We start from the raw sequence: 55,336 nt of genomic DNA, 5'->3' as shown, positions 1-55,336 counted from the left end.
CGATGTGACCACCATTGAGGGCCTGCAAGGCCCCGAAGCCAGGGCCCTGCGCGCGGCATGGACAGCGGTGGACGTGGCGCAATGTGGCTACTGCCAGAGCGGCCAGCTCATGTCGGCTTGCGCGCTGCTCAAGAAAACCCCCAGGCCCAGCGATGCGGACATTGATGCCGCCATGTCGGGCAACGCCTGCCGCTGCGGCACCTACCCACGCGTCCGGGCGGCCATCCACCAGGCTGCAGGGCAATAGCAGGGCAGAAAAAGCAAGGACGGGCGCGCCGCAGCGGGCACCGGGCAGAGGGGAGAGGCCCCCGCTTACCAGGCGCCGTCTGCGCCGCTGCCGGGGTTCGCCAGCACATGCACCGGCGTTGCAGCGTGTCCAGGGTTTGCACTGGCGTGGGAGCCGTTGTCGGCGCAGAACACGGTGTTGCGCCCGGCCTGCTTGGCGCGGTACAGCGCCTTGTCGGCGCGGTTCACCAGCGCTTCAAACTCCAGCCCCGAGCCTTGCTGCAGCGTGGCGACGCCGATGCTGACGGTGACTGCAATGCTGGCGCCCTCCTCGTCCACGGGCACTTTCATCGCCTCCACCTCCTGGCGCAGCGATTCGGCCGTGCGCAGCGCGGTCACGCTGTCGGTCTCTGGCAGCACGACGACGAATTCTTCGCCTCCAAAACGCGCCACGATGTCGCCGCTGCCGCGCTTGCGGGCCGCGCACGCCTGAGCCACGGCGCAGATCACGCGGTCGCCCGCCAGATGGCCCCATGCGTCGTTCACGGGCTTGAAATGGTCGATGTCCACCACCAGCACCGACAGCGAGTGGTCGAAGCGCTCCATGCGCTGGCATTCGTTGGCACCCAGTTCCATCAGCGCCCGGCGGTTGGACAGGCCCGTCAGCGCGTCGTTGGCGGCCAGTTGCTCCAGCGCGGTGTTCAGAGTCTGCAGCAGGCGGTTCTGCTCCATCAGCTGGCGATTGGCCTGGGCGATTTCGTCTTCTTTTTGCTTGCGGTCGTTGATGTTGAAGGTGACGCCGATCAGGCGCTTGCCCGGCGTGTCGCTGCTGCGGTCCATGATGCGGCCATAGTTGGCAAACCACACCCATTCGCCCGCCTTGGACCTCAGGCGGAATTCAGCGCGGTACTGCGGCGTGATGCCCGCCACATGGTCGGCCACCGCTTGGCGCACGATGTCGAGGTCGCCGGGGTGGAACAGGTTGTAGATTTCCTGCACGCCCGTCACGATCTCGTCTTCGGTAAAGCCCAGCTCCTGGAATGTCTTGGTGGCCTTGTGGGTGACTTGGCCGGTGACCAGATCGTTCTCCCACAGGTCCAGGCCCGCAGCCTCCAGCACCAGCGCAAGCCGCTCCTTGTTCAGATCGGGGGCATCGTCAAGCATGTCGGCAAACATCGGCGGCAGCGAGGGCGTCGGGGCAGAAGCAGGGCTGAGGCAAAGTGCGCAGCGTAGCAGGATGCGGGCGCTCAGGCCGAGGGCATGGCGCCCGCGTAGCCCATGTTGCGCAGCAGCGCGGCAAACGAGGCCACCACGCCCGGCGTGTTGTAGAGCTGTGGCGCGGCAGTCACGGCGATCACGCTCACCGTGCGGCCCGTGCTCTTGCCGGTGGTGGCATCAAAGTACAGCGCCAGGTCGTCGCTGGCGTTGGAAAAGCCCCGGCCCGTGCTTTCGGAGTAGTAGCAAATGGAGTCCGGAGCGATCACGTCGGGCACCATGCTGGCCGACGAATACATGATGAGGTTCTCGTTCAGGTTGTAGAGGTAATGCGTTTCGGTGCTCTGCGCCGGGTCGGGCGTGTTGTCGAGCCGGATGATCCCGGAGTCCAGCGACGCGCTGGAGGTGGATTGCGTGACCGCCGTCATGTAGAAGTTGGTGACCACGGCTCGGGCGGCCCGGCCCATGAGGCTGCTGATGGCGTCGCACACCGCGCTGGTGGACATGGGGGAGACCGCCTGCAGCATCTGCAGCCCCAGCGCCCGGGCCTGGGCCAGCGTGCCGGGGATGTAGTTGCCCGACAGCGCAAACCCGTTGCTGGCGTTGGACGGCCACATGGCAATGCCTGAATAGCCGCCAAATCCACCCACCACGCCGCCGGCCAGGGTCTCGACCTGCGCCGCCGTGGAAGCGCCCAACACGGCGGACTGGATGTTGGCGGATACGGAGGCATCGCTGGCCAGCGCAGCGGGGCACGGCGCGAGCTGCGGGTTGCCGGTGAACGTGGTCTGCGGCAGCTCGGGCACGGCGCGGCCGGCGCCGTCGCCATCCACCACCCACACGGTGCCGGGCGGCGCCATGGCTGCACCGATCAGCGGCACCAGGGAATTGATGGGACCAATCTCCACCGGAATCAGCGCACCAACGGGTGCCTGGGTGCTGGCCTGCAGCACCTGCAGGGTGTTGGCAATCGAGTTCTGGATGGCCGACAGGGTCAGCCCGTCGGCCGCGTCGGGCGAACCCATGATGGCCAGCACGCAGGCGTTGGTGGCGCCGTCGTAGTCGGCCACCTGCACCGTGCCCGCATAGCCCTGCTGGGCAAGCTCCTCCAGCACCGCGCAGGCGTCGCGGTAACTGCCGCCGCCGCCGCTGGCGAGCACAGCCGCACCCGTGGCAATCGCCTGGAAATCCGTCAACCCATAGCTCACCGCACCCATCACGCGCTCCCTCTCGCTTGGTCTACGTGGCACGATACCCGGCGCCCGGGCCTTGTCAAGCCACGCATCCCCCTGCAGCGTGGCGCTGAAAACCTGCTAGCGGCGGCGCCAATCCGCGCCGGGCACGCGCCCGCACCACCCGAGAACCACTCTGGTTTAGTGGGGCGCGTTCGCCTATGCTCTGCACAGCGCGCAATTTGCGCCCCGACCCACTTTGCCCCCGAACACCATGAGCCCACTCGAAAAAGCCCCCGTCTACGGCACCGAAGACCTTCTGATCAGCCTGTGCAACTCCGTCACCCGCGTGCTGGGCGTGGCGACGCACAGTCAGATCCACTACTCCGGCATGGTGCAGCGCATCAGCAAGACCTGCCTCAAGCCCGACATCGGCTGCTTTGTGCTGTTCGACGGCGGCTTCTCGGGCTTGGTGATCATCAATTTCTCGGGCCAGGCGGCCATGGAGCTGTACGCTAACTACCTGCTCAACATGGGCATGTCCAAGGACGATCTGGTCAGCTCGTACACCTCCGACGAGGTGAGCAACGTGATGGGCGAACTCATGAACCAGGTGGTGGGCGACTTCACCGGCAAGGTGCGGCGCGAGCTGCAGACCCACATCACGCAGAACCAGCCCAAGATGCTGGTGCTGAACAAACAAGTGCAGCTGAGCGTGGACGCCAACCTGGACAAGCCCGAAGCACGGCGCGTGACCTTCTATACCAGCAACAACAACATCTTCTATCTGGAACTGGCCATCGACCGCACCGAGTTCATCAAGCTCTACGACTTCGAAGCCCAAGAAGCCCCGGACCCCGACGCGCTGATGGCCCAGTCGCAAGAGGCGCCCCCCGTGCCCGCGCCCCCGCCTGCGGGGCAGGACGACACGGACGCACTGCTCAAGTCGCTGGGGATGTGATTCGGTCGCGTTGTGCTGGGCGGTACATCAAAATTGATAGCTGCCAGCGCATACCAGATAAGCGCTAGCGGCAATTTTTTCACCCAAACCCTCCACCTCAGCCACCCTGAACGCATCAGGGCAACCATCCAGCACCGTCCTACATCCATGCCCCCGCGTTGCCTACGGCCCTCCACCGCGGGCGGAATAGGCTGGGAAACACCCACTGTTGAAGGAACTCCCATGCCACGCGGAACCTGGAGCGCCAAGCGCGAGCGCCAATACGACCACATCAAGGACAGCCTGCTGGACCGCGGCAAGAGCGAAAGCACGGCCGAAGAGATTGCAGCGCGCACCGTGAACAAGGAGCGCGCCCAGCACGGCGAAGCCAAAGAGGCCAACCCCAAGACGCTGAAAGACACGCCCGCTCCGGTGCGCGGCGGCAGGCGATCGCACCAAGGCGCACAAGGGCGGACACGCGAGCAGCTATATGAAGACGCCAAACGCAAGGGGATTGCCGGGCGGTCGAAGATGAACAAGGCGCAGCTGGAAAAGGCTGTGGGGCGCTAACCGGTTTGGAACACCGCAGCTGCGGCTCCGCACCGATGCGGCCGTGGCGATTGAAGGCGGCTCAGCCCTCAAACTGCGGGTGCAGCTGCCGGATGCGGTTCATGGCCATCGCCGCCGCTGCGGTGCGTGTTTCCACCCCCAGTTTTGCGAACACGCGCTCCAGGTGTTTCTTCACCGTGGCGGGGCTGGCACCCAGGATGTCGCCGATGTCGCGGTTGATCTTGCCCTTGACCACCCAGTAGAGCACCTCGGCCTCGCGCGCAGTGAGCTTGAAGGACAGGCTCATGGATTCGATGATCTTGGCGTCCGACACCTCGCGCATCACGATGAGCCAGTCGCCACCGCCAGCGCTGTCGCCCGCTTGCTGGTGCAGGCGGAAAGTGAGGCGGCGCGCGCCCTGCTCCACGGCCAGGCGCGGCGGTTCAGCCAGCGATGCGGCCAGCAACTCGGCGGCGTTGTCGGCCAGCACGTGGCGGCGCAGCCAGGCCTGCACTGGCTCGGGCGCCCATTGGCCAAAGGCGGTGGGCGCGCCATCGGGGCCCACCTCGCCAAAGTAGCTTTGCAGCAGCTCGCGCGCCAGCGGGGTCTGCCACACGATGCGGCCGTCCACCGCGCGCACGGTGATGCTGGCGTAGCCAAAGGCATCGAGCGCGTTGCGCGCCTCGCGCGCCTGGCGGGCGTCCTGCCGGGCCTTGCGCGCTGCGCCCAGGTGCACGCCCATGCGCGCCATCACCTCGCGTGGCTTGATGGGCTTGGTGACGTAGTCCACGCCCCCCGCCTCCAGCGCGGCCACCAGATGTTCTGTTTCGGTCAGGCCGGTCATGAAGATGATGGGAATGTGCGCGGTGGCGGGCGATGCCTTGAGGCGCCGGGCGACTTCAAAGCCGTCCATGCCGGGCATCATGGCGTCGAGCAAAACAATGTCGGGCAGGGCCTGCGCGGCGCGCTGCAGGGCGGCCTCGCCATGCGTGGCGACCAGCACGGTGTAGCCCGATTCGTCCAGCGCGTCGTGCAGCACGGCCAGGTTGTCGGGCACGTCGTCCACGATCAGCACCACGTCACTGTCGCTGCGGTCCAGCGCGGCCAGCGCGGGGGTTGCCGGGGTGGAAGGAGGCAAGGTCGCGGTCATGGGGGTGGTGCTCATCGTCACGAGGGGGCCTGCTCCAGGATCTGGCCCATGGCGTCGAACTGGAACTCGCGCGCCATCTGGCGCATGGTGTGCACAAACGCCCGGTGGGTGGGCTGGCTGCGTTCGATCTCGTCCAGGGTGTTGAGGATGCCCCGGTAGTAGCCCAGCGCCACGGCTTGGGCCAGCGCGGCCAGGGCGGCGGCGTTGGGGTAGCTCAATGGCTCGGCCGTGGGGAATGCCGGGTGCGGGGGCTGCGGGGCTGTAGGCTGCGCCAGCGCATCGCCCTCGTACCACCATTGCAGCCCCAGGCGGCGCTCCAGCCAGTCCAGCAGCTCGGTGTGGCGCACGGGCTTGACGATGAAATCGTCGGGGCGGATGTCCACGTCGTTGTCCAGCGCCTTGTCGAACGCATTGGCGGAGACGATGGCGCAAGAAATGGAGTGCCCCCACGCTCCGCACTCCGTGTCGTCGCTGCCCCCCGAGGGGGCCCCATCCGGCTTGGGGCGGCCCGGCGCCGGACGGACACCCGCAAGGTGCATCTGCCGCACCCGCCGCAGCGTCTCCCAGCCGTCGATGCCCGGCATGGCCAGGTCCATGAAGATGGCATGCGGCCGGTAACCGGCGGCCAGCAGGTCCAGCGCATCGTGGCCGCTGGCGGCCTGGCGCAGCTCGAAGCCCAGGGGTTCGAGCAACTGCACCAGCAGCTCGCGGTCGGGTTCTTCGTTGTCCACCACCAGGATGCGGCGGCGCTCTCCAAGGTAGCCCTTGCGGGCGCGCCGGGCCTGCGCGGTCACCGGAGCTGCGGCCTTGCCCAGGGCCTCGGTATGCACCTCGGGCAGAAACAGCTTGACCTGGAACACCGAGCCCTGGCCCGGGGTGCTGCTCACCGTCAGCTCGCCGCCCATGAGCGCAGTGAGCATCTTGGCGATGGTGAGCCCCAACCCCGCGCCGGGGGCCGAGGGCGCACCGGCCGAACCGCCGCGCGCAAAGGGCTCGAAGATGCGCTCGATCTCGCCGGGCGTGAGGCCCGGCCCCGTGTCCTGCACCTCGATGCGCGCCATCTCGCGCGCATAGCGCACGCGGAGCGTCACAGTGCCGTGTGCGGTGAACTTGACGGCGTTACCCAGCAGGTTGATGAGGATCTGGCGCAGGCGTTTGTCGTCGGCACGCACGACTTCCGGAATCACCCCCTGCACATCAAACGTGAACGCCAAGCCCTTGGCAGCGGCCTGCAGCTCGAACAAAGCGGCCATCTCATGCAAGCCGTCGGCAAAGCGCATGGGCGCGACATCGAGCGTGAGCTTGCCCGATTCGATGCGCGCGATGTCCAGCGTGCCTTCGATCAGCGACAACAAATGTTCGCCGCCGCGCCGGATCACATGCACCGCCTGCTTGCGGTGCGGCGGCACGCCCGCGTCTTCCCCCATCAGCTGCGCGTAGCCCAGGATGGAATTGAGCGGCGTGCGGATCTCATGGCTGATGGCGCTGATGTAGCGGCTCTTGGCCTGGTTGGCCTGGTCGGCCAGGGCCCGCGCGGCCTCGGCCTGCTGGCGGGCCTGCTCGGCCACACTGCGCGCGGTCTGCAGCGCCTCGTCGGTCTGGCGGTGCAACTCGATCTCGCGCACCAAGAGGCCCGTCTGGCGGTTGGATTCTTCCTGCGCCACCTGGCGGCTCTTGTGCGCCAGCACCAGCCACCAGGCCACGATGCCCGAGATGACCAGCAGCGCCAGATACGCCTTGAGCAGGCCCGAGCGCAAGGCCACCTCGGGCGCGGCCGCCACTTCAGTGTCCGTCATGGCCTGGGCAATGGTGTTCAGCTCCTGGTGGTAGAGCAGCCCCATCACGGCCGCGAGCAGCGGCGCAATCACCAGCATCAGCAGCAGGAAGTGGCCCAGGCCCGTGTCCAGGTAGCGCCAGATGGCACGCGGCAGCACCCAGCGCAGCGCGGCCGACCATTGCACGGCCATGCTCGCATGCGGCTTGCACAGGTCGCCGCAGCGCGCGTCCAGCGTGCAGCACAGCGAGCAGATGGCACCCCGGTAAGCCGGGCACTGCGCCATGTCGGGGGCCTCGTACTCGCGCTCGCAGATCACGCAGCGCTGCACCGTGAGGCGCTGGTAGCTGCCCAGGTCGGCCGCCCGGGCGCCGGGCACAGGGCCCTGCATGGGCACGGCCACTGGCTCGGGCACCGGATGGCTCTGGCGTGCGATGTAGTACTTGCCCCGAGTGGCCCAGGCGATCAGCGGCGCAGTCACAAAGGCCACGGCCATCGCGATGACGGCCGAGAACGCCTGCGGCAGCGGGCCGAACAGCCCCAGGTGGGCGCTGATGGACACGACGGACGCCAGCGCCATCGCGCCCACGCCCACCGGGTTGATGTCGTACAGGTGCGCACGCTTGAACTCGATGCCCTTGGGCGACAGGCCCAGCGGCTTGTTGATGACCAGATCGGCCACCACCGACATGATCCAGGCGATGGCGATGTTGGAGTACAGCCCCAGCACCTCACCCATGGCGCGGAACACGTTCATCTCCATCAGCATGAAGGCGATCAGCGTGTTGAACACCACCCACACCACCCGCCCCGGGTGGCTGTGGGTGAGGCGCGAGAAGAAGTTGGACCAGGCCAGCGACCCCGCGTAGGCATTGGTCACATTGATCTTCATCTGCGACACCACCACAAACAGCGCCGTGGCCGCCACCGCCCAGCCGTAGTGCGGGAACACATATTCGTACGCCACCAGGTACATCTGGTTCGGGTCCACCGCACGCTCGGTGGGCACCATGTGCTTGAGGGCCAGCCAGGCCAGCAGTGCGCCGCCCAGCATCTTGAGCACGCCCAGCACCACCCAGCCCGGCCCGCCCACCAGCACGCCCAGCCACCAGCGCCCGCGCGTGGTGGCGGTGCGGGCGGGCATGAAACGCAGGTAGTCGGCCTGCTCCCCCATCTGGGTAATGAGTGCAATACCCACGGTGAGTGCCGCACCAAACAAGGGCAGCTGGAACGTGGCACCGCGCGTCGATTCACCACCATAGTGCACAACGCCCGAGAATGCACCAGGATCGCGCATCAGCACATACACAAATGGCACCACCAGCATCACCAGCCACAGCGGTTGCGTCCACACCTGCAGGCGGCTGATGGCCGACACGCCGTGGGTGACCAGCGGAATCACCACAATGGCGCAGATCAGGTAGCCCCAGGTGGGCGGGATGTCGAGCGCCAGTTCCAGCGCGTAGGCCATCACGGCGGCTTCGAGTGCAAAGAAGATGAAAGTGAAGCTCGCGTAGATCAGCGAGGTGAGCGTAGAGCCGATGTAGCCAAAGCCCGCGCCGCGCGTGAGCAGATCCATGTCCACCCCATAGCGCGCGGCATAGACGCTGATGGGCAACCCCGCCAGAAAGATGATGAGCCCCGTGGCCACGATGGCCCAGAAGGCGTTGATGAAGCCGTACTGCACCAGCAGCGTGGCGCCCACGGCTTCGAGGATCAGGAACGAGGCCGCGCCGAACGCGGTGTTGGCCACGCGCCATTCAGACCATTTGCGAAAGCGCTGGGGGGTGTAGCGCAGCGCGTAGTCCTCCATGGTCTCGGTGGCCACCCAACTGTTGTAGTCGCGCCGGACCTTGACCACCTGCTGCGGCGCCTGCGCGTCGGCATCGGTCCCCAACGCGGGCGCCGAGGTCACATCGGGCGGTGCAAGGGAGGCAGTGGTGGGGGGCATGGGCAAGGGGGATGGAAGCCCTTGCAAGTGCAGTTTCCATGCCACCGGCGCCTTCGGCGCCCCGCTCGTCTTCGCCCTCTGGCGTATGGCGGGCACGGGGCTTGCTGCCTATGATGAATCCACTACCCTGAAGACCGCATGGCCATCGATGACGATTGCCCCGTGTGTCCGGCCTGGACAACCCGCTACACGAGCCCACCTCTCCTTACATTGAGCAGAACGACATGGAACTGACCCCTCGTGTTCGACCGCCTCGGCGGTCGCGCGAGCTATTGACCCCAGCTTTGAGTGAAACGAAATGGAATTAACTCCTCGCGAAAAAGACAAGCTGCTGATCTTCACCGCCGCCTTGCTGGCCGAGCGCCGCAAGGCCCGGGGGCTGAAGCTCAACTACCCCGAGGCCGTGGCCCTGATCAGCGCCGCCGTGATGGAAGGCGCCCGCGACGGCAAGACCGTGGCGCAGCTCATGAGCGAAGGCCGCACCGTGCTGACCCGCGCCGATGTGATGGAGGGCATCGCCGAGATGATTCCGGACATCCAGGTCGAAGCCACCTTCCCCGACGGCACGAAGCTCGTCACCGTGCACCAGCCGATCGTCTGACCCCTTTTCTCTCTTCTCCGTGGAGCCCCCATGCGCATCGCCCTCTCACACCGCCACACAGCCGCTCTTCTTTTCATAGCTGCCAGCGCAATCAGCACAGGCGCCAGCGCCCATACAGGTGCTGAATCCCACATCCACAACAGCTTTTTGAGCGGCTTTGCCCACCCCCTGTTCGGCCTGGACCACCTGGCCGCGATGGTGGCCGTGGGCCTGTGGAGCGCCCTGGCCGCGCGCAGCGCCGGGCGCGATCTGCTGTGGGGCCCCGTGGGCTTTGCAGCCATGCTGCTGGTGGGAGCCGTGCTGGGCCTGCAGGGCGTGGCGCTGCCTGCGGTGGAGCCCATGATTGCCGCGTCGCTGCTGGTCACGGGCCTGCTGGTCGTATCGCGCCTGCGCGTGCCCGGCCTGGTGGCGGCGCTGGGTGTAGGCGTGTTCGCCGTGTTCCATGGCGTGGCCCACGGCCATGAGCTGGCGGGCAGCGACAGTGCCTGGTTGACCCTGGCAGGCATGCTGACCGCCACCGTGCTGCTGCACAGCGCGGGCCTGGCGGCAGGCTGGGCGCTGCGCCACCGCCATGTGTGGCTGGCCCGCGCGGCTGGTGCAGGTGTTGCGGCGTTTGGTGGCGTGCTGCTGGCGCAAATGGCCTGAGCCTTCCTTCCAAGGAGCCTTCATGATCCCCGGCGAACTCATCACCGAACCCGGCGAGCACGCGCTCAACACCGGCCGCCGCACGCTCACCATCGTCGTGCGCAACACGGGCGACCGCCCCATCCAGGTCGGCTCGCACTACCACTTTGCCGAGACCAACAACGCCCTGGGCTTTGACCGCGCCGCCGCGCGCGGCATGCGGCTGAACATTGCATCCGGCACGGCCGTGCGCTTCGAGCCCGGCCAGGAGCGCACCGTGGAGCTGGTGGACTACGCGGGCGACCGCAAGGTGTTCGGTTTTCAGGGCCTGACGCAGGGCGCGCTGTAAAAACTTCAAGCCAAAACAGCCTATCTCGCGCATCCCACAAGCGTTAGCAGCTATCAAAAACAGAGTAACCAGTTCTCGCGGAGCACCCTCACCATGGCAACCATTGGACGACGCGCCTATGCCGAAATGTTCGGCCCCACGGTGGGCGACCGCCTGCGCCTGGCCGACACCGACCTCATCCTGGAGGTGGAGGCCGATTACACCCTGCGCGCGGGCAGCTATGGCGAAGAAGTGAAGTTTGGCGGCGGCAAGACCATCCGCGACGGCATGGCGCAAAGCCAGCGCAGCAATGCCAGCGGCGCCGTAGACACCGTGCTGACCAACGCGCTCATCATCGACCACACCGGCATCGTCAAGGCCGACATCGGTCTGCGCGCAGGCCGCATCGCCGCCATCGGCAAGGCGGGCAACCCCGACGTGCAGCCGGGCGTGGACATCGTCATCGGCCCCGGCACCGAGGTCATCAGCTGCGAGGGCAACATCGTCACCGCAGGCGGCATCGACAGCCACATCCACTTCATCTGCCCGCAGCAGATCGAAGAGGCCCTGGCCAGCGGCGTGACCACCATGCTGGGCGGCGGCACCGGCCCTGCCACGGGCACGCTGGCCACCACCTGCACCTCCGGCCCCTTCAACATGGAGCGCATGCTGCAGGCAGCCGACGCGTTCCCCATGAACCTGGGCTTTTTGGGCAAGGGCAACGCCAGCTTGCCCGATGCGCTGCACGAGCAGATCAACGCGGGCGCCATCGGCCTCAAGCTGCACGAAGACTGGGGCACCACGCCCTCGGCCATCAGCAACTGTTTGGATGTGGCCGACGAGACCGACACGCAGGTCGCCATCCACTCTGACACGCTCAACGAATCGGGTTTTGTGGAGAACACCATCGCCGCCGTGGCCGGGCGCGGCATCTGCGCCTTCCACACCGAAGGCGCGGGCGGCGGGCACGCCCCCGACATCCTGCGCGTGGTGGGCGAGGACAACTTCCTGCCCAGCTCCACCAACCCCACGATGCCGTACACGCACAACACGCTGGATGAGCATGTGGACATGCTCATGGTGTGCCACCACCTCGATGCCAGCATTGCCGAAGACCTGGCCTTTGCCGAAAGCCGCATTCGCAAGGAAACCATCGCCGCCGAAGACATCCTGCACGACCTGGGCGCCATCAGCATGATGTCGAGCGACAGCCAGGCCATGGGCCGCGTGGGCGAGGTCATCCTGCGCACCTGGCAGACCGCGCACAAGATGAAGGTGCAGCGCGGAAGCCTGCAAGGCGACAGCGCCCGTAACGACAACACGCGCATCAAGCGCTACGTGGCCAAGTACACCATCAACCCCGCCATTGCCCACGGCATCGCCCACGAGGTGGGCTCGCTCGAAGTCGGCAAGTGGGCCGACATCGTGATCTGGAAGCCCGCGTTCTTCGGCGTGAAGCCCGCGCTCATCCTGAAGGGCGGCCTGATCGCCATGGCCGCGATGGGTGACCCGAATGCGTCCATCCCCACACCCCAGCCCGTGCACTACCGGCCCATGTTCGGCGCGTTTGGCGGGGCTATTGCCAAGACCTCGCTCACCTTTGTGTCGCAAGCAGGTCTGAACGCAGGCATTGGCGAACGCTTCGGCCTGCGCAAACAGCTCAGCGCGGTGCGCAACATCCGAGGCGTGCGCAAACAGCACATGGTGCACAACAGCTACACGCCCAAGATGGAGGTGGACGCACAAACCTACACCGTGCGCGCCGACGGCCAACTGCTCACCTGCGAGCCCGCCACCGTGCTGCCCATGGCGCAGCGGTACTTCCTGTTCTGAGATTCAAACCAACGATGAGCACCTTGCTGGACAGCCTCTCCCTGCGCCTGGACGACCTGAGCGACGCGCGCATCGCAGCCTTCATGGAAGAGCACCTGCAGGACATGCGCGCCACCTCGCCGCCCGAGAGCGTGCACGCGCTGGACATGAACCAGCTGCGCCGCCCCGAGATCCGTTTCTGGACGGCCTGGCTGCCGGACGACACCGCACCCGCGCCCGGCCGGCTGGTGGGCACGGGCGCCCTCAAGCACCTGAGCGCCGAGCACGCCGAACTCAAATCCATGCGCAGCGCCGGGTCGGTGCGCGGCCTGGGCGTGGGCCGCGCCATCCTCGAGCACATCCTGGGCCAGGCCGTCGACCTGGGCTACCAGCGCGTCAGCCTGGAGACCGGCAGCCAGCCGTTTTTTGAGCCTGCCTACCAGCTGTACCGCCGCTACGGCTTTACCGACTGCGAGCCCTTTGGCAGCTATGTGCCAGACCCCCACAGCCGCTTCATGACACGGGTGCTTTGAACGCCCGGCACAGCCGCGCCGAGCGGCAGGCGGACAATGCCGCTTTCGCCTCCGTGACGCAACGTCCCCAGCTACTTCCATGATTCAAGTTTCCAAACTCCTCCCCCAAGGCCAGGGGCTCGCCCCCGTACTTCTCAAGCGTGCCGCCACCGTCGAACTCGACTGGGACGTGCGCCAGAAAAGCCGCTTTGCGGCCACCGACTCGGCCGGCCGCGAACTGGGTATCTTTTTGCCCCGCGGCACGCTGGTGCGCGGCGGCGACGTGCTGGTGGCCGAGGACGGCTCGCTGGTGCGCGTGGTGGCCGCGCCCCAGCCCGTGCTGGTCATCACCCACTGCAAAAGCCACGGCACGCCGTTTGACCTGACCCGCGCCGCCTACCACCTGGGCAACCGCCACGTGCCGATCGAGCTGCAGCCCGACCACCTCAAGATCGAGCCCGACCACGTGCTGGCCGACATGCTGCGCTCCATGCATCTCATCGTGACGGAGCAGAACCTGGCGTTTGAACCCGAAGGCGGCGCCTACGCATCGGGGCATGGTGGTGGACACAGCCATTGGGAGCACGACCAGCACCATGGTCACGACCACGGCCATTCACACGACCATGGGCACAGCCACGAACACAGCCATGCAGCCGCCTCCGCGGCAACCCTGGCCCGTGGGCGCACCGTGTCGATCCCCGTGGTCGCCCAAGGGCATGTGCACGGCCCCGGCTGCAACCACGACCACTGACTCCCCGCTCCATGCGCCTGGACCGCCCCACGCCCCTGCCCGCCGCCAGCTTCTTGCAGCTGATGTGGCTGGCCTCCCCCGCGCTGCCCGTGGGCGGGTTCTCGTATTCCGAAGGGCTGGAAAGCGCCATTGAAAACGCGGGCCTTGCCAGCGAAGCGGATGTGGGCGACTGGCTGCTGGACCAGCTCCACATCACCCAGGCGCGCGGCGACATGGCCCTGATCGCCAAGGCAGTGGGCGCTTGGCGCAGGGGCGACCTGGAGCACGTCAAAGAACTCAACGACTGGGTGCTGCACACCCGCGAGACGAGCGAGCTGCGCCTGCAGACCGAGCAAATGGGCCGGTCCATGGCCGAATGGCTGCGCAACCAGTACCAAGGCGACGAGGTCCTGCTGCCCGCCATCCACCACCTGACCGCCCTGCCCCCCACCTACCCCGTGGCCTTCGCACTGGCCGCATCGCCCACTCAGGCCAGCGTGCGCGAGGTGCTGCTGGCCTACGCCTTTGGCTGGGCAGAGAACATGGTGCAGGCCGCACTCAAGTCCATGCAACTGGGCCAGAGTGCGGGCCAGCGCATCCTGGCCCGGCTGGCCGCCGCAATCCCGTTGGCAGCAGACCACGCCGCCAGCCTGATGGACAGCGAACGCCAGGCGTTTTCGCCCATGCTCGCCATCCTCAGCGCGCAGCACGAAGTGCAATATTCAAGGCTTTTTCGCTCCTAGCGCACGCTGGATCAGCGCAAGCTGCTATCCAATTAATAGCAAATGACGCCATCACCAACACAATGACCACCGCACTGCACCACATCCCCCACCGCACCAAAAACCTGCCCCCCCTGCGCGTAGGCATCGGCGGCCCCGTAGGCTCGGGCAAAACCACCCTGCTGGAAATGCTGTGCAAAGCCATGCGCGATGACTACGACCTCATCGCCATCACCAACGACATCTACACCAAGGAAGACCAGCGCCTGCTCACCGTCAGTGGTGCCCTGCCCGCCGAGCGCATCCTGGGCGTGGAAACCGGCGGCTGCCCCCACACCGCCATCCGCGAGGACTGCTCCATCAACCTGGAAGCCATCGACCGCATGCTGGGCGAGTTCCCCAACGCCGACATCGTGTTTGTGGAAAGCGGCGGCGACAACCTGGCCGCCACCTTCAGCCCCGAGCTGAGCGACCTCACCATCTACGTCATCGACGTGGCTGCCGGTGAAAAAATCCCCCGCAAGGGCGGCCCCGGCATCACCAAAAGCGACCTGTTCGTCATCAACAAGACAGACCTGGCACCCCACGTGGGCGCCAACCTGGATGTGATGCGTGCCGACACCACCCGCATGCGCACCAACGCGCAGGGGCAGCTCAAGCCGTTCGTCATGACCAACCTGAAGAACCTGAGCGGCCTCGCGGACGTGATCAGCTTCATCGAGACGCGCGGCATGCTGAAAAACCAGGCCCCGGCAGTCGGCTAGAATGCGCAGCTTCCGTGCCTGGAGACGTGGGTGAGCGGTTTAAACCAGCAGTCTTGAAAACTGCCGACGGGCAACCGTCCGTGAGTTCGAATCTCACCGTCTCCGCCAGCATGCACAGCAAAAAATCAAACGGGCCCTTGCGGCCCGTTTTGCTTTTTCACGCCCGCTTTTTGTCAGGCCCGGCCCCGCAGCCGGCTGCGCACGATCAGCCCCGCCAGCACCACACCCGCGGCCAGGCTGGTGTGGCCGCTATAACTCACCAGCCCCATGCCCCAGCCCTGCGCCAGCACGATGGCGAACAGTGCCAGCAGCATTGCAGACCAGCCTGCCAGCCGCAACGTGTACGTTGTTTTGCGTGCCAGCGGCTGACCGAACAGTTCGTCCTGCTGGCGCTCTGTGGCCAGGGCCAGGGCGGTGAAGCCCGCCACACACAGCGCGAAGGTGACAAGGTGCATGACCAGCATTAGCGTGCGCCCTCTTCCGCCATGGGGGCGCCTGGCTGCAAGGCCGGAGGAGCGCCCACAGCGCGCGCAGGTACTGCCCGGTGCTTCGACGGGTAGCGCGCAGTGCGCACGGCCAAGTATGCGTGCAGCCCGGCCAGCAGCCACAGCATGATTTCAAGCCCGGCAAATACCCAGTCGCCCCGGGCCAGGCTGGCCCACATCGGGCGGTCGGTCAGCGCGGCACTGGCAAAGGGCAATAACGCCAGCAGGGCTGCCGCAGCCCACAACTGCTCGACCCACGCGCGCCGCGCGGGGCGCAGCATGGCGTGCAGCAAGGTGAGCGCCCAGATGGCAAAGAACACATGCACCTCCCATGCCGCGCGCTCAGCCATGCCCAGCGGCAGCAAACGATTGCCCCACAGGAAGCCCGTCACGGCTACAGACAGGCCCGCAATGCTGGCGATGTTGAGCCGCTCTACCAGCGAAAAACCGAAGTGGGGGCGTGCAGGGTTGCCCAGCTTTTGCCGGCGCTTGACGGTCCACATGACGAGGCCTGTGCCCACCATGGCCGTTCCTGCCAGACTGACGATGAAGTACAGCCAGCGCATGGGCATGTCGCCAAAGCGGCCCAGGTGCAGGGCATACATCACGCCCCGCGTTTCTGCGGCGGGGCCTACGGTGTCTTTGCTCTGCAGCAGTTGGCCAGAGACGCCGTCAAACACCATGTACTGCGGGCTCATGGAGACGCGGCCCGCCTCGCCGCGCACCACGCTCACGCGCGCTGCAGCGTCGCCGGGGTTGGCGATGATGACGCGGCTGACGTTGTACTGACCCCAGCGCTCCTGGCCCTGGCGCACCATGGCATCGATGGGTGCCAGCGGCGTGGCCTGGCCTGTGGGCTTAACGGGTTGGACGGTAGGACTGGTCTCGGCGGTGAGCTCCTGGCGTTGCGCCGGGGTCTTGTAGACCGCCTGCTCTCCCCATGGCATGTACAGCGCCATCAGGGTGACCAGGCCGGTGTAGGTGATCATGAGGTGAAACGGCAGCCCGAACACCGACAGCGCGTTGTGCGCGTCCAGCCATGAGCGCTGCCCCTTGCCCCAGCGGAAGGTGAAGAAGTCCGTGAAGATCTTCTTGTGCGTGATGACGCCACTGACGATGGCGACCAGCATGAACATGGCGCAAAAGCCCGCCAGCCAGCGCCCCCAGCGCACGGGCATGTAGTGAAACTGAAAGTGGAACCGGTAGAAGAACTCTCCGCCCACGGTGTCCCGGCCTGCGATTGTTCTGCCTGAGCTGGCGTCAAAGGTGGCCTCGTCGAAACCGCGCCCACCCTTGCCCCCTCCGGGCGGCAGGCGCCAGAAGCTGCTGACGGTGGGGTGCCGCTCGTCGGGTAGGCGCATGCTCCACAGCGAGCTGCCCGGCGCCATCTGGGCCAGTTGCCCCGCAATGCGCTGGGCGGCCTCGGCGGGGTCGGGCGTCTGCGCGGGGTGGCGCACCTCTGGCCGCATGTACTGCGAGATCTCCTCCTTGAAGTAGCTCACGGTGCCAGTGAGAAACATGGCATACAGCAGCCAACCGCACAACAAGCCCGCCCAGGTGTGCAGGTCGGACATGGTCTGGCGGATGCCCGGTGCCTTGGGCGCAGTGTGGTGCAAAGATTTCGACGTCATGCGCTGGCTCCCGCAGACCAGACCGTCCAGGCTGCAGCCCACAGCGGCAGCGCCACAGCGGCCAGCCCGGCCCAGGCACGCCAGGCGCTGCGCACGGCAAACACCCAGATCACCGCGCAGGTGTAGATGGCAAAACTGGCCAGCATGCCGGTGAGCACCGCTTGCGGGCGGCTGATGGGCAGAGCCAGCACGGCCACACTGGCCAGGGCGGCCACGGCATACCCGCCGCCAATAGCAGCCACGATGCGCGACACCAACGGCCCCGTACGCCAGACCCGCTGCCAGGCGAGGCCGATGACTGTGTTCATGGCGTGTGTACTCCGTCCCGTCATTCCCTTGTCCGTCTTGTTGGTAGTTCCGTCGGGCCGCCATGCAATGCAATTCCATGCTGCCGCTCAGGCTCGGGCTTGCCGAGCGGTTTTCCAGCCGCGTCCACCCATCCCGCTGGTGAGCCAAATCCGAATCCGCCGAATACGCAGACAACAGATCAAATACAACTCATTCTCATTTTAATTCATAAAAATCGTCGTGAGCATGTATTTGGGGGTATCGACCTGGGCACGCGCAGCAGTGCGCACAATGCACAACGGGCCTTATGGCCGTTGACTCATGCTGGCAGTGGATCAGGGATGCGGGGTAGCTCTGGTCCGCCCTACCCCGCCCTCAGCGGCTCGGCGCGCCCTGTGCCTGCTGGGATGCGTGCGGGACGATAGGCGTCAGGTCTTCCGGCCGGCAGGTGTCATCGCTGTTGGCCAGACGCACCCACAGGTCGGAGCGTCGGATGATCACGTGGTCCACGGTGACAACGCGGCCTTTGTACAGGAACTGCGTTCCAGGTTTGTAGAGGATCATTTTTGTTACGGGGCGACAGGCAGTTGATGGCTGTGACACGCAGCACTGCCGGATGGTGCCTTGGGGCCACGGGCGCTGCTGGCGCCGCGTCCAAAGACCCAGCAAGTGCTCGGATTTGCGCTGACCCGAAAGCATCCGCCGGTGCGCGCCCGATGGGCAAAAAAAAGCCCGCAGGACGCGGGCTTAACACTTGCTCGTTGCAAGCGGGAGGGATGTCGAGGGGGGATCGACCGGTGAATAGTAAGGCGCCTCCCCGGCCGATCTTGTAGGACATTGCCGCCTTTGCGGCTTGAGCCGGGGTGGCATATCGCCGCACACCCGTTGGCACTTACGCTGCGCCGTACATGCGCGCGCATCCGCGCCCCATGGCTTTAGCCTGGTACATGGCAGAGTCGGCCTTGCGCAGCAGTTCCTCGGCATCTTGGCCGTGCTCCGGGCACATCGCGATGCCGACCGAGGCCCCGATCTGGACGCAATGGCCCTCCACGTCGATTGGCTGGGACAACGCATCCACGAGGCGCTGCGCCAGGCCCAGCGCGCGATCAGGCTCTGCCACGCCACGCTGCAGCAGCGCAAACTCATCGCCGCCCAGGCGGGCCACCACGTCGTCGCCCCGCGCCACCAGCGTGAGCCGTGCGGCCACGCAGGCCAGCACCTGGTCACCCACCGCGTGGCCAAACCGATCGTTCACGGGCTTGAAGCCGTCTAGGTCCACATACAGGACGGCAAAGGCGGTCGCGGGCGCCTGCATGCCATTCGCATGCATCGCAGCGGCCTGCAGCGCCTGCAAAAACGCCGTGCGGTTGAGCAGCGTGGTCAAACCGTCGTGGTCGGCCACGTGGCGAATGCGCTGCTCGGCCTGCTTGCGCACGGTGATGTCGGTAAAGGTGCGCAGCGCGCCGCCGCCCTTGATGGGCACGGTGTGCACTTCCACAATGCGTCCGTTGGGCCGGGGGCGGTCGTACACGTGCAGCTGGTCCAGCCCGCCGTCGCCTTGCAGCAAGTCGCGCACTTCCTGCGATGCGGGCTCGAATTCGCCCCGGGCACGCATAAAGGTCAGCACCTCAGCCAGCGTGGGGCGCGACGCCATCAGCTCGGCGGGCAGGTCCAGCATCTCCAGCGCGCGGGAATTGCACAGCTCCACCACGCCGGTCGCGCTGATCTTGGCCACGCCCTGGTCCATGTTTTCCAGCGTGGTCTCCAGCACGATGGACTTTTCGCGCAAAAGCTCGGCACTGTCGCGCGCGCTGCGCTCGGCCTGTGCCAGCAGGCGCTGCTGGCGCTTGAAGTCACTGATGTCCACATGGGCGTAAAACACCGTGCCGTCGCGCGCCTGCTTGGCAATCACGCGTGCCCAGCGGTCACGGGGCAAGGGCACTTCAAACGGGGCGCCGGCAAAGCGCATGTGTTCTTGCAGCACTGACAGGCCGTCGTAGAACACGGCCATGTCGCCGGGCGCGTTCGCGCCATGGGCTTCCCAGGCGCGGCGGTAGATCTCGTCGAAAACCAGTCCGGCGGCCGCCGTGCGCTCGGCCAGCCCGTACATCAGGACAAAGGGCTCATTCACCCACTGGATGCGGTGGTCCTCCGCGCAGACCATCAGCCCGTCCGGGATGCGGTCGAACAGCTCGGAGCTCTCGAGCACAGGGCTGCGCAGGTAGCCGGGTTCGTGGATGTCCGGCGTCTCCGGCGCGGGCGCGGGCGCGGCGGGCGAAGCGAGCCCCGGGGTGCCGGCAGCTTGATCGGGGGTGGTCAGCACCTCGGCGCGCCACATGCGCACGCGCCCCAAGCCCGGCACCGGCAAAGACGACACATGCACCCGCAGGCCCCGGTGCTGAAAGCTGTAGGGCCGCGTCTGCGCGCGGTGGCGTTCCAGGCCCGCGTCGATGTAGCGCTCGATGTTGGGCAGCTCGTGCGCGTCCAGGCGCTGGGCGTAGAAGCGCCGCAGATTGTCGCGGTAAGGTTCTCCCACGTGCACCTGGCCTTCATGCTCCGGAAAGAACTTGAAGAACGTGCGGTTCCAGGCGATAGATCGGTCGTCATCGTCAAAAGCGCAGAGAGCGACGTCCAGGCCGTCGAGGGTTTCGCCCATGGAGCGGAGCAGGCTGAGCAGATGGTGGGGAGGCATGAACGAGGCAAAGTGACACGGCAGGCGACGCTGGGGCCGTCGCGGACGATCATTCTGGATCCGTGCCCTTACGCCAAGCCATCGGCCACATCCGCAGTGGGCGGTGCGTGCAGGCTCCGAACCGCAACGTTGCAGCGAACCCACAGTGGCTTGACCTGCGTCAAGTCGCCGGGAGCCGCGCAGGTGGGGCCGGCCATCCTTCGGGGACGTTACGCACCGTCACGCAGGCGCGCGCGGCATTCCGGTATGGTGCTGGGCTACAAAGGAGCACCCTCATGAACAACACCAGGAAGACTTTTGCCACGCTGAGCAGCACCGCCGCGGCCGCCATGCTGCTGCTGAGCGGCTGCAGCGGGTATGGACAGGGCAACGCCGGGTCACCCCCGACCTCGGGCGGCACGCCCGGCACCGTGGTGACCGCGCCCGCCCCCACACCGGCACCGGTCGCCCTGTGCGACGCGGGGCCCGCGCAGTCCGCCGTGGGGCAGAACAGCACGGCGTCGGTCATGGAGTCTGCGCGCGTGCGCTCGGGCGCACAGGTCGCCCGCATCCTGCGGCCGGGCCAGATGATCACCAAAGAGTTCAACGCCCAGCGCCTGAACCTGGAAGTGGATGCGAGCGGGCGCATCATCGCCGTGCGTTGCGGCTAGCCCTCCACCCGGTTCGCGGCGATCCAGCGGCTTGCTACAGATCCGCTGGTCAATCGCTTAGGAACATTTCCTGCAGATCGCTCAGGAAGTCGAAACCCCGCTCAGTGGGCCATGCCCGGGCCATGTCGCGGGCCATCAGGCCCTTGCGCTCGGCGGCGTCCAGGCTTTTGGCAATGGCCGTGAGGGGCAGGCCCGTGCGCGCCATGAAGTCCTGCAGCGCAAAGCCTTCGCGCAGGCGCAGGGCGTTGAGCATGTATTCAAACGGAAGGTCGGCGCGGCGCACTTCGTCGTCCTGGGCGACGGCACGGCCGGCCAGGGCGTTGTCCATGTAGCGGGCCGGCTCCCGAAAGCGCACCTGCCGCACCACGCGGTGCGCAAAGCTGAGCTTGCTGTGTGCGCCCGCGCCAATGCCGAGGTAGTCGCCAAACTGCCAGTAGTTGGTGTTGTGAAAACACTGGTGGCCGGGCTGCGCGTAGGCCGATATTTCGTAGCGCTGCATGCCCACCTGCCCCGTCAGCTCGGTGATGCGGTCGAGCATGGCATAGGCCTGGTCGTCCTCGGGGATCGCGGGCGGGTATTTGGCGAAGTAGGTGTTGGGCTCGATGGTGAGGTGGTAGATGGACAGGTGCGGTGGCTTGAAGGCGAGCGCCGTCGCCATGTCCTGCTCCAATTGAGCCAGCGTCTGGCCGGGCAGCGCATACATGATGTCGAGGTTGTAGGTGTCGAACGCCTGCGACGCCTCTTCTACTGCAGCCAGGGCCTGGGCGCGGTCGTGCACGCGGCCCAGGGCCTTCAGGTGCGCGTTGTTGAAGCTTTGCACGCCCACGGACAGGCGCGTGACGCCCGCAGCGCGGTAGGCGCGGAATCGGTCTTTCTCGAACGTGCCGGGGTTGGCCTCCAGCGTGATTTCGCAATCCGCCTCCAGCCGCAGGCGGGCGCGTATGTCGCCCAGAAGCCGGTCGATGGCAGCAGGCGAGAACAGGCTGGGCGTGCCGCCGCCGATGAAGACGCTGTGCACCGTGCGGCCCCAGATGAGGGGCAACGTGGCCTCCAGGTCGGCCATCAGCGCATCGATGTAGCGCTGCTCGGGCACGCCCGCCGCGCCGGCGCTGCCGCCCTGGAACTCGTGCGAGTTGAAGTCGCAGTAGGGGCACTTCTTGAGGCACCAGGGCAGGTGCACGTAGAGCGACAGCGGCGGCAGGCTGGTGAGCTGCAGCAGGCCGGGGCGCATGTAGTGCTGCACGTCGCGCACCACGGCGGCGTTGCTGGCGGTATCGACCGTCGGGGGCTCGGGGCGGATGGGGATGGTCATGGGACGGACGTCGCTCTCAAAACAATAGCTGGTAGCGCTGGAACAACGGCAACTTCAGATCAAAAACGCCTGAAACGCTTGTTCAGCAAGCGCTGGCAGCTCCTGTTTTCATAGCCACCGGCTGCGCATCAGCTCCAGCATCTGCTGGGCCGCGCGGCCCCGGTGGCTGTGCGCATTTTTCACCTCCACGGGCAGTTCGGCAAAGGTCTTGCCGAATTCGGGGAGGTACATCACGGGGTCAAAGCCAAAGCCGTTGCTGCCCCGGGGCTCGGTAGTGATCTCGCCCACCACGCGGCCCACGGCAATCAGCGGCTCGGGGTCTTGCGGGTTGCACACGGCGACCAGGGTGCTGACCATGGCGGCACGACGGTTGGCCACGCCCTGCAGCTGCTCCAGCAGCGCGCGCACGTTGTTGGCGTCGCTTTTTTCGTAGCCGAACTGGGTGCAGTAGTAGGCCGTGTCCACGCCCGGCAGTCCGCCAAAGGCATCGACGCACATGCCGGCATCGTCGGCCAGCGCGGGCAGGCCGGTGTGCTCAGACGCAAACCGCGCCTTGGCAAGGGCGTTTTCGACAAAGGTGCGGTGGGGCTCTTCGGCCTCGCCCACGCCCAGGTCGGCCTGGCGCACAAGTTCCACGCCCAGAGGCGCCAGCATGGCCTGCAGTTCGGCCAGCTTGCCGCGGTTGTTGGATGCCAGAACAATTTTCATGGTCAAAATGGCCGCTAGCGCTTGTTCATCAAGCGCCAGCAGCTATCAATAAAGGAGTATCTATTCAGCCAGCCGCGAGTGCTTGCTGCTGCAGCACCACCAGCTCGGCAATGCCTTTTTCAGCCAGGTCCAGCAGTGCGTCCATCTCGGCCCGGGTGAAGGCCACGCCCTCGGCCGTGCCTTGCACCTCCACGTAGTGGCCGGCGCCGGTCATCACCACGTTCATATCGGTGTCGCAATCCACGTCTTCCACGTATTCCAGGTCCAAGAGCGGGGTGCCCTGCACGATGCCCACCGAGATGGCGGCCACGGGCTGCAGCAGGGGCGACTGCGTGATCTTGCCGCTGGCCAGCAGTTGGTTGACCGCGTCTTGCGCGGCCACCCAGGCGCCGGTGATGGCGGCGGTGCGGGTGCCGCCGTCGGCCTGGATCACATCGCAGTCAAGCTGGATGGTGCGCTCGCCCAGCAGCTTCAGGTCAAAAACGGCGCGCAGGCTGCGGCCGATGAGGCGCTGGATCTCCTGCGTGCGGCCGCTTTGCTTGCCGCGCGCGGCCTCGCGGTCGCTGCGGGTGTGCGTGGCGCGGGGCAGCATGCCGTATTCGGCCGTCACCCAGCCTTCGCCACTGCCACGCTTGTGCGGCGGCACCCGCTCTTCCACCGACGCGGTGCACAGCACCTTGGTATTGCCGAATTCGATGAGCACCGAGCCCTCGGCATGCATGGTGTAGCGGCGGGTGATGCGCACGGGGCGCAGTTGGTTAGCGAGGCGGTCGCCGGAACGGGTGAAAGTGGTCATGGTGGTTTCGGTAAAAGTCAGGGCTGGCCACCCGCAAAAACGAGGGTCAGCGCAACAGGCGCAGCAAAAACCGCGACCACCGAGCAAGGGCCGCCCTGGAGGGCTAGCTGCGCGTGCATTGCTTGCGCTGGCGGTGTCCTCTATCCCGAAGGCGCGCAGCAACTCAGCGGGCGGTCACGCCTTCCGTGCAGCAGAGCGGCGAATGGCTTCGTTGATCTCGGCAATGGACCGCTCGATGGCGGCGTCGTCCAGATCGTCCACCAGGCCATCGAGTGGCCCGGCCTGAATGGTGGAGGCGAACACGTCATCACTGATGCTGTCCGTGGACACGCCCTGGGTGGACTCGAACGCATCCGGCGTCTCCCACTCCAGCGCGATCACGGTCACGTTGTCGCTGCTGTCGCCAGCCTTGCGCAGCGCTGCCTCCACCAGCTCGGGCACGGCATGAGACACGGTATTGCGGCCCAGTTGCGTGGAAATTTCCTCGTCGCTGAGCGTGCCCCACAGCCCGTCCGAACACAGGAGGATGCGGTCGCCCTGCTCCAGGTACACGGGGCCGGTAATGTCGTAAATCGGCTTGGTGGGCGAGCCCAGGCAGGTGAACAGCACGTTGCGGTTGATGCGCTCCAGCCCCGGCGGCGGCGCGTTGCGCAGCTCCATGTACGAGTGGTCGCGCGTGCGGGTCAGCAGGTCGCCATCGCGCACCATGTACAGCCGCGAGTCCCCGCAGTGCACCCAGGTGGCCGTGCCGCCTTGCAGCACCGCCGCCACCAGCGTGGTGCGCGGCGTGTCCAGCATGCCCTTGTCGGTGGCGTAGCGCAGGATCTGGTGGTGCGCCGCCAGCAGCGCGCCAGACAGGAACTCCTGCACGTCCTTGAGCTGCGGCTTGGCCTGGCGCTGAAACAGCGCCGAGATGGTCTGCAGCGCAATCTGCGCCGCCACTTCACCCTCGGGGTGCCCGCCCATGCCGTCGGCCAACACAAACAGGCCCGATTCGCGCGTGTAGCAATAGCCCATGCGGTCTTCGTTCTTCTCGCGGCCGCCGCGGCGGCTGATCTGGAAAATCGAGAATTTCATAGCGACTCACGCAAAAAGGGCGTCGTGTTCATTTGGGTTTGGCTCCGATCCCGGTGGCTTCGCCCACCTTTTGCACGTTCTTTTTGGTGTCGGACACCAGGGTGTCCAGCTGCAGCCGCATCTTTTCAGCAACCGTGAGCTTGGTGTAGCGGCGCTCGCCTTCGCGGCTGAGTTCCTTTTGCAGTGCAAACACCGACTGCGGGCGCGACAGCGGATCGAGCGCCATGCACCATTCCACCACCTCGATGAGGTTGTCCGAATAAACCCCGCGCAGCTTCGTCAGCGCGAGCGACAGGCGGTCCTTTTCGATGCGCTGGGGTGCCTCATTGGGCGGAAAGCCCTGCATGCACGCATAGATGCAGGCGCCGATGGCGTAGATGTCGGTCCACGGGCCCATCGACGAGTCGCGCCGGTACATCTCGGGCGCGGCAAAGCCGGGCGTGTACATGGGGCGGATGAAGTTGCCCTCTTTGGACAGCACCTCGCGCGCGGCGCCAAAGTCGATCATCACGGCCTTATTGTCGTCGGTGATGAAGATGTTGGCAGGCTTGATATCAAGGTGCAGCATCTTGTGCTGGTGCACGATGCGCAGCCCGCGCAGCACCTCGTCGAACAGCGAGCGGATGGTGGATTCGCGAAACACCTTCTGCGTCTTCAAGTCGCGCGCGGTGATGATGAAGTCCTGCAGGGTCGCGCCCTCCAGGTAGTTCATCACCATGTAGACGGTTTCGTTCTCGCGGAAGAAGTTGAGCACGCTCACCACCGAAGCGTGGGAGATCTGCGCGAGCGCGCGGCCTTCTTCAAAGAAGCTCTTGAGGCCCAGGCGGTAGAGCGAGAGCTTTTCGGACTGCACCTTGGGCAGCAACTCGCCGGGCGCGCGCGTCGCCAGGGATGAGGGGAGATATTCCTTGATAGCGACCTGCTGGCCTTCAGCGTCCAGCGCCAGATAGACCACGCCAAATCCGCCCGATGACAACCGGCGCACCACGCGGTAGCCGCCTATCGCGGTATCGGGCGGCAAGGGAGCCGGCTTGATTTTTGACATATTTTGCGAAGATGACTCAGTACGTCCACCTTGTCCAGGCCGCCATCACGGCCAGCGGAGGGCGTCTAGATTGCGGCTGTCTGCTGCCTTGCGGGCATCATGAAAAGATCGTAAACACGTTCCAGGGGTGGAGCGGAACCCGGATAATCGCCGGATCGCAAGCAACCATCAAAAAGTCCAATGCCAGTTTACAGCATGACCGGATACGCCAGCGCACAGCACGGCGCGTCCGCCACTGGCGCAGAAACCGATGCCCGCGCACCGCATTCGCGCCGGCTGGGGCTGGAAATCCGCTCGGTCAACAGCCGCTTTCTGGACCTGTCGTTTCGCCTTCCCGATGAACTGCGCGCGCTGGAGCCTGCGCTGCGCAGCCTGCTGACCGCCCGGCTCAAGCGTGGCAAGGTTGAGGTGCGCGCCGCCCTGGAGGCGGACGACACCAATGCCCTGCAAGACCCACCCACGCGGCTGCTGCAGCGGCTCAACTCCCTGCAGGATTCCGTCAAGGCTTGGCTGCCGTCGGCCGCGCCGTTATCGGTGGCCGATACCCTTCGCCTGTGCGCCAACGCTCCTGCGGGTGCCGAAGACTGGAGCGAGGCCGTGCCCGCCCTGGCCGAAGAGGCGCTGGAAGCCCTCATGGCCGCCCGCGAACGCGAGGGCAAGCGCCTGGCCGCCATGCTGCAGGACCGTCTCAAGCAGCTGCGCGCTCTGGCACAGCAGGCGGTACCCATGGTGCCGCAACTGGTGGAGCAACAGCGTCAGCGCTTCATGGAGCGCTGGAAAGACGCCATGGCGCTGACCGACGGTACCGTGCTGCCCGAAGCGGCACGCGACCGCGCGCTGACCGAAGCCACGGCCTTTGCCATCCGCATCGACGTCGCCGAAGAGATCACCCGCCTGGAGTCCCACCTCGACGAGATCGAGCGCCTGCTGAAAAAGGGCGGAGAAGTGGGCAAGCGCCTGGACTTCCTGATCCAGGAACTGCACCGCGAAGCCAATACGATGGGCTCCAAATCGGCCGCGCTGGACCTGACCCGTATCAGCGTGGACATGAAAGTGCTGATCGAGCAGATGCGCGAGCAAGTGCAGAATATTGAATAAAACTCACTTTTTGATAGCGTCTGGCGCACACCAACCATGGACTATCCAGGAAATCTCATCGTAGTGGCAGCGCCCAGTGGCGCAGGCAAATCCAGCCTGGTCAAGGCCCTGCTGGAGCTCGACTCCCATGTCCACCCCTCCATCTCCCACACCACCCGCGCGCCCCGCGGCCAGGAAAAACACGGCCGCGAATACTTTTTTGTGTCCGAGCCAGAGTTTGACGCCATGGTCCAGGGCAACGCGTTTGTGGAGTGGGCGCATGTCCATGGCAACCGCTACGGAACCTCAAAAAAGGCGATCGAGGAGCGTATCGCTCAGGGCTCCGACGTGATCCTGGAGATTGACTTCCAGGGCGCCCTGCAAATCAAGCAGGCGTTTGCCAACGCGGTGCTGGTGTTCATCCTGCCGCCCAGCTGGGAAGAACTGCGGTCCCGACTGGAGCGCCGGGGTGAAGACGCGGCGGATGTGATCGAGATGCGCCTCAAGAATGCAGCCATCGAGATGGCACAGGTCAGCAAATTCGACTTCGTTATAATCAACGAGTTGTTTGAACGCGCGCTTTTTGACCTGAAAGCCGTGGTTCATGCCCAGCGACTGAAGTATGTCGCCCAGCGCCGCGCCCGTGCGGACACTTTCCAGTCGCTCAATATCACCTGAATTCCCCCGGAGTAAAACCCATGGCACGCATCACCGTAGAAGACTGTCTGGAAAAGATCCCCAACCGCTTCCAGCTTGTTTTGGCCGCTACGTACCGTGCCCGCATGTTGAGTCAGGGCCACGCTCCCCGCATCGAAAGCCGCAACAAGCCCGCCGTGACAGCCCTGCGCGAGATCGCCGACGGCAAAGTGGGCTTAGAAATGCTGAAGAAGGTTCCTGGTTGAGAATCTGTCTGGGCACAGGCCCCAAAAAGCACCGCATCGGCGGTGCTTTTTTTTGCCCCAAGACGACCTGATGCCCTCCCGCGCTACATTTGAGGCATGAACGCGGTGCTCAACTCACCTTCTGCAACGCCCGCCCGGCCTGGCGATCCGCCTCTGGCCGGCACGCTGTCAGCGGCCGCTGCAGCCGCCAACGCGGCTGCAGCCAGCTTTGCCGCGCTGACCGACAGTCTGGACTATCTGGATCCCGCCAGCATCGAGCAGGTGCGTCAGGCATACCGTTTTGCCGATGAAGCCCACCTGGGCCAGCTGCGCAACAGTGGCGAGCCCTACATCACCCACCCCATTGCCGTGGCCGCCCAGTGCGCTACCTGGAAGCTGGACGCGCAGGCTCTCATGGCCGCCCTGCTCCATGACGCCATGGAGGACTGCGGCGTCACCAAGGCCGACCTGATTGACCGCTTTGGTGCGCCGGTTGCCGAGTTGGTGGATGGCCTCACCAAGCTGGACAAGCTGCAGTTCAATACCCGCGAGGAAAACCAGGCCGAGTCCTTCCGGAAAATGCTGCTGGCCATGGCACGGGATGTTCGTGTCATCCTGATCAAGCTGGCAGACCGTACGCACAACATGCGCACGCTGTCTGACATGCCGCGCAGCAAATGGGGCCGCATCTCGTCGGAAACGCTGGAAATCTACGCCCCCATTGCCCATCGCCTGGGCCTCAACCAGACTTACCGCGAACTGCAGGATCTGGCCTTCCGCCACCTGCACCCCTGGCGCTACGCCACCCTGTCCAAAGCCGTCAACAAGTCCCGCAACCGCCGGCGCGACCTGGTGCAGCGCGTCCAGACGGAGGTCGATGCCGCGTTCTCAAAAATAGGCATGCAGGTACGCTTGGCGGGCCGTGAGAAAACGCTGTACGCCATCTACCAGAAGATGGACCTCAAGCACCTGAGCTTTGCGCAGGTAACCGACATCTACGGGTTCCGGGTCATCGTGCCCACGGTCACGGACTGCTACACCGCACTCGGCGTGCTGCACCAGATGTACAAGCCCGTGCCAGGCAAGTTCAAGGACCACATCGCGATTGCCAAGCTCAACGGCTACCAATCGCTGCACACCACCCTGGTCGGCCCTTCAGGTGTGAACATAGAGTTCCAGATGCGCACGGACGAGATGCACGTGATCGCCGAAGCCGGCGTGGCGGCGCACTGGCTGTACAAGGCCCAGGACGGGGACGGCACCTCTGCCGAGCGCCTGGGCACCAAATGGCTGCAGTCGCTGCTCGACATCCAGAACGAAACCCGCGACGCGGCGGAGTTCTGGGACCACGTCAAGGTCGACCTGTTCCCCGACGCAGTGTATGTATTCACGCCAAAGAGCCAGATCATGGCCCTTCCACGTGGCGCCACGGTGGTGGACTTTGCATATGCAATCCACAGCAACGTAGGCGACCGGACCACGGCTGCCAAGATCAACAACGAGCAGGTCCCACTGCGCACCGAACTCAAGAATGGCGACGTGGTGGAAATCATCACGGCGCCCGTGTCAACCCCCAACCCGGCGTGGCTGGGCTTTGTACGCACGGGCCGTGCACGCTCCAAGATCAGGCACTATCTGAAGACCCTGGCTCATGCCGAATCGGAAAGTCTGGGCGAAAAACTCCTGACCCAGGCCATACGGGCCGAGGGCCTGCAGCAGCTACCCCCAGTGGATGCAACCACCCAGCCCCTTTGGGACAAGCTCCTGCGGTTCACCGGCAACCGGACGCGCAGCGAGTTGATGACCGATCTTGGCCTGGGCAAGCGCATCGCGAGCATCGTCGCGAAACGATTGATGGTGCTGATGTCCGAACACGGTCACCGGCCCGACGCACTCCTCATGACGCGGGAGCGCTACACCTCGCACGAGACCCTTTCCCAGGGCGCGGTCACACTGGACGGGAGCGAGAACGCATCTGTGCAGTACGCCACTTGCTGCCGTCCAGTGCCAGGGGACAGCATAGTTGGCTACCTGGGCCGCGGCGAAGGCTTGGTGGTGCACAACGCGCACTGCGGCGTTGCGAAGCGCCTGCAGCACAAAGATAGCGAGCGCTTTATTGCCGTGGACTGGGCTGACGAACCCACACGCATGTTCGAGACGGGGGTCGTGGTCACCGTTTCCAACGGAAAAGGTGTGCTGGCGCGCGTAGCCGCCGAGTTGGCCAACTCTGAAGCGGACATTACCCACGTCGATATGGACGACGAAGCGGCCCTCGACACCACCGACCTGCGATTCATAGTGGCCGTGCGTGACCAGCCCCACCTCGAGGTGGCGCTTCGGAACCTGCGCCGCACCCAGGCCGTCATCCGCGCCGCGCGCATTACGCCCCAAGTTTGAAGTTACGAGCAGGCTTTGCCCGCTTGCCAGACCCTACGATCCCGTAAGCATTGACGAAGATGTCGGGTACTCCACCTCCAGCACTTCCAGATTGCGTACGCCACCGGGCGTGGGCAACTGCACTTCGTCACCCACACGCGCGCGCAACAGGGCCCGCGCCACCGGAGATACCCAACTGACCTGCGACTCACGGCTGTCCGCCTCATCGATTCCCATGATGGTCACCGTACGCTCCGCACCTTCATCGTCCAAATAGGTCACGCGCGCGCCAAAAAAGACTTGGTCACTGCCCGCATGCAAGCTTGGGTCCACCACTTCGGCAATTTCGAGCCGCTTGGTAAGGAAGCGAATGCGCCGGTCGATCTCGCGCAGCCGCTTCTTGCCGTAGAGATAGTCTCCATTCTCGGAACGATCCCCGTTGCTTGCAGCCCAGTGCACCACGTCCACGATCTTGGGGCGCTCGTTGTCAATCAGGTCGAGCAATTCATCACGCAACCGCGCATAGCCACCCGGTGTGATGTAGTTTTTGCCACCTGACGGTAGAGGCGGCAACGTCAGCTCTTCATCGTCAGCATCTTCGGACTCTTTGGTAACCGCTTTGCTCATCGTTTGGCCCCCGAAGTACAAACCTACAAATCCATCGGACAAAGGAAAAAGCCCTGAGTCTTTTCAGACTCAGGGCTTACCTGTTGGTGCGGCTGGCAGGAATCGAACCCACGACCCCTTGGTTCGTAGCCAAGTACTCTATCCAGCTGAGCTACAGCCGCTAAGCCTTGAATTATAGCATGATTTTTTGGCAAGCCTCTAAATCATTTAGTTTTATTGAGCTCCGCGCTACACAGTGCCAAGCAAAACCAAATTCAACGCAAGCTAAGATTGTAATGCAGTTCCGAGCGGTCTCCGGAGAACGAGACGCTAGTTCACAAGAAAAAGCTGCGTTCCTGGAGTTCACCCATGATGAAGATGGGTGGTAGGGCGTGTTGGACTTGAACCAACGACCAAAGGATTATGAGTCCTCTGCTCTAACCAACTGAGCTAACGCCCCAAGCCATGCTCCTGCGATTAACAACGGGGCAAGCGCCGTATTGTAGGGCGTTTACTTGCGGTAACTCAGCGCATTGGTGACCAGCTTGGACGTGATGTCCACGATCTGGATCATGCGGTCGTAGGGCATACGTGTAGGGCCGATCACGCCCAGGGTGCCGACTACCTTGCCATCCACTTCGTAGGGAGCGCTCACCACAGACAGCTCTTCGAACGGAACCACTTGGCTCTCCCCGCCGATGTAGATGCGAACACCTTCCGCCTGGCTAGAAATATCGAGAAGGCGCAGTATCTGGGTCTTCTGCTCGAACAAGTCAAACGCCCGCCGCAGATTGCCCATGTCGTTGGAAAAATCGCTCACGGCCAGCAGATTGCGCTCACCTGAAATCACCACTTCATCCTGCGCCTCCGTCAGCGCCTCCGTGCCCACGTTGACCGCCGCCTGCATGAGCGACGCAATCTCTCCGCGCAGCACGTCGACTTCGGACTTCAGGCGTTCGCGGACCTGCTCCATGGCCAATCCAGCGTAGTTCGCGTTGAGAAAATTGGACGCTTCGATGAGTTGGGACTGTGAATAGTCCGCGTCGGTGAAGATGACGCGGTTCTGCACATCCCCTTCCGGCGAGACGATGATGACCAGAAACCTTCGCTCAGACAGCCGAAGGAATTCGATGTGCCGGAACACCGAGGTTCTCCGAGGCGCCATCACCACCCCCACAAACTGCGACAGATTGGACAGCAGTTGCGCAGCGTTGGCGATCACCTTTTGGGGCTGCTCGGGCATCAATTGCGCATGCGTGAGAGGATCACGCTGTACCGACAGCATCGTATCGACAAATAGGCGATATCCCCGGGCGGTTGGAATGCGGCCTGCGGAGGTATGAGGGCTGGCGATAAGTCCCAGTTCCTCCAAGTCCGCCATGACGTTACGGATGGTCGCAGGTGACAGGTCAAGACCCGAGGCACGGGACAAGGTTCTGGAACCTACCGGCTGCCCGTCAGCGATGTAGCGCTCGACCAGGGCTTTAAGCAACAACTTGGCGCGGTCATCGAGCATGGAATGATTTTAATGATGTAATTTCGCAATGACGTCCAATTTCCGCCAAGTCGCGCTTATAGGTAAATACCAGACTTCCTCGGTGGGCGGATTGGGTGATACATCACGGCACGCGCTGGACGACATTGCACACTTTCTGGAGCGTCAGGGTTGCGAAGTCGCGCTGGAGGCCGAGACTGCAAGCAATACAGGTCTGACGCAGTACCCTGCCCTTAGTGTTGAAGAGATTGGTACGCAGTGCGACCTTGGCTTGGTGGTGGGCGGCGACGGGACCATGCTGGGCATTGGCCGACGACTGGCGAAATTCGGCACGCCTCTGATTGGCATCAACCAGGGACGGCTGGGGTTCATCACCGATATTCCGCTGGACACCTACCAGGCCACCTTGCCACCCATGCTTCAGGGAGAGTACGAGGAGGATGTACGCCCGCTCATGCACGCAACCGTAGTGCGCGACGAGCGGGTCGTTTTTGAAGCACTGGCCATGAACGACGTGGTGGTAAACAGAGGAGCGACATCCGGCATGGTGGAGTTGCGTGTGGAGGTCGGTGGGCGCTTTGTGGCCAACCAGCGCGCTGACGGGCTCATCATCGCGTCGCCGACCGGGTCCACGGCTTACTCGCTCTCTGCGGGCGGACCCATGCTGCACCCCTCCATTCCTGGCTGGGTTCTCGTACCCATTGCACCGCACACCTTGTCCAACCGCCCTATCGTGCTCTCGGACGCCACGGAGGTCGCGGTAGAGGTGGTCAGCGGCCGCGACGTCAGTGCCAACTTTGACATGCAATCCCTGGCATCCTTGCTTCATGGTGACCGGATTCTGGTCAAGAGATCGGAGCACTCCGTACGTTTCCTGCATCCCCAAGGCTGGAACTATTTTGCGACCTTACGCAAAAAGCTGCGCTGGAACGAAGGGGGCTCCTGATGGCGCTAAGACGCATTGTTCTGCGTGACTTCGTCATTGTTCAAGCGCTGGAGCTAGAACTGAACCCTGGCTTCACGGCCCTGACCGGAGAGACCGGTGCCGGCAAGTCAATTCTGGTGGATGCGTTGCAACTGGCGCTGGGAGCCAGAGCAGACACAGGACTGGTGCGCGAAGGGGCGGCGAGAACCGACGTGTGCGCCGAGTTCGACTGCCCTGCACACGTGCGCCCTTGGTTGGAGGAAGCGGGATTTGAAGCCGAGGATCAGCTCCTGCTGCGCCGCACAGTCGATGCGCACGGCAAGAGCCGCGCATGGATCAACGGCATCCCTGCCACCGCCACCCAGCTTCGCGCGCTGGGTGATCTGTTGCTGGACATCCACGGTCAGCACGCCTGGCAAAGCCTGACACGCCCTGAGTCGGTGCGCGGTCTACTGGACGCTTTTGCGGGGACCAGCGCGGTGGAGACATCCGCACGCTGGACTGAATGGCGAACAGCGCAGAAAGATCTTCAACAAGCTCTTCACGCGCAAGCCACATTGCAGCAGGAGCGAGAGCGCCTGCAGTGGCAGATCAGCGAGGTGGATAAGCTGGGACCGACAGAAGGCGAGTGGGCGGAACTCGATGCGCAGCACAAGCGTCTGTCGCATGCGCAGGCCCTGCTCGAATCCGCCGGAGGTGCGCTGAACGCCCTGGAAGGCGAAGAATCGGGCGTGTTGACAGGGCTTGCGCGCGCTCACAGCCTGCTTCAAAACCAGGGGCATATCGAGCCCGAGTTTGTGTCCCTGGCCGATATCCTGTCCTCCTGTCTAGCGCAGGCCAGCGATGTCGCCCACTCTCTACAGTCCTATCTACGGCATGCGGAGATAGATCCCCAACGCTTGGATGAGCTGGATGCCCGCATGTCGCAATGGATGACACTCGCGCGCAGATACAAGCGTCCCCCCGGTGAGCTACCCGAGCTTCTCCAAGGTTGGAAAACCGAGTTGCGCCAGTTGGATGCAGCCACAGACCTTCAAGCGTTGAGAGTTGCAGAGGCGGACAGAGCGAAGGCTTATCACGCTGCCGCCCGATCTTTGTCCACGGCCCGAACAAAAGCTGCGCCAAAGCTCTCCGTCGCCATTACCCAGGCCATGCAGGGACTGGGCATGGAAGGGGGCCGCTTCGAGGTGTCAATCCAAAAGGCTGCAGAACCTGGCCCCCATGGACTGGACGACATCGCCTTCCTGGTGGCTGGACACCCAGGGATGACGCCGAAGCCAGTTGGAAAAGTAGCCTCTGGTGGAGAGCTGTCCCGCATCTCGTTGGCAATATCGGTCACGACCAGCAAACTGGGCCTTGCGCCCACGCTGATTTTTGACGAAGTAGATTCTGGAGTTGGCGGCGCCGTGGCCGAAACGGTGGGGCGCCTTATGCAACAGCTTGGGATCGACCGGCAGGTGCTGGCAGTAACCCATCTTCCGCAGGTTGCTGCGTGTGCAGACCATCACCTGAAAGTGGCCAAGAGCAAAAGCACAAAGGGGACGAGCAGCACGGTTCTAACGGTGGCGGGGGATTCGCGGGTAGCGGAAGTTGCTCGGATGCTCGGTGGGGAACGCTCCACTGAAACCACCTTGGCGCACGCACGCGAAATGCTGGGAGTGGCCTTCAGCTCAGCGGAGTTACGAAGCTGATGGCGCTCGAAATCGTCCTTATCACCGGCATGTCCGGCTCGGGCAAGTCCGTGGCGCTCCACGCACTGGAGGACGCCGGATACTACTGCGTGGATAACCTTCCTCCAGAGCTTCTTCCGGCCTTTGTGGCACTAGAACATAGACACCATGGCAACCGAGTCGCCATTGCCATGGATGTGCGCAGCGCTACCTCGCTTCACCAAGTACCGCACGAGTTAGTTCGGCTCCGGAATGCGGGGGTGGCGGTTCAGTCCATTTTTCTGGATGCAACCATTGATACGCTCGTTCGGCGGTTTTCTGAAACCCGACGTCGGCATCCACTGTCGAGCGACGAATTGCAGCAAGGCCGCAGGGCACTTGTCCAGATCATCGAACTGGAACGGGAACTGCTCGGACAGTTGCGCGAGCAATCTCATGTGATCGACACCAGCACCATCCGCGCCTCTCAGCTTCAGAGCTACGTGAAAAGTCTGATGTCAACGGCTACAGGCCAGTTGACCCTGGTATTCCAGTCTTTTGCGTTCAAGCGTGGAATCCCCATGGATGCGGACTATGTGTTTGACGTGCGGATGCTGCCCAATCCGCACTATGAGCCCGCGCTTCGGGACCTGACAGGCCTCGATGTACCGGTCGCCGACTTTTTGCGCCTGCAGCCCGAAGTGGCCGCCATGCAAACCCACATTGCTCAGTTTCTTGCGCACTGGCTGGAGCTTCTGGACAGCAATCACCGCAGCTATGTCACAGTGGCTATTGGCTGCACCGGCGGGCAACATCGCTCTGTTTACTTGGTAGAACGGCTTGCAGAAGACTTCAGCAATCGCTGGACCGCATTGCGCCGGCACAGGGAGTTGGACGGGCGCTGAAGCAGGGCCCACCGGACCTAAACGCCCCTACCAGAGATGTGACTGCGTGGCGTCCAGCAGCTTGCGGATGGGGGCTGGCAGCCCTACTGTTCCCCATTGGTCTGGAGCCAGCCATTCGCCCGCACCAGGGGGCGAAACCAGAAAATCTCCAGAAACCGCCATCGGATGCAAATGCAAGTCCCGATGAGTCAGCACGTGCACAAACGGTTGCAACTCACTCACCTGTAGCGGGCCACCGGCGCGCAAGCCATCCACACAGGCATCCAGCGCGTCCTCGTTCTGGAACACGGGCACACAGTGCATGCCTGCCCAGATCCCCGTCGCAGGGCGACGTTCCAGCCAAACGCGCCCCTGCTCGTCCCTCAAAACCAACAGCCTCCACGACTCCGCCTTCCGGGACAACTTGCGAGTTTTGGCGGGATATTGCTCCTGAGCACCCTCCCGGTAGGCCACACAGTCCCGCCGCAACGGGCATTCACCGCATCGCGGGACCCGAGGCGTACAGATCGTAGCGCCCAGATCCATCAACCCTTGCGTATAACGAGGCATGGCATTTGTCAGATCTTCATCAGGCAGGAGCCGCTCAGCCTGTGCCCACAGCTGCCGCTCACTGCTGGCAGATGCCAGATCCTGCTTGAAGCCTAGCCACCGGGTCAGCACGCGGCGGACGTTGGCGTCCAGGATGGGTACGCGCTGAGAAAAGCAAAACGCCGCGATGGCCCCGGCAGTCGATTTTCCGATACCAGGCAAAGTCGCCAGCATGTCTGCGGTTGCCGGAAACTGGCCTCCGTGCTCAGAAACCACCTGCTGTGCGCACCGGTGCAAATTGCGCGCCCGGCTGTAGTAGCCCAGTCCGCTCCAAAGGCCCATGACTTCGTCCTGCGAAGCATGGGCCAGCGCCGCCACATCAGGAAACCGGTTCAGAAACCGGCTGTAGTACTCCAGCACAGTCGCCACCTGGGTCTGCTGCAGCATGATCTCCGACAGCCAGACACGATAAGGATCGCGGGTCTGTTGCCATGGCAGGTGGTTGCGTCCGTGCGTACGCTGCCAAGCAACCACACGCTCGGCGGCACTCTCACCGGCCCTGCGCGCCATCATGCCGGCGCGAGCTGCCTGTCTGCGGGTGTAACTTCTAGGCCGGGCACTGCGATGAGCTGCGCGGTCAACTCCTGGAGTTTGTGCTCCAGCTGAACCAGTTCGTCCTCGCCCGCTTCGATTTCCGAAATGCGCTCCACCAATCCGCTTGCAGCTTGCTGGATCCGGTCGACGGCCTCGATACGCCGCGCAAAACTGCGGCGGCGCTCACGCAGTTGCGCGTCGAGCTGGGCTGTAGCGGATTTGCTCCACAACTCCAGATCGTTGGCAGCCGACTCATACACCGTGCGCAAGCGCATCGCCAGAGCGCGCACAAGGCGTTCCGCAAATTCAGGCTGCGCCAGCTTCAATGCATTTCCCACGCCCAGGTATTGCAGGTGACTCTGCTCGATCTGGTTCAGGTCGTGGGTGAAGTGCTCCAACTGGGGAGCCGTAGGAACCTGCAGCGAGAACCCGAACTCCGCGTTGAGCTGGCGGAACGTCCCTCCCAGCATGGCCTGAATTTCTGTACCGGAGGCCTGTGCCTTATCCAGCGTGCCGCGCAATTTATCGAAGGTCTCAATATAGATTTTCTTAATACCCAGCTTGAGGCCTTTTTGCTGCAGGGTTTGGGCCAACTCAGACAGTTCCACTTTTAGCGCTTTGGCGCCAAGTTGCTGGAACACGTCGCGCAAAAGCTTCAGATGCACGGCCCGCACCGCCTGAATCTTGGCAGTGCTCAAGTCAAACTCACGCTGCTCCTGCTCGATGCGGTGCCGCATTGACTCGATCACCGATGCGTTCTTGCCCCGCAAGCTCCGCAGCTCCGCCATCTGGTCGTCCAGGTCTCGGCGGCGAATGTTAATCACCCGCGACGTTTCGGTGCGCAGGCTCGCGACTCCCGCAGCCACGGCGGCCCGCAGGATGGACTGCCGACGTCCCATGATGCCTTTGGCAAGCGCCTCTTCAAGCACCGGTAACCCGCTGGTTTCCAGGAGCACATCGTCTGCAGTGATCTTTGCGACCAACCCCTTTTGTGCCGACACTGGAACCACCCGATCCAGCGGAATGCCCAGCATTTCCGCAGACGTGCTGCATTGACGCTCCAGTTGCGCCTGCACCTGCTGGGCCGAATTGAGTGTGTCCCACAAAGTGTCGATCTTGTTGAGCACCACCAGCCGCGCGTCCATGCCGTCGCTGGAGATGGCAAGGTGCTCGCGCCAGATCGACAGGTCGGACCGCGTCACACCGGTGTCTGCACTGAGGATGAACACCACCGCATGTGCTTGCGGAATAAGGTTCACCGTCAGTTCCGGCTCGGCTCCCACCGCGTTAAGGCCCGGCGTGTCCAAAATCACAAGCCCCTGCTTCAGCAGAGGATGTGGAATATTGATGATGGCGTGGCGCCACATAGGCACCTCCACCAAACCTTGGGCGTCAGGTACTGGATTTTCGTCCGTGAGGTCGTCATGCCAGAAACCCAGGGCTCGGGCGTTGTCCAGGTTCACCTTGCGGACTTCTGCAACCTTCTCCAGGGCCTTCGCAATCTGATCGGGATTGCTGACATCGAGAGGCAATTCCTGCCAGCGCTCGGGTTTGAGACGCCACTCCGCCAAGCTCTGCATCTGCAGGCGTGTCTCAATAGGAAGCAAGCGCAGGCTCGGAGCAAAAGCAGAGTCGTATCCCAGCTCCGTCGGGCACATGGTGGTGCGCCCCGCGCTCGCGGGCATGATCCGCCGCCCGTAATCCGCAAAAAAAATGGCGTTGATCAGTTCGGACTTGCCGCGTGAGAACTCCGCAACAAAAGCGACCATCACCTTGTCACTGCGTACCTGCTCCTCCAGGCGCTGAAGCCGTTCCTGCACGGCAGCATCCATGAGCTCGTGCGACGACATCCATTCGGCCAGCCGCTTGAGCTGCTGGGCGAACTCGCGACGCCAGGCACCGTGCTGGTCGAACTGTTCGTTGAATGATGGTCCCACTTTGCTCCCAGAGATCTAAGACTGGCCCACGAGGTAGGCATACACAAAATATAGCATCGACCGCCAGCGGGCGGCCAATCTCCGCGATTGACCAAGTTCGGAGCACTAGGCGCGCTGGCACTGCGGGCAGAAGTAGGTGCTCCGTTGCCCCTGGCGCAGGAGGCGGATTGGCGTGCCGCAGATGTAGCAGGGCGCCCCCTCGCGCCCATACACACGGGTTTGGGTTTGAAAATGTCCTGCCATCCCTTCCGCGTTCGAAAAGTCGCGCAACGTTGTTCCGCCCAGCGCCACCGCCTGGGCAAGTACGCTCTGTATGGCCGCATGCAACTTGCGGACACGCGTCGGGCCGATGCGGGATGATGCTGCGGTTGGACGGATGCCCGCCAGAAACAATACCTCTGACGCATAGATGTTGCCAACCCCCACGACCAAGCGCCCCCCAAGGAGCAGCTGCTTGACGGGCATTCGGCTGCGCTTCATCCCGGATTCGAAAACCGCGAGCGAGAACGCGTCTGACAGCGGCTCCATCCCCAGGTTGCCCAGCAATTTGGCAGCGACCGGATCCTGTTCACTCTGCGCATAGACAACGGCACCGAACCGCCGCGGATCGTGCAGCCGCAGTGTCCCCTGGCTGGTGACCAGATCAAAGTGGTCATGAACTCCGGCGGGCGGCAAGTCTCGGCCAAAGCGTAAACTTCCCGACATGCCCAAGTGCAACAGCAACAGGCCGGGCGCCAAGTCGGCCAGCAGGTATTTACCCCGCCGCCGCAGACCCAACACCGTGCGCCCGACCAGTTCATCAGGTCGGCAACCCAGCGGCCAACGCAGGGGTTTACCCATGGAAACAGATTCCACCTGGGCGCCCTGAATGGCCTGCGCAAAGCTGCGGCGCGTGACTTCCACTTCGGGCAACTCAGGCATACAGCAGGACGAACAGTGGGTTAACGGGCATGGATTATTATGGCTCGATGGTGCTATATCAACGCTTTCGAACCGCTGCACTGAGTGCCGCCATCCTGGCTATCGCCCCTTTGGGGTGGACGCAGTCCAGCGGTCAGCCTGCACCTGAGTCCGGATCTTCTGTGGTGTCCAATCCCGCGCTGGACGCCGAGTTGTTCTACGAGATCTTCCTGGGAGAGTTGAGTTCGCGCACCGGAGATCCGGGCGCGGGATATGCGTTGATCCTGGAAGCGGCGCGCCGATCAGGCGACGGCCAGCTTTACCAGCGTGCGGCCGACATCGCCCTGCAATCTCGCTCAGGCGACTATGCCCTCGCAGCTGCGATGGCGTGGAAATCGGCACAGCCTCAGTCGCGCGAAGCGAATCGCTACGTGCTTCAAATTCTCATTGCGCTGAACCGTATTGGTGAGACGCCCGCCTTGCTGCGGCAGGAACTGGCTCAGTCTCCGGCGCGCATCAAGGCAAGCACGCTGGCAGCACTACCGCAGATGTATGGCAGGGCCAGCGACAAGGCTCTGGCGGCCAGGGTGGTGGGCGAGGCGCTGGCGGATGAACTGACCCACCCCGCCACCGGACCCATTGCCTGGGTGTCGCTGGGCCGGCTGCGGCTGGCAGCCGGTGACAAGACGGGAGCGCTAGAAGCGGCCCGCAGCGCTCAGGGCCTGGACAACGCCAACGAAGGCGCCGCGCGGCTGGCCCTTGAACTGATGGAAGAAAGTGTTCCGCAGGCGGAACCTCTGGTGATACAGGCCCTGGCAGGACAGCCCGTGCCGGAACTGCGGCTGGCCTATGCCAGGGTGCTGCTGGGCCTGCAGCGTCTTCCAGACGCAGCACGTCAGCTTGAAGCGGTGACTCAGTCCAAACCCGACATGGCAGAGCCCTGGCTAGTGCTGGCGTCCCTGCAAGTTCAGGACAACCGGCTGCCGGAGGCGGAAAAGTCTCTTCAACGTTATATCGAATTAGCGGCTGCTGGCGCCGAAGAGCGGTCGCGCGACCGGGGCTTGACGCAGGCCTATCTGTTGTACGCACAGATCGCGGAGAAGAAGCAGGACTACCCTGCTGCTGAGGCTTGGCTTAAGCGGATCACCAACGTGGAAGAGGTTTTCAGTGCGCAAAGCCGCCGCGCATCGCTGCTTGCTCGGCAAGGCAAACTGGCGCAGGCGCGTGCGCTGTTGCGGGCTCTTCCGGGGACGTCTGCCGAGGACAAACGGATGAAACTGGCCGCCGAGGTCCAACTCCTGCGCGACCTTAAGCTACACCAGGAAGCGTATGAAGTCCAGGTGGAGCTGGTGGCGCTTGCGCCCGATGATGCTGACCTGGTTTACGACCAGGCCATGCTGGCAGAAAAAGCCGGGAAGCTAGACACCATGGAGCAACTGCTTCGGCAGCTGATTGCACGCCAGCCCCAGCACCATCACGCATACAACGCGCTCGGCTATTCCTTGGCGGATCGCGGCGTCAAGCTGGACGAAGCCAAGCAACTCATCTTGAAGGCGCTGGAGCTGGCCCCCGGGGATCCGTTCATCACCGACAGCTTGGGCTGGGTGGAGTTTCGCCTGGGCAATGTGGCCGAAGCACGGCGTCTCCTGGAAGCGGCCTACCGCACTCGCCCCGACGTGGAAATTGGAGCCCATCTCGGAGAGGTACTCTGGACACAGGGCGACCGCGACGCGGCCCGCAAGATTTGGCGAGAGGCGCAGCGTCTGAACCCAGACAACGAAACGCTCAAGGAAACACTCGTGCGGCTGGAGGTCTCTCTTTGATGCGGCGGGCGGGCCTCACATTTTTCGGTGCTCTCTCGCGCACCTGCCTATGCGTGCTGTGCGTACTGTTGCTCGGCTGCGCTCAACCCGCCCATCGCTCTGCCGCCGGCGGCGAGTCCTGGAGCGGCCGCCTCGCCCTGCAAGTCGAGGGTCAAGCATCCCAGTCGTTCTCGGCCTTGTTCGAATTGCACGGCAACCCCCAGACCGGTGGCCTGGTGCTGACCAGCCCCCTGGGCAATAGGCTGGCACAACTGGACTGGCGCGACGGCTACGCCCAGCTGACTACGGGCACCCAAGACATGCGGTCTTCCGACTCTCTTGACAACCTGCTTCAGGATGTGACCGGCACGCGCATCCCGGTGGCAGCACTGTTCCAGTGGTTGCGTGGCCTGCAGGCAGCAGAGCCAGGCTGGCAGGCGGACTTGTCTGGACTTGACAATGGCCGCCTTCTGGCGCGCCGTGTGGATCCGGCTCCGCAAGCCACGCTGCGCATCGCGTTGACGCCCTGACTCCGGAAGACTGCGCACAGGCGCCCCCCCCCGCGTCCCTTCCATATTTCACCATGCGTGCCCTTTACGACGTGCCGGCCCCGGCCAAACTCAACCTGTTTCTTCACATCACGGGGCGGCGCGCCGACGGCTACCACTTGCTGCAATCGGTCTTCATGCTGATCGACTGGTGCGACACACTGCACTTTGAACGGAGCGAAAGCCCCAACATCACCCGTGAGGACCTGGGCACACCCCTGCCCGAGGATGACCTGACCCTGCGCGCCGCGCGTGCACTGAAAGCCGCAACAGGCTGCACGCACGGGGTGCACATCGGCGTGCTCAAGAATGTGCCGGCGCAAGCTGGCATGGGCGGCGGCTCCTCCGATGCCGCGACCACCCTGCTTGCGTTGAACCGGTTGTGGGGCCTACACCTCCCGCGCGCCTCGTTGGAAGTCATTGGCCTCCAGCTCGGCGCGGACGTTCCGTTTTTTTTACGTGGACGCAATGCTTGGGTAGAGGGAATTGGTGAGACAATCACGCCGCTCGAGAATGCTCAGCAACTACCGCAAGCGCGCTTTGCCGTTGTGAAGCCTGCAGCAGGTTTGGAGACAAAAGCAATTTTTTTATCTCCGAGTTTGAAACGCGATTCGGATAGTGCTACAATCTTAGGCTTTGCTGCAGCACACTTTGACTTCGGTCGAAACGACTTGCAGCCAGTTGCCCAGACACTGTGCCCAGAAGTAACTGACGCCATTGATTGGCTCAGCAGTCGAGGGTTTCAAGGCAGGATGACAGGCTCTGGCAGTGCGGTGTTTGCGCATATGTCGCATGCGATTGATTTGAGCGGAGCCCCGCAGGGCTGGCAAGTCAAGGAGTGTGACAACCTGATGGTTCATCCTCTGGCAGGGTGGGCATCGGACGAGAATTAAGGTTTGCTGCCTTCGGCAGTTGACCTGTGTAGGGGAGTCGCCAAGCTGGTTAAGGCACCGGATTTTGATTCCGGCATGCGAAGGTTCGAATCCTTCTTCCCCTGCCAAATTTCTTTTCGCGTACGGGCATTTTTTTCAGACCGCTGGGACGCTCATGCAAGCCAACCACCCCGACTTCATGGTTTTCACCGGCAATGCCAATCCTGGCATGGCAGCTGAAATTGCCCAACACCTCGGCACCACCCTCGGCTCGGCCGATGTGGGGCGTTTTTCCGATGGTGAAGTCACCGTCGAGATCAAGCAAAACGTCCGTGCCCGCGATGTGTTCGTTGTGCAGTCCACCTGTGCGCCCACGAACGAAAACCTGATGGAACTGTTGATCATGGTTGATGCGCTCAAGCGTGCGTCGGCCGAACGCATCAGTGCCGTGATTCCCTACTTCGGCTACGCCCGCCAGGACCGCCGCCCCCGCTCCACGCGCGTGCCAATCACCGCCAAAGTGGTAGCCAACATGCTGCAGGCCGTGGGTGTGGCCCGTGTGCTGACCATGGACCTGCACGCCGACCAGATCCAGGGCTTCTTCGACATTCCGGTGGACAACATCTATGCGTCCCCCGTCCTGCTGGGCGACCTGCGCCAGAAGAACTACGAAGACCTGATCGTGGTGTCGCCCGACGTGGGCGGCGTGGTGCGTGCCCGTGCGCTGGCCAAGCAGCTCAATTGCGACCTGGCCATCATCGACAAGCGCCGCCCCAAGGCCAACGTGTCGGAAGTGATGCATGTGATCGGCGAAATCGAAGGCCGCAACTGCGTGATCATGGACGACATGATCGACACCGCGGGCACGCTAGTGAAAGCAGCCGAAGTGCTGAAAGAGCGCGGCGCCAAGAGCGTATACGCGTATTGCACGCACCCCATTTTTTCGGGTCCCGCCATTGAACGCATCGCCCAGGGCACGGCCCTCGATGAAGTGGTTGTGACCAATACTATTCCGCTGAGCGACAACGCCCGCGGATGCACCAAAATTCGCCAGCTCTCCGTGGCCCCGCTGATCGCCGAGACGATCCAGCGCATTGCCAAGGGAGAGTCGGTGATGAGCCTGTTCTCCGACCAAGACAACCTGTTCTGAACCGGCCCCACCAGGGGCGCTGCAGACCGGTAGCACACAAGCCTCCCTCGGGAGGCTTGTTGTCTGTTCGGGGAACAACAGTGGCGGGTGGCCAACGTGCCGCGCGCCTTTTTTGAAACAGAGGATGACTGGTCGCGGTCGCCTCTCTCCAGGAGCTAACTATGAACTTCGTCGCTTTTGAGCGCGCCAAGCAGGGTACGGGTGCGAGCCGCCGTCTGCGCAACTCGGGCAAGACGCCCGGCATCGTGTACGGTGGTGCTGCCGAGCCCCAACTGATCGAGGTGGACCACAACGCCCTGTGGCACGCCCTCAAGAAGGAAGCCTTCCACTCCAGCGTGCTGGACATGGAAGTCGCCGGCAAGACCAGCAAGGTGCTGCTGCGTGACGTGCAATACCACCCCTACAAGCAACTCGTGCTGCACATCGATTTCCAGCGCGTGGACGAAAAGACCAAGCTGCACATGAAGGTGCCACTGCACTTCTCCGGCGCTGAAGAATCTCCCGCCGTGAAGGTGGACAAGTGCATGGTCAACCCCGTCGTGAATGAACTGGACGTGACCTGCATGCCTTCGGACCTGCCCGAATTCATCGCGGTGGACCTGTCCAAGCTGGAAAAGGGCTCTTCGCTGCACCTGAAGGACATCAAGCTGCCCAAGGGCGTGACGGCCAAGATCCGTGGCGGCCAGAACAACAACCCCGCTCTGGTGTCGGTTGTGCCCCCAGCTGTGATCGTGGAAACGCCTGCGGAAGCCGCACCTGCTGCTGATGCCAAGGGCAAGAAGGGTAAGAAGTAATCGATTGGAGCCTGGCGCTGATCCTCAGCCCACTGCCTCGATTGCCTCCGATCCAGGCCAACCCGTCTCGGCGGGCCTGGCAACACAACGGCCCACCTCGGTGGGCCGTTTGTTTTTCTCCCCACGGATAATCCTGCAGATGATCAAGCTGTTTGTGGGCCTCGGCAACCCCGGGCCCGACTACGAAGCCACGCGCCACAACGCCGGATTCTGGTGGATCGATGCGCTGGCGCGTGAGCTTAAGACCCACCTCGTGCCAGATCGCAGCTACCACGGGCTGGTGGCACGCACCACGGTGCATGGCCAGACCGTATGGCTGTTGCAGCCGCAGACCTTCATGAACCTCTCGGGCAAATCCGTGGCCTCGCTCGCGCGGTTCTTCAAGATTCAGCCCGAGGAAATTCTGGTGGTGCACGATGAGCTGGACATCCCCCCCGGCCAGGTCAAGCTCAAGCGCGGCGGCAGCCACGCGGGGCACAACGGACTGCGCGACATCCACGGCCAGCTGGGCTCGCCCGACTACTGGCGCCTGCGCATCGGCATCGGCCACCCCGGCGTGAAGAGCGAAGTCGCCAACTGGGTGCTGAAGAAGCCGTCGCCCGACCAGCGCACACTGATCGAGGACTGCATCAGCCATTCACTCAAGGCCTACCCCGCCATGCTGGCAGGCGAGATGGACAAGGCCACCCTGCTGATCCACACCACCAAGCCACCCCGCCCCAAGCCTGCGCGCCCGGTGGAAGACTGATCAGCGACCGGGGCAGCGACTGGCCCAACTGCCAATCACTATATTTTTGATAGCTTAAAGCGTTTGATGGTCGCGCGGTAGCGGCCAAAAAACCTTGAGAATCAGCCTGCAGCCGACGCCTGCAGGCGCTGGAACTTCTGCCACAGCGTCTCGCGGTTTTCCACATGCTGCGGGTTCACGGGAATGCAGGCCACGGGGCAGACCTGCACACACTGGGGCTCGTCGAAATGCCCCACACATTCCGTGCACTTGTTCGGGTCAATCTCGTAGATCTCCTGCCCCAGGTAGATCGCCTGGTTTGGGCACTCGGGCTCGCACACATCGCAGTTGATGCACTCGTCGGTGATCATCAGCGCCATACGGCCTCCCTGGGCGCGGGGCCAGACACAAGGGCAATGGGATACACGGCGCGGTTCATGCTCCGTATTATCCCGCGCGGTGGCATGTGCCTTGCGTGCCACACTGCAACCCACCACCGCTGACGGGGACGTTTTTACCGTTATGCTGTGTATACACATTAATTTTACGCGCTCGCGTATCACCCTCCTCCACCGCCTGCTCCATGGGTCTGTTTTTCCTCAAACGGTTTGCCACGCTCCTGGCCACGCTGATTGGCGCATCCATTGTTGTGTTTCTGGTGCTGGAGATCCTGCCGGGCAACGCCGCGCAGATGCTCATGGGCCCCGACGCCTCGCCCGATGCCGTGGCTGCGCTGGCCAGCAAGCTGGGGCTGGACCAGCCCGCCACCCTGCGCTACTGGCAATGGGTCAGTGGCCTGGTGGTGGGCAACATGGGCGACAGCTACGCCTACAGCTCGCCCGTGCTCGACCTGGTGCTGGAGCGCCTGGCCCTCACCGTGCCGCTGGCCTTGATGGCCATGGTGATCACCACGGTGCTGGCCCTGGCCGCTGGTGTGTACGCCGCGGCACGCCACAACAAGCTGGGTGACGTGGGCGTGATGGGCCTGGCGCAGATCGGCATTGCCATCCCCAACTTCTGGTTCGCCATCCTGCTGATCCTGCTGTTTTCGGTGAAGCTGCAGTGGTTCTCGGCCGGGGGCTTTCCGGGCTGGACGGAAGACGCCGGCGGCAGCCCGCTCGAAGCCCTCAAAGCCCTGCTGCTGCCCGCCATTGCGCTGGCCGTGGTGCAGGCGGCCATCCTGGCGCGCATCACCCGCTCGGCCGTGCTCGAAGTGCTGCGCGAAGATTTTGTGCGCACGGCCCGCGCCAAGGGGCTGTCGCAACGCGCAGCGCTCTGGGGCCACGTGCTGCGCAACGCCATGATTCCGGTGGTCACCGTGATGGGGCTGCAGTTTGCCTCCCTGCTGGCGGGCACCATCGTGGTGGAAAACGTGTTCTACCTGCCCGGACTGGGTCGGCTGATCTTCCAGTCCATCTCCAACCGCGACCTGATCGTGGTGCGCAACTGCGTGATGCTGCTCGCCGCCATGGTCATCATCGTGAACTTCGTGGTGGACGTGTTGTACGCCGTGATCGACCCCCGCGTGAAGGCATCCGACATCTGATCCCCATGAGCGCCGCTATTTCCTCCCCTTCCCCTGCAACCACCTCGGCACCGAGCTGGCTGTACCGCGCGCTGCGCCACCGCAGCTTTGTCATTGGTGCCGTGCTGTCGCTGCTGCTGGTGGCCACCGCTGCCCTGTCGCTGGTCTGGACGCCATGGTCCCCCTACGACATGGATTTGGCGAACAAGCTGAGCGGCCCTTCCGGCAAGCACTGGCTGGGCACGGATGCGTTCGGGCGCGATGTGGCCTCGCTGCTGATGGTCGGTGCGCGCAACTCCATCCTGGTGGGCGTGATCGCGGTGGGCATCGGCCTCACCATCGGCACGGCGCTGGGCCTGCTGGCGGCGGCCAAGCGCGGCTGGGTGGAAGAAATCATCATGCGGCTGGCGGACTTTACGTTTGCCTTCCCCGCGCTGCTGCTGGCCATCATGATGACGGCGGTGTTTGGCGCAGGCATCGTCAATTCGATCATCGCCATCGGCATCTTCTATATCCCGACGTTTGCGCGTGTCACCCGCGCCTCGGCCAACGCCGTGTGGGCACGTGAGTACATCCTGGCCGCGCGGGCTTGTGGCAAAGGCACCTGGCGCATCACGCTGGAGCATGTGCTGCCCAACATCCTGTCCGTGCTCATCGTGCAGACGACCATCCAGTTCGCGCTGGCCATCCTGGCCGAGGCCGCCCTGTCGTACCTGGGCCTGGGCACACAGCCGCCCCAGCCCTCCTGGGGCCGCATGCTCAGCGAGGCACAAACGCTGATGTTCCAGGCCCCGCTGCTGGCCGTATGGCCGGGCGTGGCGATTGCGCTGGCCGTGCTGGGGCTGAACCTGCTGGGCGACGGCCTGCGTGATTTGCTCGACCCCCGCCTCTCTCGCAAGCGCTGACAGCCCCCGCACCGAAGACCACCCGCACTCCACGATGTCCCTGTTAGAAGTCTCCAACCTCCGCATCCGCCTGCAGACGCACCGGGGCCCCGCCGACGCCGTGCGCGGCGTGAGCTTTTCGCTGGCGCGCGGTGAAACCCTGGGCCTGATCGGCGAATCCGGCTGTGGCAAGTCCATCACCGCCATGTCGCTCATGGGCCTGCTGCCCGACAGCGCACAGGTCACCGGCAGCATCCGCTTTGACGGCCAAGAGCTGGTGGGCCGCACCGATGCGCAGATGTGCCAGCTGCGCGGCAACCGCATTGGCATGGTGTTCCAGGAGCCCATGACGGCCCTGAACCCCGTGCACACCATTGGCCGCCAGGTGGCAGAGCCCCTGCGCCTGCACCGGGGCATGGACGCGGCCAGTGCCCGCAAGGAGGCCATTGCACTGCTGGACCGCGTGGGCATCCCCAACGCGGCGCAGCGCATCGATGCCTATCCGCACCAGTTTTCCGGCGGGCAGCGCCAGCGCATCACCATTGCGATGGCGCTGGCCTGCGGGCCCGACCTGCTGATTGCCGACGAGCCCACCACGGCGCTGGATGTGACCATCCAGCAGCAGATCCTGGACCTCATCAGCGACCTGGTGGCCGAACGCAACATGGCCATGATCCTGATCTCGCACGACCTGGGCGTGATCTCGCAGAACGTGGACCGCATGATGGTGATGTACGGCGGCAGCGTGGTGGAGAGCGGCTCCACCGCATCCGTTTTCTCGGCCATGGCGCACCCCTACACCCGGGGCCTGTTTGCGGCGCGCCCCCACCTGGGTGCCGTGCATGCGCCCGGCCAGCGCCCCCGGCTGTCCACCATCCCAGGCACCGTGCCTGAACTGGTGGATCTGCCCGCAGGCTGCCCCTTTGCAGGCCGCTGCAGCTACACCATCGACGCCTGCCACCACGAGCCGCCCCCCGTCACGGTTGTGGCCACCGATGCTGACGGTGACCACGCTGTGCGCTGCCTGCGCCGCGAAGCCATTGCCGAAGCCCGCAGTGTGGAGGTGGCAGCATGAGCGACAACCAACATCAGGCCGGCCCTCTGCTCCAGGTGACCGACCTGGTGCGCGAATACACACTGCCCCGCGAGCATCTGTTTCGCCCGCCGGGCACGGTGCAGGCCCTCAATGGCGTGAGCTTTTCCATCGCCGCTGGCCGCAGTCTGGGTGTGGTGGGCGAATCGGGCTCGGGCAAGTCCACGCTTGCGCGGCTGGTGATGGCGCTGGATGCGCCGACTGCTGGCACGGTGGAGCTGCTGGGCCGCAACCTGCACCAGTTGCCCGCCGAGCAACTGCGCCAGGCGCGGCGCGACTTCCAGATGGTGTTCCAGGACCCATATGGATCGCTGGACCCGCGCCAGACCGTGGAGCGTATCGTGACCGAACCGCTGCAGGCGCAAGGCCAGACCACGCGTGCCGAGCAGCGCGAGCAGGCGGCCCAGGTGCTGTCGCAGGTGGGCCTGCGCACCAACGACCTGGGCAAATACCCGCACGAATTTTCTGGCGGCCAGCGCCAGCGCATCGCGATCGCACGGGCCCTCATCACCCGGCCCCGCCTCATCGTGGCCGACGAGCCCGTGAGCGCGCTCGACGTGTCGGTGCAGGCCCAGGTGCTGAACCTCATGCAGGACCTGCAGCAGCAGTTCGGCATCACCTACATGCTCATCAGCCATGACCTCGCGGTGGTCAACCACCTGTGTGACGAGGTGGTGGTGCTGTACCAGGGGCGCATCGTGGAGCGCGGCTCGCCGGGCGAGCTGTTCCGCAACGCGCAGCACCCGTACACACAGTCGCTGGTGGGCGCCGTGCCGCAGGTGTTGCCCGGCCGCGCGCGGGCGCGCCGTGCGGCAGCCGCTGCGGCAACGGCAAAAACCGCATAACCAAATACAGGTGTGATGGTGTAAAAAGCTTTTTTCCTCCCTGGTAACAAATTGCACCGGGGTTTTTATGGTTGTTGTCTGGTTTTTTGTCTGGAGAGTCCGAACATGCTGAACCGCCGTACCGTCCTTGCCACTGGCGCGATTGCCGCCGTGCCCCTGTCCACCCCGCTCAGCGCCCTGGCGCAGGGCCGCAAAGATGCGGTGACGCTCGCGATGACGCTGGAGCCCCCAGGCCTGGACCCCACCGCCGGTGCAGCGTCTGCCATTGCCGAGATCGTGCAATACAACATCTTCGAGACACTCACCAAGATCAATGCCGACGGCAGCGTGTCGCCCCTGCTGGCCGAAAGCTGGGAGGTCTCGCCCGACCTCAAGACTTACACCTTCAAGCTGCGCCGTGGTGTGAAGTTCCAGAACGGCGAGCCCTTCACCGCTGCATCGGTGAAGTTCTCGTACGACCGCGCAGGTGGCGAGAAGAGCACCAACAAGGACAAGCGCACCTTTGCAGGCATCACCACCCAGGTGGTGGACGACTACACCGTGGTGCTGCTCAACAAGGAGATCGACCCCGACCTGCTGTTCGTGCTGGGCCAGGCCACCTCCATCATTGTGGAGCCCAAGAGCGCCGACACCAATGCCAACAAGCCCGTGGGCACCGGCCCCTACCAGCTGCAAGCGTGGAACAAGGGCTCGTCCGTGGTGCTCACGGCCTGGGCCGACTACCGCGATGCCAAGGCCATCAAGATCAAGCGCGCCACCTTCCGCTTCATCTCCGACCCCGCTGCCCAGGTGGCCGCCCTGCTGGCCGGTGACGTGGACGCCTTCCCCCGCGTCACCCCCCGCAGCGTGGCGCAGTTCAAGAGCAACCCGCGCTTTCAGGTGGTGGTGAGCGGCTCCCGCGCCAAGACCATTCTGGCCATCAACAATGCCAAGAAGCCTCTGGACGACGTGCGCGTGCGCCGTGCCATCGCTGCTGCCATCGACCGCAGGGCGGTCATCGAAGGTGCAGGCGACGGCTACGGCGCGCCCATCGGCAGCCACTACGTGCCCAGCGCCTTTGGCTACGTGGACACCACCGGCGTAAACCCCTACGACCCCGAGAAGGCCAAGCGCCTGCTGGCAGAAGCGGGCATCAAGACCCCGCTGGAGCTGACCCTGACCTTGCCCCCACCACCCTACGCACGCCAAGGCGGCGAAGTGATTGCCGCGCAATTGGCCAAGGTGGGCATCATTGCCAAGATCCAGAACGTGGAATGGGCGCAGTGGCTGTCCGGCACTTACGGCAACAAGAACTACGACCTGACGATCATCAGCCACGTCGAGCCGTTTGACCTGGGCAACTTTGCCAAGCCCGACTACTACTGGGGCTACAACTCGCCCAAGTTCAACGAGATCTTCAACCAGATCAAGAACGCCGCCCGCCCTGCGGACCGCACGCGCCTGCTGGGCGATGCGCAGCGCCTGCTGGCCGAGGACTCGGTGCACGCCTTCCTGTACTCCAACCAGTGGATCACGGTGGCCAACAAGAACCTCAAGGGTCTGTGGAAAGACATGCCCGTGTTCGTGAACGACATCTCCGCGCTGTCCTGGACTTGAAACTCGGACACCCCCCTAAGGCGCTGTGCGCCCTCCCCCCGCTCTCACATCGCTGCGCGATGTGGGCAGGGGGACGCAGCCCTCGCTGCGGGGCGGCCCTTGCTCGGCTGCCCGCGCCTGGGCCGCGCCAGTTTCGCGGGCAGCGCACAGCGCAGTGAATGGCTGAACCCCGTAGAAGCAGACAGCTCCTAAAACAATAGCTGTCAGCGCTTTACCAATAAGCGCTAGCAGCCTTTTTTATTGATAAAACTCCCTAAACTCCGTCATGACAGCCCTGCACGACCTGCCCGCCCACGAACTCCTGGCTGCCTACCGCCAGCGCACGCTGTCCCCCGTGGAGGTCACGCAGGCCGTGCTGGCGCACATCGAGCGCTGGGAGCCCCACATCCAGGCCACCTACCTGTTGCGGCCCGACGCTGCACTGGCACAGGCCCGCGCGTCCGAAGCCCGCTGGCTGCGTGGCGAGCCCATGGGCGCCCTCGACGGCGTGCCCAGCACCATCAAGGAAAACATCGCCACCGAAGGCGACCCCACCCCGCTGGGCACGGCCGCTGTCGAGCTGGTACCTGCCACGGCAGACGCACCTCCCGCCGCCCGCATGCGCGAGGCCGGTGCCGTCATCGTCGCCAAAACCACCATGCCCGACTACGGCATGTTGTCCTCGGGCCTGTCCACCTTTCACCCGCTGTCACGCAACCCGTGGGACCTGAGCAAAGGGCCCGGCGGCTCCAGCGCCGGTGGTGGCGCAGCGGCCGCTGCTGGGTACGGCCCGCTGCACATCGGCACCGACATCGGCGGCTCGCTGCGCCTGCCCGCCAGCTGGTGCGGCATCTTCAGCTTGAAGCCCAGCCTGGGCCGCATTCCGATTGACCCGCCCTACACGGGCCGCGCCGCCGGACCCATGACCCGCACCGTGGCCGACGCCGCGCTGATGATGCAGGTGCTGAGCCAGCCCGACGCGCGCGACAGCATGAGCCTGCCCGCGCAGGACATCGCCTGGAGCCAGTTCAACAAGGGCGCCGAGCGCCTGCGCGGCCTGCGCATTGGCCTGCTAATGGACGCCGGCTGCGGCTTGGACGTGGACCCAGAAGTGACAGCCGCCGTCGAACACGCGGCCCGGCTGCTGGAAAACGCGGGCGCCGTCATTGTGCCCATGCAGCCTTTCATGACGCAGGCCATGCTCGACGGCATGGACCATTTCTGGCGCATGCGTTCGCACACCGACTTGCAGGCCCTGCCAGCGGCACGGCGTGACAAGGTACTGCCCTACATCCGCACCTGGGCCGACAGCGCAGCGGGCATGAGCGGCACCGACGTCTTCAACGCCAGCCAGCAGTTCCACATCACCCGTGTGGCTGCGGTCAAGGCCTGCAGCGCGTTCGACTACGTGATCTCGCCCGTGGCGCCCAACGTCGCCTTCCAGGCCGAGCTGCCTTCGCCCACCAACGACCCGCTGCGGCCTCTGGAGCACATCGGCTTCACCGTTCCCTTCAACATGTCCGAGCAGCCTGCCGCGTCCGTCAACTGCGGCTACACCGCCAGCGGCCTGCCTATCGGCCTGCAGATTGCGGGCGCGCGGTTTGACGACCTGGGGGTGCTGCAGGTGGCGCATGCCTTCGAGCTGATCCGCGACCCGCAAAAGCCCTGGCCGCTGCCGCCAGCCGCCTGACGGCCCGGCGGCCACAGCCGCTTGTTGTACCCTTGCGCGCTGTTGCTACCGCGGCCGCCTCCCGCGCCGCCAGCCCTATACCGCCCACTACCGCATGGACATCCTCATCCTGGCGATCCTCATCGCCACCGGCACCTACATGCTCAATGCCAAGGAGCAGCGCAAGCGCATCGTGCTGCTGGGCAAGCATTTGTCCCATTACCAGATCGAGAAGCTCATGGAAGCGCTCACCGAGGGCTACCTGCGCGCCCTGGGCGAAAGCACCGACGAGCGCCGCGACCAGATCTGGAGCCTGCTAAGCACCACCGAGACGCAGCTGGCCGAGCAGTTTGGCCGTTTTGCGGCCGAGTTCGCCAAGGAGCCCGAGGCCACAACGCGTGTAAGCCGCCTGGCCCTGGCCCTGCCCTTTGCCGAAACGATCTTGCCTAGCGCCACCTTCGACATGCGCAAGGCCCTGGCCATCCATGCGCGAGGCATTGCGCACGTGGTACAGAACACCGGGCACCTGTCGCCCAAGGACCGGGCCTACATGATGACGGCCGAGCTGTTTCTCATGCAGCACACCTGCCACTGGTTCTGCAAGTCCAAGACCATCGCCTCCGCCCGCATGCTGGCGCGCCACCAGACGCCGCATGAACAACTGGTCGCCTCGGTATCGGCCGAAACCCGCAACGCCTATCTGTCCCTCACCCAGGGCCGCTGAAACCAACCTACCCCCAGCACCGCTGCTCGCTAACACCACCGCCGCCATGCCAACCGTCGATAGCCTGGGCAACCCCGTCACCCTCCATGAGCCCGCCAGCGCCGCCGCGCTGAACGATTTCGTTGACGGTTTCATCGCCTGCGAGGCCCGCGCGGTGAACATCCTGCAGGCAGCGGGCGACGTCAGCGCCATCGTGCAGGCCTGCTGCGCGGCGCTGCACATGTTTGCCGAGTCGGCCGACGCGCCCCGCAACGCGCGCCCCTTCATCGATCAAGCGCTGGCCAGCGCGCCGCAGGCCAGCGAGCGCGAGCAGCGCTTTGTGGCTGCGGTGGCGGCGTGGGTTCATGGTGACCTGCCCCGCGCCATTGCCCTGCACGAGGAGCAGGCGCGGCAGCACCCGCGCGACCTCGCCTCGCTCAAGCTGGGGCAGTACCACCTGTTCAATTGCGGCGACTCGCCCGGCATGCTGCGCCTGGCGCTGCAGGCCCTGCCCGCAGCGGGTGATGTGCCCTACCTGCACGGCATGCTGGCCTTTGGCTGGGAGCAATGCCACCTGCTCACGCAGGCCGAATCCGCCGCGCGCCGCGCCGTGGCGCTGTGCCGCAAGGAGCCCTGGGCCCACCATGCCCTGGCGCATGTGATGCTGACCCAGGGACGCATTGCCGAAGGCACGGACTTCATTGGCAGCGTCAGCGACACCTGGACGGGCCTGAATTCCTTCATGGTCACGCACAACTGGTGGCATCAGGCCCTTTTCCTGCTGGAGCAGGAGCGGCACGACGAGGTGCTGGCGCTGTACGACCGGCAGGTGTGGGGCGTGGTGAAGGACTACACGCAGGACCAGATCAATGCCATCTCGCTGCTGGCGCGGCTGGAGCTGGCGGGCGTTCACGTCGGCGCGCATCGCTGGGCCGACGTGGCCGGTTACCTGGAACGCCAGCGCCTGGCCGACCACGTGCTGCCCTTCTTGGACCTGCAATACCTCTATGGCCTGGCCCGCGCCGACTGTGCCGACGCTGTCGCCACCCTGCTGCGCAACATCGAATCCCACGCGGCCACCCGCACCGAGTCGCATGCACGCACTGTGTGGCAGCAGGTGTGCGTGCCTGCGGCACACGGACTGGTGGCGCACGCCCGAGGCGACTGGGCCACGGCCGTCGCACAGCTGGGCACGGCCCTGCCCCGCCTGCTGGAGATCGGCGGCAGCCACGCACAGCGCGACCTGTTCCACCAGATCTGGGTGGACGCGCTGCAACACAACGGCCAGTGGGCCGCCGTGCAGAACCTGCTGCAGCCGCAGGCCAACGCACAGCCCGAGTCACTGCGGCTAGCGCGGCAACTGCGCAATGTGCACGCCGCCCTGGCACTGCCGGTAGACGGCTAGTCCACTGAATCCGAGAAATCGGCGGTGCGCCGGGGCTGCGGTGAGCGCGCGGCAAGGCGTCTGGCGCAGCCAAGGCTGCCTGCCTTGGCAAGGCAGGCAACGCCGCCGCGCGCCC

Annotated in this window: 53 protein-coding genes and 4 tRNA genes (1 of these 57 cut by a window edge); 35 read left to right on the top strand and 22 right to left on the bottom strand. The window is 64.5% G+C overall.

Annotation, left to right across the window (positions count from 1 at the left end; translation table 11 throughout):
- Positions 1–247 carry the 3' portion of a (2Fe-2S)-binding protein gene (locus tag ACK4HJ_RS10760; RefSeq protein WP_409830992.1) on the top strand. The gene continues 206 nt to the left of window position 1, outside the view, so 247 of the gene's 453 nt are visible here — the last part of the coding sequence; its start codon lies beyond the left edge, outside the window; its stop codon occupies positions 245–247.
- Positions 248–312: 65 nt separating this feature from the next.
- Here ACK4HJ_RS10760 and ACK4HJ_RS10755 read toward each other — a convergent pair whose 3' ends face one another.
- Both ACK4HJ_RS10755 and ACK4HJ_RS10750 read right to left on the bottom strand, forming a co-directional pair.
- On the bottom strand, positions 313–1,389 hold the full coding sequence (locus ACK4HJ_RS10755) for a sensor domain-containing diguanylate cyclase (RefSeq protein ID WP_409830989.1): 1,077 nt from the start codon (positions 1,387–1,389) through the stop codon (positions 313–315).
- Positions 1,390–1,472: 83 nt separating this feature from the next.
- Positions 1,473–2,690, bottom strand: a complete 1,218-nt coding sequence (locus tag ACK4HJ_RS10750; RefSeq protein ID WP_409830987.1) for a DUF917 family protein — start codon at positions 2,688–2,690, stop codon at positions 1,473–1,475.
- Between the two features lie 196 nt (positions 2,691–2,886).
- Here ACK4HJ_RS10750 and ACK4HJ_RS10745 point away from each other — a divergent pair, with 196 nt between their 5' ends.
- Together ACK4HJ_RS10745 and ACK4HJ_RS10740 are read left to right on the top strand one after the other, a co-directional pair.
- Positions 2,887–3,573, top strand: a complete 687-nt coding sequence (locus ACK4HJ_RS10745; protein ID WP_409830984.1) for a DUF3334 family protein — start codon at positions 2,887–2,889, stop codon at positions 3,571–3,573.
- 222 nt (positions 3,574–3,795) lie between these two features.
- Positions 3,796–4,122: a plasmid stabilization protein gene (locus ACK4HJ_RS10740; RefSeq protein WP_409830982.1), complete on the top strand. Its 327-nt coding sequence runs from the start codon at positions 3,796–3,798 to the stop codon at positions 4,120–4,122.
- A 61-nt stretch (positions 4,123–4,183) separates the two neighbouring features.
- On the opposite strand, the gene ACK4HJ_RS10735 is transcribed toward ACK4HJ_RS10740, so the two are convergent.
- Together ACK4HJ_RS10735 and ACK4HJ_RS10730 are read right to left on the bottom strand one after the other, a co-directional pair.
- Positions 4,184–5,251, bottom strand: coding sequence for a response regulator (locus ACK4HJ_RS10735; protein WP_409830979.1), 1,068 nt, complete (start codon positions 5,249–5,251; stop codon positions 4,184–4,186).
- Between the two features lie 17 nt (positions 5,252–5,268).
- On the bottom strand, positions 5,269–8,976 hold the full coding sequence (locus ACK4HJ_RS10730) for an ATP-binding protein (protein WP_409830977.1): 3,708 nt from the start codon (positions 8,974–8,976) through the stop codon (positions 5,269–5,271).
- Positions 8,977–9,274: 298 nt separating this feature from the next.
- On the opposite strand from ACK4HJ_RS10730, the gene ACK4HJ_RS10725 reads away from it, so the two are divergent.
- The 9 genes from ACK4HJ_RS10725 to ACK4HJ_RS10685 all read left to right on the top strand — a co-directional run bounded on the left by ACK4HJ_RS10725 (position 9,275) and on the right by ACK4HJ_RS10685 (position 15,180).
- Positions 9,275–9,577 carry an urease subunit gamma gene (locus tag ACK4HJ_RS10725; RefSeq protein ID WP_044397060.1) on the top strand — a complete coding sequence of 101 codons (303 nt, stop codon included), beginning with the start codon at positions 9,275–9,277 and terminating at the stop codon, positions 9,575–9,577.
- Positions 9,578–9,607: 30 nt separating this feature from the next.
- Positions 9,608–10,222 carry a HupE/UreJ family protein gene (locus tag ACK4HJ_RS10720; protein WP_409830975.1) on the top strand — a complete coding sequence of 205 codons (615 nt, stop codon included), beginning with the start codon at positions 9,608–9,610 and terminating at the stop codon, positions 10,220–10,222.
- 22 nt (positions 10,223–10,244) lie between these two features.
- Positions 10,245–10,550, top strand: a complete 306-nt coding sequence (locus tag ACK4HJ_RS10715; RefSeq protein ID WP_094286755.1) for an urease subunit beta — start codon at positions 10,245–10,247, stop codon at positions 10,548–10,550.
- A gap of 93 nt (positions 10,551–10,643) precedes the next feature.
- Positions 10,644–12,362 (top strand): urease subunit alpha, encoded by a 1,719-nt coding sequence (ureC, locus tag ACK4HJ_RS10710; RefSeq protein ID WP_409830971.1) that lies wholly within the window; start codon positions 10,644–10,646, stop codon positions 12,360–12,362.
- A gap of 14 nt (positions 12,363–12,376) precedes the next feature.
- Positions 12,377–12,874 (top strand): GNAT family N-acetyltransferase, encoded by a 498-nt coding sequence (locus tag ACK4HJ_RS10705; protein ID WP_409830969.1) that lies wholly within the window; start codon positions 12,377–12,379, stop codon positions 12,872–12,874.
- Between the two features lie 79 nt (positions 12,875–12,953).
- On the top strand, positions 12,954–13,607 hold the full coding sequence (gene ureE / locus ACK4HJ_RS10700; RefSeq protein WP_409830966.1) for an urease accessory protein UreE: 654 nt from the start codon (positions 12,954–12,956) through the stop codon (positions 13,605–13,607).
- Between the two features lie 11 nt (positions 13,608–13,618).
- The gene (locus ACK4HJ_RS10695) at positions 13,619–14,329 is read left to right on the top strand and encodes an urease accessory protein UreF (RefSeq protein WP_409830963.1); all 711 of its coding nucleotides are present in this window, start codon (positions 13,619–13,621) and stop codon (positions 14,327–14,329) included.
- Positions 14,330–14,391: 62 nt separating this feature from the next.
- On the top strand, positions 14,392–15,072 hold the full coding sequence (ureG, locus tag ACK4HJ_RS10690) for an urease accessory protein UreG (RefSeq protein WP_409830960.1): 681 nt from the start codon (positions 14,392–14,394) through the stop codon (positions 15,070–15,072).
- A 20-nt stretch (positions 15,073–15,092) separates the two neighbouring features.
- Positions 15,093–15,180 (top strand) — tRNA-Ser (locus tag ACK4HJ_RS10685).
- Between the two features lie 65 nt (positions 15,181–15,245).
- Here the strand turns inward: ACK4HJ_RS10685 and ACK4HJ_RS10680 are convergent.
- From ACK4HJ_RS10680 to ACK4HJ_RS10660, 5 genes are all read right to left on the bottom strand, one after another.
- Positions 15,246–15,527: a DUF3325 domain-containing protein gene (locus tag ACK4HJ_RS10680; RefSeq protein WP_409830957.1), complete on the bottom strand. Its 282-nt coding sequence runs from the start codon at positions 15,525–15,527 to the stop codon at positions 15,246–15,248.
- An 8-nt stretch (positions 15,528–15,535) separates the two neighbouring features.
- Positions 15,536–17,188, bottom strand: a complete 1,653-nt coding sequence (locus ACK4HJ_RS10675) for a PepSY-associated TM helix domain-containing protein (protein ID WP_409830955.1) — start codon at positions 17,186–17,188, stop codon at positions 15,536–15,538.
- Positions 17,185–17,496, bottom strand: a complete 312-nt coding sequence (locus ACK4HJ_RS10670) for a DUF3649 domain-containing protein (RefSeq protein ID WP_409830952.1) — start codon at positions 17,494–17,496, stop codon at positions 17,185–17,187. The genes ACK4HJ_RS10675 and ACK4HJ_RS10670 overlap by 4 nt, the downstream gene beginning before the upstream one ends.
- Positions 17,497–17,851: 355 nt before the next feature.
- A complete protein-coding gene (locus ACK4HJ_RS10665; RefSeq protein WP_409830949.1) occupies positions 17,852–18,040 on the bottom strand; it encodes a hypothetical protein in 189 nt (62 codons plus the stop codon).
- Positions 18,041–18,368: 328 nt separating this feature from the next.
- Complete coding sequence (locus tag ACK4HJ_RS10660) at positions 18,369–20,168, bottom strand: diguanylate cyclase domain-containing protein (RefSeq protein ID WP_409830946.1); 1,800 nt, start codon at positions 20,166–20,168, stop codon at positions 18,369–18,371.
- A 275-nt stretch (positions 20,169–20,443) separates the two neighbouring features.
- On the opposite strand from ACK4HJ_RS10660, the gene ACK4HJ_RS10655 reads away from it, so the two are divergent.
- Positions 20,444–20,818 carry an I78 family peptidase inhibitor gene (locus ACK4HJ_RS10655; protein ID WP_409830943.1) on the top strand — a complete coding sequence of 125 codons (375 nt, stop codon included), beginning with the start codon at positions 20,444–20,446 and terminating at the stop codon, positions 20,816–20,818.
- A 49-nt stretch (positions 20,819–20,867) separates the two neighbouring features.
- On the opposite strand, the gene hemW is transcribed toward ACK4HJ_RS10655, so the two are convergent.
- From hemW to ACK4HJ_RS10630, 5 genes are all read right to left on the bottom strand, one after another.
- Positions 20,868–22,130 (bottom strand): radical SAM family heme chaperone HemW, encoded by a 1,263-nt coding sequence (hemW, locus tag ACK4HJ_RS10650; RefSeq protein ID WP_409830941.1) that lies wholly within the window; start codon positions 22,128–22,130, stop codon positions 20,868–20,870.
- A 108-nt stretch (positions 22,131–22,238) separates the two neighbouring features.
- Positions 22,239–22,838, bottom strand: a complete 600-nt coding sequence (gene rdgB / locus ACK4HJ_RS10645) for an RdgB/HAM1 family non-canonical purine NTP pyrophosphatase (RefSeq protein ID WP_409830938.1) — start codon at positions 22,836–22,838, stop codon at positions 22,239–22,241.
- 64 nt (positions 22,839–22,902) lie between these two features.
- Complete coding sequence (gene rph, locus ACK4HJ_RS10640; protein WP_409830935.1) at positions 22,903–23,634, bottom strand: ribonuclease PH; 732 nt, start codon at positions 23,632–23,634, stop codon at positions 22,903–22,905.
- Between the two features lie 174 nt (positions 23,635–23,808).
- Positions 23,809–24,711: a PP2C family protein-serine/threonine phosphatase gene (locus tag ACK4HJ_RS10635; protein WP_409830932.1), complete on the bottom strand. Its 903-nt coding sequence runs from the start codon at positions 24,709–24,711 to the stop codon at positions 23,809–23,811.
- A 28-nt stretch (positions 24,712–24,739) separates the two neighbouring features.
- The gene (locus ACK4HJ_RS10630) at positions 24,740–25,756 is read right to left on the bottom strand and encodes a serine/threonine protein kinase (RefSeq protein WP_008905072.1); all 1,017 of its coding nucleotides are present in this window, start codon (positions 25,754–25,756) and stop codon (positions 24,740–24,742) included.
- A 180-nt stretch (positions 25,757–25,936) separates the two neighbouring features.
- On the opposite strand from ACK4HJ_RS10630, the gene ACK4HJ_RS10625 reads away from it, so the two are divergent.
- The 4 genes from ACK4HJ_RS10625 to ACK4HJ_RS10610 all read left to right on the top strand — a co-directional run bounded on the left by ACK4HJ_RS10625 (position 25,937) and on the right by ACK4HJ_RS10610 (position 30,111).
- A complete protein-coding gene (locus ACK4HJ_RS10625; RefSeq protein ID WP_409830928.1) occupies positions 25,937–26,854 on the top strand; it encodes a YicC/YloC family endoribonuclease in 918 nt (305 codons plus the stop codon).
- A gap of 36 nt (positions 26,855–26,890) precedes the next feature.
- The gene (gmk, locus tag ACK4HJ_RS10620; protein ID WP_409830926.1) at positions 26,891–27,511 is read left to right on the top strand and encodes a guanylate kinase; all 621 of its coding nucleotides are present in this window, start codon (positions 26,891–26,893) and stop codon (positions 27,509–27,511) included.
- A gap of 20 nt (positions 27,512–27,531) precedes the next feature.
- Positions 27,532–27,735: a DNA-directed RNA polymerase subunit omega gene (gene rpoZ, locus ACK4HJ_RS10615; protein ID WP_069103553.1), complete on the top strand. Its 204-nt coding sequence runs from the start codon at positions 27,532–27,534 to the stop codon at positions 27,733–27,735.
- A gap of 96 nt (positions 27,736–27,831) precedes the next feature.
- Complete coding sequence (locus ACK4HJ_RS10610; protein WP_409830922.1) at positions 27,832–30,111, top strand: RelA/SpoT family protein; 2,280 nt, start codon at positions 27,832–27,834, stop codon at positions 30,109–30,111.
- 33 nt (positions 30,112–30,144) lie between these two features.
- Here ACK4HJ_RS10610 and greB read toward each other — a convergent pair whose 3' ends face one another.
- The 4 genes from greB to hrcA all read right to left on the bottom strand — a co-directional run bounded on the left by greB (position 30,145) and on the right by hrcA (position 32,212).
- The gene (gene greB, locus ACK4HJ_RS10605) at positions 30,145–30,717 is read right to left on the bottom strand and encodes a transcription elongation factor GreB (protein WP_409830920.1); all 573 of its coding nucleotides are present in this window, start codon (positions 30,715–30,717) and stop codon (positions 30,145–30,147) included.
- A gap of 84 nt (positions 30,718–30,801) precedes the next feature.
- Positions 30,802–30,878, bottom strand: a tRNA-Arg gene (locus ACK4HJ_RS10600).
- Between the two features lie 201 nt (positions 30,879–31,079).
- Positions 31,080–31,156, bottom strand: a tRNA-Ile gene (locus tag ACK4HJ_RS10595).
- A 51-nt stretch (positions 31,157–31,207) separates the two neighbouring features.
- Complete coding sequence (gene hrcA / locus ACK4HJ_RS10590; protein WP_409830917.1) at positions 31,208–32,212, bottom strand: heat-inducible transcriptional repressor HrcA; 1,005 nt, start codon at positions 32,210–32,212, stop codon at positions 31,208–31,210.
- Between the two features lie 28 nt (positions 32,213–32,240).
- Between hrcA and ACK4HJ_RS10585 the strand changes: the two genes are divergently transcribed.
- The 3 genes from ACK4HJ_RS10585 to rapZ are packed head-to-tail and all read left to right on the top strand — an operon-like array spanning position 32,241 to position 35,670.
- A complete protein-coding gene (locus ACK4HJ_RS10585) occupies positions 32,241–33,137 on the top strand; it encodes an NAD kinase (protein WP_409830914.1) in 897 nt (298 codons plus the stop codon).
- Positions 33,137–34,807, top strand: coding sequence for a DNA repair protein RecN (recN, locus tag ACK4HJ_RS10580; RefSeq protein WP_409830911.1), 1,671 nt, complete (start codon positions 33,137–33,139; stop codon positions 34,805–34,807). Before ACK4HJ_RS10585 ends, recN begins: the two co-directional genes overlap by 1 nt.
- Positions 34,807–35,670 (top strand): RNase adapter RapZ, encoded by an 864-nt coding sequence (rapZ, locus tag ACK4HJ_RS10575; protein ID WP_409830909.1) that lies wholly within the window; start codon positions 34,807–34,809, stop codon positions 35,668–35,670. The genes recN and rapZ overlap by 1 nt, the downstream gene beginning before the upstream one ends.
- 27 nt (positions 35,671–35,697) lie before the next feature.
- Here rapZ and mutY read toward each other — a convergent pair whose 3' ends face one another.
- The 3 genes from mutY to mutM form a co-directional block, all read right to left on the bottom strand.
- Complete coding sequence (gene mutY / locus ACK4HJ_RS10570; protein ID WP_409831167.1) at positions 35,698–36,768, bottom strand: A/G-specific adenine glycosylase; 1,071 nt, start codon at positions 36,766–36,768, stop codon at positions 35,698–35,700.
- A complete protein-coding gene (locus tag ACK4HJ_RS10565; RefSeq protein WP_409830906.1) occupies positions 36,768–38,729 on the bottom strand; it encodes a dynamin family protein in 1,962 nt (653 codons plus the stop codon). The genes mutY and ACK4HJ_RS10565 overlap by 1 nt, the downstream gene beginning before the upstream one ends.
- Positions 38,730–38,834: 105 nt before the next feature.
- Positions 38,835–39,650, bottom strand: coding sequence for a bifunctional DNA-formamidopyrimidine glycosylase/DNA-(apurinic or apyrimidinic site) lyase (gene mutM, locus ACK4HJ_RS10560; protein WP_409830903.1), 816 nt, complete (start codon positions 39,648–39,650; stop codon positions 38,835–38,837).
- Between the two features lie 29 nt (positions 39,651–39,679).
- Between mutM and ACK4HJ_RS10555 the strand changes: the two genes are divergently transcribed.
- From ACK4HJ_RS10555 to pth, 7 genes are all read left to right on the top strand, one after another.
- Positions 39,680–41,452 carry a tetratricopeptide repeat protein gene (locus tag ACK4HJ_RS10555; protein WP_409830900.1) on the top strand — a complete coding sequence of 591 codons (1,773 nt, stop codon included), beginning with the start codon at positions 39,680–39,682 and terminating at the stop codon, positions 41,450–41,452.
- Entirely contained in the window at positions 41,452–41,961 is a 510-nt protein-coding gene (locus tag ACK4HJ_RS10550; RefSeq protein WP_409830898.1) for a lipoprotein insertase outer membrane protein LolB, read from the top strand. The genes ACK4HJ_RS10555 and ACK4HJ_RS10550 overlap by 1 nt, the downstream gene beginning before the upstream one ends.
- 53 nt (positions 41,962–42,014) lie before the next feature.
- The gene (gene ispE / locus ACK4HJ_RS10545; protein ID WP_409830895.1) at positions 42,015–42,872 is read left to right on the top strand and encodes a 4-(cytidine 5'-diphospho)-2-C-methyl-D-erythritol kinase; all 858 of its coding nucleotides are present in this window, start codon (positions 42,015–42,017) and stop codon (positions 42,870–42,872) included.
- 30 nt (positions 42,873–42,902) lie between these two features.
- A tRNA-Gln gene (locus tag ACK4HJ_RS10540) sits at positions 42,903–42,979 on the top strand.
- Positions 42,980–43,026: 47 nt separating this feature from the next.
- Positions 43,027–44,001 (top strand): ribose-phosphate pyrophosphokinase, encoded by a 975-nt coding sequence (locus ACK4HJ_RS10535; protein ID WP_409830892.1) that lies wholly within the window; start codon positions 43,027–43,029, stop codon positions 43,999–44,001.
- 161 nt (positions 44,002–44,162) lie between these two features.
- The gene (locus tag ACK4HJ_RS10530; RefSeq protein ID WP_409830889.1) at positions 44,163–44,795 is read left to right on the top strand and encodes a 50S ribosomal protein L25/general stress protein Ctc; all 633 of its coding nucleotides are present in this window, start codon (positions 44,163–44,165) and stop codon (positions 44,793–44,795) included.
- A gap of 139 nt (positions 44,796–44,934) precedes the next feature.
- Entirely contained in the window at positions 44,935–45,543 is a 609-nt protein-coding gene (pth, locus tag ACK4HJ_RS10525) for an aminoacyl-tRNA hydrolase (protein ID WP_409830886.1), read from the top strand.
- 101 nt (positions 45,544–45,644) lie between these two features.
- Here the strand turns inward: pth and ACK4HJ_RS10520 are convergent, their stop codons facing one another.
- The gene (locus tag ACK4HJ_RS10520) at positions 45,645–45,902 is read right to left on the bottom strand and encodes a YfhL family 4Fe-4S dicluster ferredoxin (RefSeq protein WP_094286704.1); all 258 of its coding nucleotides are present in this window, start codon (positions 45,900–45,902) and stop codon (positions 45,645–45,647) included.
- A gap of 203 nt (positions 45,903–46,105) precedes the next feature.
- Here ACK4HJ_RS10520 and ACK4HJ_RS10515 point away from each other — a divergent pair, with 203 nt between their 5' ends.
- From ACK4HJ_RS10515 to ACK4HJ_RS10480, 8 genes are all read left to right on the top strand, one after another.
- Positions 46,106–47,068, top strand: coding sequence for an ABC transporter permease (locus ACK4HJ_RS10515; protein WP_409830881.1), 963 nt, complete (start codon positions 46,106–46,108; stop codon positions 47,066–47,068).
- A gap of 5 nt (positions 47,069–47,073) precedes the next feature.
- A complete protein-coding gene (locus ACK4HJ_RS10510) occupies positions 47,074–47,952 on the top strand; it encodes an ABC transporter permease (RefSeq protein WP_094286700.1) in 879 nt (292 codons plus the stop codon).
- A gap of 34 nt (positions 47,953–47,986) precedes the next feature.
- Positions 47,987–49,006 carry an ABC transporter ATP-binding protein gene (locus ACK4HJ_RS10505; RefSeq protein WP_409830877.1) on the top strand — a complete coding sequence of 340 codons (1,020 nt, stop codon included), beginning with the start codon at positions 47,987–47,989 and terminating at the stop codon, positions 49,004–49,006.
- Positions 49,003–49,869: an ATP-binding cassette domain-containing protein gene (locus ACK4HJ_RS10500; RefSeq protein WP_409830874.1), complete on the top strand. Its 867-nt coding sequence runs from the start codon at positions 49,003–49,005 to the stop codon at positions 49,867–49,869. Before ACK4HJ_RS10505 ends, ACK4HJ_RS10500 begins: the two co-directional genes overlap by 4 nt.
- A 105-nt stretch (positions 49,870–49,974) precedes the next feature.
- The gene (locus ACK4HJ_RS10495) at positions 49,975–51,465 is read left to right on the top strand and encodes an ABC transporter substrate-binding protein (RefSeq protein ID WP_409830871.1); all 1,491 of its coding nucleotides are present in this window, start codon (positions 49,975–49,977) and stop codon (positions 51,463–51,465) included.
- Between the two features lie 265 nt (positions 51,466–51,730).
- The gene (locus ACK4HJ_RS10490; protein WP_409830869.1) at positions 51,731–53,134 is read left to right on the top strand and encodes an amidase; all 1,404 of its coding nucleotides are present in this window, start codon (positions 51,731–51,733) and stop codon (positions 53,132–53,134) included.
- Positions 53,135–53,228: 94 nt separating this feature from the next.
- Positions 53,229–53,837, top strand: a complete 609-nt coding sequence (locus ACK4HJ_RS10485) for a hypothetical protein (protein ID WP_409830865.1) — start codon at positions 53,229–53,231, stop codon at positions 53,835–53,837.
- A gap of 46 nt (positions 53,838–53,883) precedes the next feature.
- Positions 53,884–55,221: a tetratricopeptide repeat protein gene (locus tag ACK4HJ_RS10480; RefSeq protein WP_409830862.1), complete on the top strand. Its 1,338-nt coding sequence runs from the start codon at positions 53,884–53,886 to the stop codon at positions 55,219–55,221.
- Positions 55,222–55,336 lie beyond the last annotated feature (115 nt).

It is taken from the genome of Acidovorax sp. (assembly GCF_046294525.1).
Taxonomy (GTDB): Bacteria; Pseudomonadota; Gammaproteobacteria; order Burkholderiales; family Burkholderiaceae_C; genus Acidovorax.
The sequence above is the reverse complement of the archived record's forward strand: the minus strand, read 5'-3'. Positions and strand labels throughout refer to the sequence as shown.

Bases quoted from the DNA above. Each gene is read 5' to 3' on its own strand.
- ACK4HJ_RS10745 (WP_409830984.1), top strand. From the start codon at position 2,887: ATGAGCCCACTCGAAAAAGCCCCCGTCTACGGCACCGAAGACCTTCTG.
- ACK4HJ_RS10705 (WP_409830969.1), top strand. From the start codon at position 12,377: ATGAGCACCTTGCTGGACAGCCTCTCCCTGCGCCTGGACGACCTGAGC.
- ureG (WP_409830960.1), top strand. From the start codon at position 14,392: ATGACCACCGCACTGCACCACATCCCCCACCGCACCAAAAACCTGCCC.
- ACK4HJ_RS10660 (WP_409830946.1), bottom strand. From the start codon at position 20,168: ATGCCTCCCCACCATCTGCTCAGCCTGCTCCGCTCCATGGGCGAAACC.
- ACK4HJ_RS10480 (WP_409830862.1), top strand. From the start codon at position 53,884: ATGCCAACCGTCGATAGCCTGGGCAACCCCGTCACCCTCCATGAGCCC.
- ACK4HJ_RS10520 (WP_094286704.1), bottom strand. From the start codon at position 45,902: ATGGCGCTGATGATCACCGACGAGTGCATCAACTGCGATGTGTGCGAG.
- hrcA (WP_409830917.1), bottom strand. From the start codon at position 32,212: ATGCTCGATGACCGCGCCAAGTTGTTGCTTAAAGCCCTGGTCGAGCGC.
- rph (WP_409830935.1), bottom strand. From the start codon at position 23,634: ATGACCACTTTCACCCGTTCCGGCGACCGCCTCGCTAACCAACTGCGC.
- ACK4HJ_RS10495 (WP_409830871.1), top strand. From the start codon at position 49,975: ATGCTGAACCGCCGTACCGTCCTTGCCACTGGCGCGATTGCCGCCGTG.
- ACK4HJ_RS10665 (WP_409830949.1), bottom strand. From the start codon at position 18,040: ATGATCCTCTACAAACCTGGAACGCAGTTCCTGTACAAAGGCCGCGTT.
- ACK4HJ_RS10725 (WP_044397060.1), top strand. From the start codon at position 9,275: ATGGAATTAACTCCTCGCGAAAAAGACAAGCTGCTGATCTTCACCGCC.
- greB (WP_409830920.1), bottom strand. From the start codon at position 30,717: ATGAGCAAAGCGGTTACCAAAGAGTCCGAAGATGCTGACGATGAAGAG.
- ACK4HJ_RS10755 (WP_409830989.1), bottom strand. From the start codon at position 1,389: ATGCTTGACGATGCCCCCGATCTGAACAAGGAGCGGCTTGCGCTGGTG.
- rpoZ (WP_069103553.1), top strand. From the start codon at position 27,532: ATGGCACGCATCACCGTAGAAGACTGTCTGGAAAAGATCCCCAACCGC.
- hemW (WP_409830941.1), bottom strand. From the start codon at position 22,130: ATGACCATCCCCATCCGCCCCGAGCCCCCGACGGTCGATACCGCCAGC.
- ACK4HJ_RS10515 (WP_409830881.1), top strand. From the start codon at position 46,106: ATGGGTCTGTTTTTCCTCAAACGGTTTGCCACGCTCCTGGCCACGCTG.
- recN (WP_409830911.1), top strand. From the start codon at position 33,137: ATGGCGCTAAGACGCATTGTTCTGCGTGACTTCGTCATTGTTCAAGCG.
- gmk (WP_409830926.1), top strand. From the start codon at position 26,891: ATGGACTATCCAGGAAATCTCATCGTAGTGGCAGCGCCCAGTGGCGCA.
- mutY (WP_409831167.1), bottom strand. From the start codon at position 36,768: ATGGCGCGCAGGGCCGGTGAGAGTGCCGCCGAGCGTGTGGTTGCTTGG.
- ACK4HJ_RS10510 (WP_094286700.1), top strand. From the start codon at position 47,074: ATGAGCGCCGCTATTTCCTCCCCTTCCCCTGCAACCACCTCGGCACCG.
- ACK4HJ_RS10555 (WP_409830900.1), top strand. From the start codon at position 39,680: ATGGATTATTATGGCTCGATGGTGCTATATCAACGCTTTCGAACCGCT.
- ACK4HJ_RS10675 (WP_409830955.1), bottom strand. From the start codon at position 17,188: ATGACGTCGAAATCTTTGCACCACACTGCGCCCAAGGCACCGGGCATC.
- ispE (WP_409830895.1), top strand. From the start codon at position 42,015: ATGCGTGCCCTTTACGACGTGCCGGCCCCGGCCAAACTCAACCTGTTT.
- ureE (WP_409830966.1), top strand. From the start codon at position 12,954: ATGATTCAAGTTTCCAAACTCCTCCCCCAAGGCCAGGGGCTCGCCCCC.
- ACK4HJ_RS10740 (WP_409830982.1), top strand. From the start codon at position 3,796: ATGCCACGCGGAACCTGGAGCGCCAAGCGCGAGCGCCAATACGACCAC.
- ACK4HJ_RS10695 (WP_409830963.1), top strand. From the start codon at position 13,619: ATGCGCCTGGACCGCCCCACGCCCCTGCCCGCCGCCAGCTTCTTGCAG.
- ACK4HJ_RS10715 (WP_094286755.1), top strand. From the start codon at position 10,245: ATGATCCCCGGCGAACTCATCACCGAACCCGGCGAGCACGCGCTCAAC.
- ACK4HJ_RS10735 (WP_409830979.1), bottom strand. From the start codon at position 5,251: ATGACCGCGACCTTGCCTCCTTCCACCCCGGCAACCCCCGCGCTGGCC.
- ACK4HJ_RS10630 (WP_008905072.1), bottom strand. From the start codon at position 25,756: ATGTCAAAAATCAAGCCGGCTCCCTTGCCGCCCGATACCGCGATAGGC.
- ACK4HJ_RS10635 (WP_409830932.1), bottom strand. From the start codon at position 24,711: ATGAAATTCTCGATTTTCCAGATCAGCCGCCGCGGCGGCCGCGAGAAG.
- ACK4HJ_RS10535 (WP_409830892.1), top strand. From the start codon at position 43,027: ATGCAAGCCAACCACCCCGACTTCATGGTTTTCACCGGCAATGCCAAT.
- mutM (WP_409830903.1), bottom strand. From the start codon at position 39,650: ATGCCTGAGTTGCCCGAAGTGGAAGTCACGCGCCGCAGCTTTGCGCAG.
- ACK4HJ_RS10655 (WP_409830943.1), top strand. From the start codon at position 20,444: ATGAACAACACCAGGAAGACTTTTGCCACGCTGAGCAGCACCGCCGCG.
- ACK4HJ_RS10730 (WP_409830977.1), bottom strand. From the start codon at position 8,976: ATGCCCCCCACCACTGCCTCCCTTGCACCGCCCGATGTGACCTCGGCG.
- ACK4HJ_RS10585 (WP_409830914.1), top strand. From the start codon at position 32,241: ATGACGTCCAATTTCCGCCAAGTCGCGCTTATAGGTAAATACCAGACT.
- ACK4HJ_RS10625 (WP_409830928.1), top strand. From the start codon at position 25,937: ATGCCAGTTTACAGCATGACCGGATACGCCAGCGCACAGCACGGCGCG.
- ACK4HJ_RS10550 (WP_409830898.1), top strand. From the start codon at position 41,452: ATGCGGCGGGCGGGCCTCACATTTTTCGGTGCTCTCTCGCGCACCTGC.
- ACK4HJ_RS10490 (WP_409830869.1), top strand. From the start codon at position 51,731: ATGACAGCCCTGCACGACCTGCCCGCCCACGAACTCCTGGCTGCCTAC.
- pth (WP_409830886.1), top strand. From the start codon at position 44,935: ATGATCAAGCTGTTTGTGGGCCTCGGCAACCCCGGGCCCGACTACGAA.
- rdgB (WP_409830938.1), bottom strand. From the start codon at position 22,838: ATGAAAATTGTTCTGGCATCCAACAACCGCGGCAAGCTGGCCGAACTG.
- ACK4HJ_RS10670 (WP_409830952.1), bottom strand. From the start codon at position 17,496: ATGAACACAGTCATCGGCCTCGCCTGGCAGCGGGTCTGGCGTACGGGG.
- ACK4HJ_RS10530 (WP_409830889.1), top strand. From the start codon at position 44,163: ATGAACTTCGTCGCTTTTGAGCGCGCCAAGCAGGGTACGGGTGCGAGC.
- rapZ (WP_409830909.1), top strand. From the start codon at position 34,807: ATGGCGCTCGAAATCGTCCTTATCACCGGCATGTCCGGCTCGGGCAAG.
- ACK4HJ_RS10505 (WP_409830877.1), top strand. From the start codon at position 47,987: ATGTCCCTGTTAGAAGTCTCCAACCTCCGCATCCGCCTGCAGACGCAC.
- ACK4HJ_RS10720 (WP_409830975.1), top strand. From the start codon at position 9,608: ATGCGCATCGCCCTCTCACACCGCCACACAGCCGCTCTTCTTTTCATA.
- ACK4HJ_RS10610 (WP_409830922.1), top strand. From the start codon at position 27,832: ATGAACGCGGTGCTCAACTCACCTTCTGCAACGCCCGCCCGGCCTGGC.
- ureC (WP_409830971.1), top strand. From the start codon at position 10,644: ATGGCAACCATTGGACGACGCGCCTATGCCGAAATGTTCGGCCCCACG.
- ACK4HJ_RS10500 (WP_409830874.1), top strand. From the start codon at position 49,003: ATGAGCGACAACCAACATCAGGCCGGCCCTCTGCTCCAGGTGACCGAC.
- ACK4HJ_RS10680 (WP_409830957.1), bottom strand. From the start codon at position 15,527: ATGCACCTTGTCACCTTCGCGCTGTGTGTGGCGGGCTTCACCGCCCTG.
- ACK4HJ_RS10485 (WP_409830865.1), top strand. From the start codon at position 53,229: ATGGACATCCTCATCCTGGCGATCCTCATCGCCACCGGCACCTACATG.